Below are 57,671 nucleotides of genomic sequence, written 5' to 3'. Positions count from 1 at the left end.
CATAGTCGCAATAGCTGTGTTGCTTACAGTAGCAAAGAGGGTGCGAAGAAGAGCACGTGTGATTGGTTCACCTTGACGACGGTTGATGTATGCATCAGTATAATCACGTTGCTCTTGCGTCAAGTTGTCGTACCAACCGTTGATTACTTCGTTATCATGTGTACCTGTGTAAGCGACTGAATGTTGTGTGTATACGTGTGGAATGTCTATGCTGTTTCCAGTAGTATCGTAGAATCCAAATTGAACGATCTTCATTCCAGGGTAACCACAGTCTGCAAGAAGTTTACGTGTCTTATCATCAATGTTACCAAGGTCTTCGGCAATGATTTTAAGATCACCCAATTCTTCTTTAACCACTTTGAAAAGGTCATAACCAGGTCCAGGAACCCATTCACCATTTTCAGCAGTTTCATCACCTCCAGGAATTTCCCAGAAGTCAGAGAACCCTTTGAAGTGGTCAATACGCAAGTAATCATAAAGTTTAAATGATTCTTGAATACGGAATACCCACCAAGCATAATTTTCAGCTTTGTGTTTATCCCAAGCATAGATTGGGTTACCCCAAAGTTGACCAGTTGCTGAGAAGTTATCAGGTGGAACTCCTGCAATGTAACGCGGTTTACATTCAGCGTCTAGTTTGAAGAGATGTGGTTGAGTCCAAACTTCAACACTATCAGCTGAAATGTAGATTGGCATGTCACCGATGATTTGAATACCATTTTTGTTAGCATAAGCTTTTAGTTCTGCCCATTGGCTAAAGAAGAGGTATTGTACCACTTGGTGATATGTGATAACATCAGCAAGTTCTTTGCGAAGTTTCTCAAGAGTTGCTTCATCGCGTTTAACTGCTTTTTTATCATCCCAATCTTGAAGTGCTTTGTTATCGAAGTGTTCTTTGATAGCCATGAAATCAGCATAATCAGCTAACCAGTTAGCATTTTTAGTTTTAAAAGCTTCGAATCTTTTAGTTTCTTTCTTATCTGCTAAAATTGCTTTAACTGCTTTTTCAAGAATTGGACGACGTGCTTCGTAAACTTTAGCATAGTCAATAAACTCAGGATCTGACCCAAAGTCAGCGTCTTTAACATCAGCTTTAGTTAAAAATTTGTCACGAATAAGGAAATCCAAATCGATAAAGTGTGTATTTCCTGCTACCGCTGAGAATGATTGGTAAGGTGAATCCCCATAACTTGTTGTAGTAAGTGGCAAAATCTGCCAGAAAGTTTGTTTTGTTTCTTTTAAGAAATCAACAAAGTCATAGGCTGCTTGACCGAAAGACCCGATCCCGTAGTCACCTGGAAGTGATGTGATGTGCATCAAAACACCGCTTGCTCGTTTGTTCATAACGTTTACCTCAAATTATTTTTTACACTTATTATTATAATGCAAACGTTTGCATTAGTCAAGAATTTTTAACAAAAAAATAGATTTTTTTTTATTTTTTCTTGAATAATTGTTCGCAAAACAAACGCTTACAATTTGAGAGAGTGTTTTTAAGCCGAGGCTTCTAGTAAATTCCGGAAAATAGTCATCTTACATAAAATAAAAAAGTAGCCGGCTAATTTACTAACCAACTACTTAGATTCTCCTTAAGATATTATGAATGCGTTAAGACGCTTTCTCTTTCTATAAGTTTAAATGGAATGATGACTTTCTGTGACTTGTTCTTAGTTGACTTAAGGAGTCCCATAAGACTTTGTACACTTTCTTTAGCAAGTTCTTGGATATTAATATCAAAAGTGGTCAAGAACGGATGCATGATTTCTGCAAAAGTAGAATTATTGAAAGAAATAATGGCATAATCTTCAGGTACTCTAATTCCTTGATTGTTTAGCCATTGAATGAGACGAAGGGCGATAAGGTCATCCTTGACAATCAAAGCTGTCGGAGAAAATCTATCTAATTCCTTCTTTAGCTTATCGATTGTTTTAGATGAAAATACAAGTTCAGGTAAGATTTCTAATTCTAGTTCATCTGCTGCTTCTTTATAACCTCGATAACGTTCCTGTCCCACTTGACCAAAAAGGTCATCCGTAATAAAACCTATTTTTTTATGACCATGAGATGATAAATAAGTCACTGCTTCCTTACCTAAGGCCTTATTGTCATTATCGATGTAGGTAACCTTATCTTTTGTATCACCTGCAGCTCCAATGACGACAAAAGGAACTTTTTCTTTTAGGAGATAGGATTTAACAGGATCATTCTTCTCAGAGTAGAGAATAATGAAACCATCAGCTCGTTTTTGGCGATGCATGAGTTCGACTTGTTTAACTAATTCATCCAAACTAGCACCTGTGGCAATACTGACGACCTGAGAATTGCGACTTGCTTCTTCATTAATTGCTGTTAGAATTTCCATATAGAAGGGTTGACTGATATTTTCTCTATTCGCCAAAGGAGGAAGAATCACACCTAAACTATGAGTTAAGCCAGTTGCCAACATCTGAGCTGCAAGATTGGGGACATAACCTAATTCATCCATAGCCGCCCGCACCTTGTTTTTTGTTTCTTCAGAAATGGCTGGATTATCTTTTAAGGTCCTACTAACCGTTGAAGGACTTACTCCTGCTTTTTGGGCAACATCCTTAATTGTAGCCATTATTTTCCTCTCATTCTAATAAATATTTATAGTCGTAAAATACAAGAACAATTATAACCGAAACAATTTAGTTTTGCAATCGTTTGCACAAAGTTAAAAATTTTTTTATAAAATACTTGACAGATTGTGGAAACGGTTGCATAATGTTTATCGTAAACTAAATTTCTGGAGGAAATAGAAATGAAAAAATGGCAAAAGGTATTACTTGGTAGTGCTGGATTACTTGTGGCTGGATCGCTCTTGGTAGCTTGTGGCTCAAACTCAAGCAAGAGCTCAAGCTCAGATAGCAAGACTTTGAAACTTTGGGTACCAACTGGTGCTAAGAAATCTTACTCAGATACAGTAGCACAGTTTGAAAAGAAATCTGGTTACAAAGTTGATATGGTTGAAATGGAAGATCCAAATGCTCAAGAAAACTTGACTAAGGACGCTTCTACTGCTGCAGATGTCTTCTCACTTCCACATGACCAACTCGGTAAATTGGTAGACGCTGGAGCTATCCAAGAAATCCCAGAGCAATACTCAAAAGAAATTGCTGAGCAAGATACTGAACAAGCTGCTGTAGGTGCTCAATACAAAGGTAAAACTTACGCCTTCCCATACGGTATCGAAACTCAAGTTACATACTACAACAAATCTAAACTTAATGAAGAAGATGTGAAATCATATGAAACAATCACTTCTAAAGCTAAATTTGGTAGCAACTTGAAAGAAGTTAATGCTTATGTAACTGGTCCTCTCTTCCTTTCAGTTGGTGACACACTCTTTGGCTCTAACGGTGAAGATGTTAAAGGGACTAACTGGGGCAATGAAGCTGGTGTGAACGTTCTTAAATTCATCGCAGCTCAAAAAGACAACAAAGGATTTGTTAATGTTGATTCAGCTAACATGATGGCTAAATTCGAAGATGGTTCTGTTGATGCTTTCCAATCAGGACCATGGGACTACGCTGCAGCTGCTAAAGCTGTCGGTAAAGACAATCTTGGTATTGCTGTTTACCCAACAGTTAATATCGGTGGTCAAGACGTTCAACAAAAAGCCTTCATGGGTGTAAAACTTTACGCAGTTAACCAAACACCATCTAAAGGTAACGCTGAACGTATTGCTGCTTCTTACCAATTGGCACAAGCTTTGACAAGCAAAGACAGTCAAAATAACCAATTCACTAATGAAGACCGTCACATCATCCCAGCCAACAAAGAAGTTCAAGCTTCTGAAGCTGTTCAAAAGGATGCACTTGCACAAGCTGTAATTACTATGGGTTCATCTGAGCAGTACACAACTGTTATGCCTAAACTTAGTCAAATGTCAGTCTTCTGGACTGAAAGTGCTGCTCTTATGAGTGACGCTTATAACGGTAAAATCAAGGAAGACCAATTCCTTACTAAATTACAACAATTTGATAAAGATTTGGCAGCGGCTAAATAAGAATCCTAACAATGACAAGGTAAAGAGGTGGGTCAAGTTCCTATCCTCTTTATCTTTTATTTGTAGACAAAATAGAAACCATCACTAATCACACATTTATCTGAGGAGATATCTATGTCACAAACAATCTACGACACAACTCCTATGCGCCAAGTCTTCAAAGAAGGTACATGGGATGTCAAATTATCCTTTCTGGTAATGGGATTAGCAAACTTGGTTAACAAACAGTTTACCAAGGGATTGCTTTTCCTCTTTTCTGAGATTGCCTTCTTAGTAGCATTCGTTATCCAAATTGTCCCAGCTCTTCAAGGAATGATTACTTTGGGAACTCAAGAACAAGGTGAGGCCGTTAAAGAGGTTAATGGCGTTAAACTTACAGTTCAGGTTGCTGGAGATAATTCAATGCTTATGTTGATTTTTGGACTTGCGTCATTAATCTTCTGTGCAGTCTTCGCTTATATTTACTGGTGTAACCTTAAAAGCGCTCGACATCTCATGGCCCTCAAACAGTCTGGACGTAAAGTTCCTAACTTTATCGAAGACTTCAAGACCTTGGCTGATGGCCGTTTCCACATGGGTCTTATGACTGTCCCACTGATTGGAGTTTTGCTCTTCACAATCTTGCCTTTGATCTACATGATCTGTTTGGCCTTTACTAACTTTGACCACAATCACCCAGCACCTAAATCACTCTTTGACTGGGTTGGTTTCTCAAGTTTTGGTGAAGTCTTACAAGGTCGTATGGCTGGTACTTTCTTCCCACTTTTGACATGGACCTTGATTTGGGCAGTTGCTGCAACAGCAACAACTTTCTTCTTCGGTATTGTCCTTGCTCTCTTGCTCAACACTAAAGGGCTTAAATTCAAGAAAGTATGGCGTACTCTCTTTGTTATCACTATCGCCGTTCCTCAGTTCGTATCCCTTCTTTTGATGCGTAACTTCCTTAATGACCATGGGCCTTTGAATGGTTTACTTCAAACCTTGCATCTTACTAATGGACCAATTCCATTCTTGACTGACCCTCTCTGGGCTAAGTTCTCTATTATCTTTGTAAATATGTGGATTGGTATTCCGTTCACAATGTTGGTCGCAACTGGTATCATCATGAACTTGCCAACTGAGCAGATTGAAGCTGCTGAAATTGATGGAGCAAGCAAATTCCAAATTTTCAAGAGCATCACTTTTCCACAAATTCTCTTGATTATGGCACCATCGTTGATTCAACAATTCATTGGTAATATCAATAACTTCAACGTTATCTACTTCCTTACTGGTGGTGGACCTACTAACTCTGAATACTATCAAGCGGGTTCAACTGACCTCTTGGTAACTTGGCTCTACAAACTGACTGTTAGCGCTAAAGACTACAACTTGGCATCTGTTATCGGTATCTTGATTTTCGCCATCTCTGCAACATTCAGTCTCTTGGCCTACACAAGATCATCTTCATTCAAGGAAGGGGCTGCTAAATAATGAAACGTAAGAAAAATCTTTACCTAACTGGTACTTATATTCTATTGACAGTTCTAGCTGTCATCTGGTTGATCCCTATTATTTGGATCTTCCTTACAAGTTTCCGTGGTGAAGGAGCTAATGCGGTGCCTTACTTCTTCCCTAAGACTTACACTTTTAATAACTACATTAAACTGTTTACCAGCGATGCTTACCCATTTGGAAAATGGTTCATCAATACTTTCATCGTTGCCACATGTACATGTATCCTCTCAACTTTGATTACCGTAGGTATGGCCTACTCACTTAGCCGTATTAAATTCAAACACAGAAATGGCTTCTTGAAATTGGCACTTGTACTTAACATGTTCCCTGGATTCATGTCAATGATTGCGGTCTACTACATTTTGAAGGCCCTCAATTTGACACAAACCTTGACATCTTTGGTCTTGGTATATTCTGCTGGGGCAGCTCTTGGATTCTACATTGCGAAAGGTTTCTTTGATACCATTCCTTACTCTTTGGATGAATCAGCAATGATTGATGGGGCAACTCGACTTCAAATCTTCACTAAGATTACCTTGCCACTTTCTAAACCAATCATCGTCTACACTGCCCTCATGGCCTTCATGGGACCTTGGGTAGACTTCATCTTTGCATCTGTTATCCTCGGCGACGTTAAAGATAAATATACGGTTGCCCTTGGACTCTACCAAATGCTTAACCAAGACGCTATCAATGAATGGTTCCTTCCATTTACCGCAGGTGCTATTATCATCGCCATCCCAATCACCCTTCTCTTTATCTTCATGCAGAAATACTATGTTGAAGGTGTAACCGGCGGATCAGTTAAATAATAAAGGATAAATGATATGACAACTCTTAAACTGGATAAAATTTACAAAAAATACCCAAATGCAACTCACTACTCTGTCGAAGATTTCAGTATCGACATCAAAGACAAGGAATTCATCGTTTTCGTAGGTCCTTCAGGATGTGGTAAATCAACAACTCTCCGTATGGTTGCTGGTCTCGAAGAAATCACAGAAGGTAAACTCTATATCGATGGTGAGGTGGTTAATGACAAATCACCAAAAGATCGTGACATTGCCATGGTATTCCAAAACTACGCACTTTACCCTCACATGACTGTTTATGAAAATATGGCCTTTGGTCTTAAACTTCGTAAATATAAAAAAGATGATATCGACAAACGTGTCCGTGAAGCTGCTGCTAGCCTTGGTTTGACTGAGTTCTTAGATCGTAAGCCTGCAGACCTCTCTGGTGGTCAACGTCAACGTGTAGCTATGGGACGTGCTATCGTTCGTGATGCTAAAGTCTTCCTCATGGACGAACCACTCTCAAACTTGGATGCTAAGCTTCGTGTGACCATGCGTGCTGAAATTGCTAAAATTACTCGCAATATTGGTGCAACTACTATCTACGTTACCCACGACCAAACAGAAGCTATGACTCTTGCTGACCGTATCGTTATCATGAGTTCTACTAAAAATCCTGATGGTTCTGGTACTATCGGTCGTATCGAACAAATTGGTACCCCTCAAGAACTTTATAATGAGCCAGCCAATAAATTTGTTGCCGGATTCATCGGAAGTCCTGCTATGAACTTCTTTAATGTTAAGGTTGATGGTAACCGCATTACTAACTCTGAAGGTTTGGATATTGCAATCTCTGAGGGTCAAGCTAAAATCTTGAAAGAGACAGGGTATCAAGGCAATGAAGTAATCTTTGGTATCCGTCCTGAAGATGTTTCAAGCCGTCCAATTGTTCAAGAAGTTTATCCAGATGCCAATGTAGATGCTGAAGTCGTCGTTTCAGAGCTTCTTGGTGCAGAAACAATGCTCTACCTAAAACTTGGAGAAACTGAGTTTGCTGCCCGTGTTGATGCGCGTGACTTCCATAATCCAGGTGAAAAAGTTAACCTTACTTTCAACGTTGCTAAAGGTCACTTCTTCGACGCTGAAACAGAAAAACGTATCAGTTTGTAAGATAAAAAAATCAGCCCTCTTGAGCTGATTTTTTGTTTGGCATGATTAAACCACATTCTAACTGATACTTCCTATCACTCACTAAACATATCTCTTTCAATCTATGATATAATATCCTTTGGCACCTCGACACCGCCTACGAAGGGAGGTGAGTTTGCCTATGATGGATTTACTATTCAAAACTATCATCGGACCTATTGTGGTCGGTGTTATCCTTCGTCTAATCGACAAGTGGTTAAACAAGGATAGATAGTGCTAAAAAAGACCCCGAGCTTATGTGGAAGTTAGCTTGGGGTCTTTTCTTGCCTATGATATAGACTTACTATTCAATACAAGTGTATTATGTCATAAAAGCTTAGAATTGTCAAGAAACTTGAAGATAACCTTTAGATAGAGATCTTAGTCTTTAGTCTTGTCTTCTTCGTCTTTTTTATCATCAGTCTTATTTACCGCTGCTTTAAATTCTGCTAACATTTTACCGATAGATTGTCCAAGTTCTGGCAAGCGTTTAGGACCAAAGATGAGGAGGGCTCCTAGGACGATAATGATAAGTCCTGGAGCTCCGATATCACGTAGAATTCCCATGAAATCTCCTTTCTATTTATCTTTATATTTTCTTTGTTTACGTTTATAAATGAGCTTACTAAGAGCTACGCTAACTTCATAGAGTAAGATTAAGGGAGCAGTCATGGCCAAGTCACTAATAAAGTCGGCTGGTGTCAGAACGACTGCCAATACCAAGAGAATGAAGTAAGCATAGCGTCTATAGCGTGTCAGAAATACTGGTGTCAATATACCTATAGAGGTTAGGAAACTAACAACTACGGGAAGTTCAAAGAGAACAGCCAAAGGCACTGTCGTATGCAGTAAAAAACTAAGGTAGTTTTGTGCTGTAATTTGTGTATCAAAGAGTCCTTCACCTAGCTTTAAAAGCACTTCTAAGATAGCTGGACTCACAAAATTATAACCAAAGGCCAAACCCAATACAAAACAGACAAAAGTTGCTGGAATATAGGCAAAGATGGCACGCGCTTCATTATCCCTCAAACCAGGTTTTACAAACTGCCAAATCTGGTAGGTGGTAAAGGGCAAAGTGACCGTAACAGCCATGAGACTGGCTAAGTTAATGTAAATCCAGAGAATATCGTTAGGACCAAGAACCAATAAGGGCTTATCAAATCCTCTAGTCAGATAAGCATAGAGCTCCCCAGCAAACAACAGGGTGATACAAAAAACTAGGAAAAAACAAATCACTACTGCAATAAAACGTCTCCGAAATTCCACCAGATGCTCAACAATGGTCATCTCGTCCTTACTTCTTGCCATGCTGTTTCACCGTTACAAAGGCAATGATAGCAATAAAGATAAGTTGTGGAATTAGGACTTCCCAGCTTGGATAGATACCAGCCCAATCAATGGTTGGGAAACCACTAATCAAATGATTGGACATCATATTAGTCAACTGAAGGGCATGAATGCTGACACCGAGCATCTTGAAGGCCAAGGCATAAATCAACCAGGTCAAAATAAAGAAGATACGATGTGGTTTAATATAGTGACTAGCTTTAGTCATAGCAACGGCAATAATAACAAGAACTGCAATGGCTAAAGCAATACCAATCAAGAAATTAGCTGTCGTGATACGTGGGATAATACCAACATAGAAAAGAATGGTCTCGGCACCTTCACGGAAGACAGCCAAGAAACTAAGGGCAAACATAGATACAAAACTTCCAGTAGCCGTCACTGTCTTCATCTGACGGTCCATAAAGTCATTCCACTGTTTGACTGAAGACTTGCTATGAAGCCAAATACCAATCAGAATCATCATCGCAACTGCAAAGATACCAACGCCACCTTCAATAATTTCTCGGTTAGAGCCCGAAGTTACGGCTGGAAAAACAACTTGTAAGATAACAGCTATAACTGCGCTGGCAAGAACACCAGCAATGGCTCCGCCATAAACCCATTTGAGTCCCTTACGCATCTTAGCTGCCTTAAGAGTTGTCACAAGAGCCATGACGATGAGGAGGGCTTCAACCCCTTCACGCAAGAGAATCAACATGGCATCAAATGCATTATAAGAAGCACTGGTATCGATAGCTGATAGGTCTGTAATTAAGGCTTGCAGTTTGTCCTGATAAGCTTTTTCTTTCCCCTTAACCATGATAACCGGTGTTTCACTCTCCACGCGCGTATAGAGGCTTGGGTTAGTCGTGCTCACGTCACCTTCAATGGTTGGCCAGATAGTGATGAACTTCTTCATAGTTGCCGCAGCCGTTTTTTCATCACCTGATTGGAATTGACCGAGAGCTTTTTCCAAGAGCTTAATACCATCTTTTAGGGTTAAACTTGAGCTTGTGCTATCAAGAGGGACGCCCTTGATAAAGTCATCAATCCCACCCTTGAGATCATCATAGGATGACTGGATGCTGGTGAAATCAGTAGGCTCCGTCTCAATACTGCTTCGCAAAAGTGAAATAGCCGTCTCAATCTTGCCGTAGTAGGCAGTACTGTGGTCACGGACAACAGCTTCATTTCGCGTCCAAGCATTATTCAATTCGCCATAAGTTTTGCGGGTCTCAGCTAGGTCTTTAGCCGTAATGGCATCCTGTAAATTCTTGAAATAAGGATTGAGACGGGTCTCAAGTTTTTCCTTTTCGGCATCCAAGTCAACAGGATTTTGCTCTTTCTCAAATTTAAGAAGGGCTGACGAGATAGAGGTTAGGTCTTCTTCTGTCACGTCACCTTTAATATCAAGAGCCTTGCTAACTTTTTTACCAGCCTTGGAATCGTGATTTTCTTTAGTTTCGAAATCAGTTTTAATCTCACCAACTAATTCCTTAGCTTTTGCTTGATCCTTGTTTTGAACAGCTGTTGTTGCATCTGTGATTTTGATATAGAGATCACTATAGGATTCAGCAGCAACTGGATAGGACCAGAATAGAGCTAAAAGTCCAAGCAAAACGAGGAGTTTATTCAAAGAGTGCTTGACCAAGGTAGCCTCCTTTCTCCACGCCAGCAAAGCAAGCAAAGAGCCCACTTCCGATATGGGTGATGTACTCATTCATCTTGTCTACAGCACCAAGATTGGTCTGTATTTTGACAAAACGGTCTGGGTCCTTCTGGTAGGCAATGAAAATCAAGCCTGCATCAAACTGGCCAGTTCTCTCATCAATGCCATCAGAATAAGAATAGGAACGACGTAAGATAGGAAGATCTACTTCTTTAGCCAAACGGACATGCGAATCGACTGGTAGTTTTGACAGATCTACTTCGTCAAACTCATCTTTCTTACCAAAGGGAGCACCTGATTCCTTATAGCGGCCAAAGGTGTTTTCCTGCTCCTGCAAATTGGTACGATCCCAAGTCTCCAAGTGCATCTGTACTAGACGAAGAGCCATATAAGAACCACCCTTCATCCAATCTTTACTATCAGTCCAGACAACCTTGTCGAATTCCTTTTCCGTCGTAACATTGGCAGTACCGTCCTTAAAACCAAAGAGATTTCGCGGCGTCTCCTTACGATCTCCGATGGCTGCAAAACCAGATTTGCTCCACTTCATGGTGATTTTATTACGACCTTTGCGGATCAGATTTCGAACAGCATGGAAGGCTACCTGTTCATCGTCCGCACAGGCTTGTATGACGATATCTCCGCCTGTATACTTGTCCTGCAACTGCTCCTTTGGAAATGGAGGTAAATCACGGAAGAGCTTAGGACGCTTGGATTCCAAGCCAAGTTTTTTAAGAAAATCAGCCGAAACACCAAAAGTCAGGCTCAAGCGATAGGGGTTGAGTCCCACTGTTTCACCTGTATCTGTTGGAGGTAAGAGGGCATTGGAACCATCTTTTTTGACCAGCTCTCCTTCGACCAATTTACTACTATAGTCTGTCCAGTCTTTAAAGAGTTGGATCACTTCTTTTTTATCAGTTGTATGAAGATCTAGAACCACCAAGTAGCAAGCCTTCTGCATGGGAGTCGTAATCCCAGCTTGGTGCTTACCAAAGAAGCTAATATCTTCATCCCCATCAAGGGCTTTTTTTGTTGAACTATCCTGATTAGCGAAAAAAGCAGATGCACCAGAAAGACCAAGCGCAAGCCCAGCCCCTCCAATACCTGCTTTTTTAAGAAATTCACGACGGTCCATTTTTTTATCTAAAAATTTTTCGTCAGTCATTTTTCTTATTTCCCATCTAGGATAACACCCATTTGTGATAATGGTTCACCAAGTTTAGTTACAGCTTCGGCCAATTCCTTAGTATCTGCCTCACTCAAATCTGTATAAGACTTATAGTTTTTCTCATCAGTCATGTGTTTGTCCAAAAGACCATTGACATTCTTGAATTCTGTTTCCAAAGTCTTAACAAGCTTAGCATCTTTCTTTTGAATCAATGGCTTGAAGAGTTCAAAGATTTTTTCTGCCCCTTCAATATTGGCACGGAAGTCGTAAAGATCGGTGTGTGAGAAGACTTCTTCTTCACCTGTAATCTTTTGAGTAGCAACTTCATTAAGAAGGTCTACAGCACCCGTCAGCATGATATCTGGAGTAACTTTAACAGTTGCAATTTTAGCTTTGAGTTCCTTAATATCGTTAACCAACTTATCTACATAGGTATCAGTACCCTCTGTCGTGTTGTCTTGCCACATGATACGTTCGATACGGTGGAACCCTGACCAACCGTCTTCTGATTTATTTTCGTCCATGTAATCAACCAAACGGTAGTCGATTTTCACGTCAGACTCACCAAAGCTTTCTGCAATCGGCTCTGAACGCTCGTAAGCCATACGAATCAATGGGTATTGTTTCTTAGCTTCTTCAAGATTTCCTGACTTGAGGGTTTCACTGAATCCTTCAGTATCTTTCAAAAGCTGATCAATTTCGCCTTCTACGAAAGTCTTGTAATCACTTGTGGCCTGCTTCAATTGCTTTTGCTCACTGGCTGTGAGTTTTGAGCTAGTTGAACTTGAATGACTTGAATTACCAGATTTGGCACAAGCCGTCAATAAAAGTCCTGATGCCAAAAGAACAACACCAAGTTTGCTAAGTTTTTTCATGAATGTCTCCTATTTTCAAGATAGTGTTCGACATTTGTCGTTATATATGTGAATCGTCGTTTTATCATTAATAAAAAACGAACGATGATAAGTCAATAATGATCTCTCGTATGTAAGAGAACAATATCTAAACTAACAGAAGAAACCAGCACTGTCAACGGTTTTAGGCTATTTAAGAACTATTCTAAAGAGCAGATAAGAATGATTCTAAATAAAAGAAAAACAACAGGAAATAACCTGTTGCTACTTATTATTTTGTACGACGTTTTCGAAGGAATCCTAGACTAAGAATACTTAGCAGACCTGCTACAAAGAGTCCACGATTTGTCTTTTCACCAGTGGATGGCAGTTGTTTATCAGTCTGATGACTAGCTTCAGTCTTAGCCTGACCATTATCACGATTAACAAGTTCAGCATCTCCAACAAGGTCCTCTTTACCTGAAGCCTTGACATTTGTTTTAGTTGCCTCAGTATTTTTACCACCAAATGACCCGGTCTTTTCAGAAGGCTGATCTACTGCCTCAGTTGGTGTTTTAGCATTAGTCAAACGAATAATAGTCGCTGTTAGTGGATCCAAGGTCAAGATGTGATTGTTGATTGCAACACCTGATAACTCACTAATTCCGGATAAATTGACTTGACTGCCATCTGCCAAAACCAGATAGGATAGGCCATTTGTAATCTTGCTCAAATCAAACTGACGAGCCTTGCTATCAGCATTGACATAGACAAGGTAACGGTCTCCATTCGAAGCAACAGTTTGGTATCCCAATACCAAATCTTCTTGAGCGACATTGTCCTGACCAGGAACTGTCAATAGCGTTAGACGTGCATCTACATCTGCTTTTGATTTGAAATTGAAGGCATCTGTCGACTTACGTAAGGCGATCAAACCTTTGGTAAAGGCGCGAGTTTTCGTATTCTCTGGGAAGGCCTGGCTATCAGTTGCTTTAGTCCAGTCAAAATGATTGACGGCATCACTAGAATCATAAGAATCATGGATAAAGTAAGGATAGTCAAATGGATTGCCCTTTTCATCCACTAAGAGATGTGACTTATTCGGCACCTTGTCCTCAGACACAGGATAACGGTAGGCAGGATCACGGAACTGTTTGGTGCGGCCGTATTCCTGACCAGAGTGAATAAATGGTGTTCCCTGAGCTGTCAAGACCATAAGGTTTCCTAGACGCAAGCGACGATGAATTTCAGCATTATTCTCAGGCTTGCTTGGATCTTTCTTGATTGATTGGGCGATGATATCAAAAAGGGTCAAATTATCGTGAGCAGCAATATATTGAATCACATCACCTGGAGAATCAGCCTCGAAGTTAGTTGGCTGTGCCTTGATATTGTCAAAGACCTTATTAATATCACGTTTGCCACCTGTGATAAAGGCAGGTGTCCCCTCGTTTGGATAACCTGATTTGAGGGTGTTTCGAATATCGTCTGAAAATACAGCTACGGTATCTGTGTCTTTCATCCAAGACTGATTGGCAGGCTGAACAGGGCTATTTTCATCGCCAGTATAAGTCACCCAGCCCTCACCAAGCATAATAAGGTTTGGATTAAGGGCACTTGCAGCATGGTAAGCTTGCTCGATACTTTCAGCATCATGGTCACCCATCATATCAAAACGGAAACCATCCACCTTGTATTCCTTAGTAAGATAAGCAATCGAATCAACCAAGACACGACGACTCATATAGTGAGTCGTGCCTAGACGACCCCCTCCAAAACTCGAACGAGGAGTACCATCAGCATCCATAAAGTGATAATAATTTGGCTCAAGGTCTTCAAAAATAGCTGTCTTGGCTGTATGATTATAGACTACATCCAAGATAACGCCCATACCGTGGGCATGAATAGCAGCAACTAAATTCTTGAATTCTTCGATACGTTTAGCTGGTTCATTTGGGTTTTCAGAATACATACCCGTCAAAGAGAAATAGTTTTGTGGATCATAGCCCCAGTTGTAGTTACTATCACTTGATGCATAGGCATCCAAACGCTTCCCATTTTGCATTTCATTGACGAAATAGTAGCTTAATACTGGTAAAAGCTGAATATGGGTAACACCGAGATCTTTAAGATAATCCAAACGCTCTGCAAAGGCTGCAAAAGTCCCAAACTGGTGTTTCAATTCAGCTGAGATAGCCTTATCAGAGGTGAAATCTCGGACATGAGCCTCATAAATGATGGCATCTTCTCGAGATTTAAAGTTTGGAATCTTAGCGTAGTCAAGATCTTTTGGTCCATAATTAGCAGGATCTACAAAGGCAGCCTTGGCAATCTTGTGTTCAGGTCCCTTGCTGGCATCGTCACTATTCCAAGCAGCCAAAGACTTAGCATAAGGATCCAAAACGATTACAGACTGATCACCACGTTTAATGCGATATTGATAGAAATAACCTGTTAAGTTTTCCAAACCAAGATCAGTCGCAAGCAAGTCAGCTTGCCAAGTACCTCGAGGTCCTTTGCTTAGGGCATGTTCAGCAAGAACCATGTCTTGATTATTCTTATCATAGACAATGATATCTACTTGATCTGCACTTGGTGACCAAAGTGTCACATGTGCCTTAGTACCATTCTCTTGAAGACGGGCACCCAATTCACCATCGTAACTGTAGAGCGCATCCTTCAATTGCCAACTCTCAGACGTTTTAAAACTATCATTGCCCAAAGTGACCTTGTAAGGCAGATTTTCCGCAGCAAAATCACCTGTTAATGTAGCTTTTTTGAGTTTAGCATCCAACTCAAGCTGTTTAAGAGTTGCACTGTTACCATCCTTGTCTGTCACCTTTAGGTCTTTGAGAATATCCTCAGATGAAACATCTTCTAAATTGGTGAAGCTAAGTTCGATTTGGCTTGGACTAAGCTGCTGAGCTCCAGTCAAACGCACATCCTTAACAAAATAAGGGTTGGTGTAGACTGTCGTATCAGTATCTCGTACGAAAAGCTGACGAGTTTTTTTCAAGTCACTAAATTTATAATCATTTGGTTGAATTTTCACATCATCTCCTGTTTTGCTCTCATCTAAGAGTAAAAATCCGATAGATTTAGCAGCCTCGGTTAGCGGAATGTCTAAATAGGCACCATATTTACCATTTGGTTGGAAATTGACACCATCAGGCCAATTACTTGGAGCATCCTTAACATCACCCCAATACCAGACAGACTTATTACTATAGTCGCCATCCGTACGGAAATAATTGATACGAACGTGATCTTGAGGGATAGGTTGATAACTGTAAACTTGAAAATCTTTGTCAATCCAAGCCTCATTCATTTGAGGGCTAAGAATTTCGACTGCTTTATCCCCTGAAAGGTTCGTTCCAGCGGCATTATTAATCAAGAAACTAAGCTTTTTAGGTGTTGAAGACAGCTTTACATCCAAGTAAACACCATAATTATCCTGTTTGGCTTCTGCAAATGAGGTTGCTCCTGTTGGCCAAGCACCTTTCTGAGATGATGGCGTCTCCACATCATCCCAAGTCCAAAGCCCAAGTGATGCCTTATCCTGACTTGGCAACTCTTGGAAATGCAAGCGAATAGTCCCCTCAGCAATAGGTTCCTCAGATGTATTAGTGAGAGCTTGACTATTATTAGTACTTACTGTTTTTGGCGTGTTTTCGCTAGTTTCAGTTAGATTGGTAGGCTCGGTACGGCTAGTATTTTCTTCTGAAAGAGAAACTGGCTCATTTTCCTTGGACACTGTGGCATTCTCGGCTGTTAGAGGAGCTGTTGGCGTTTCAGTTACTAGACCACTGGTGGTAAGACTAGAATCAGCTGATTCTACCTGTGTACTTGAGGCAGGTGTTGACACTACTTCTTCTGCCTTGACTCCATGAGTAGCAGCAAAGCTCAAAAAAACAGCTCCAATGGTTACAGAAGCCAACCCTAACTTGTACTTGCGAAGACTATAACGAAGGACTTTTTCGTCATTAGTTTGAGTATTTCTTTTCATACTAACTCCTTTTGGTTAACGTTTTCATGTTTTTTAATATACCATTTAGATTAGATTTATGCAAGCGTTTTCGCTCCTTTAAAATAAAAAAAGAGAGAACTATAAAATTCTCTCAATCTATTAGTTATAAACAGAATAATAACGCTTAATCCCTGCCACAATTGCGTTAGCTAAAGTCTCTTGATAAGCAGAGGTATTCAAACGGGCTGCTTCTTGAGGATTTGACAAGAAGCCAAGTTCAAGGAGAACTGCTGGCGCTGTCGTTTCACGCAAGACTGCAAAGGTTTGACGTTTCACACCCTGATTCTGAGCGCCAGTCGCATTAATAAGGCTGGACTGGATGGCATTGGCCAAAGTGTCACTCATACTCAAACGAGTCGGATTAGCATGGTAGGTCGCATTAATGCGTGATGGGTATTCTGCATAAGGTTGGTAATAATAAGTTTCGATTCCCTGTGCTGCTGAACTGCCTGAAGCATTGATGTGGATACTTACGAAGATATCTGATTCAGAGGCATTAGCTGCACGAGAGCGATCCGTCAAATCAACATAGGTATCGCTGGTACGTATGGTCACAACTTGATAACCTTCTGATTCTAGTTTAGCTTTCACACGGCTTTGGATTGCCAAAGTCAAGCTCTTTTCAGAAATACCAAAGTACGAAGCTCCTGGATCATAGCCACCATGGCCAGCATCTAGATAGACAACCTTATTTAAAACATCGTAGTTTCCTCTTGATGCCGAACCGATTTTCTTAGGTGCTACCACATCGGCAGAGGTAGCGCCAAAGCCGATATTCTTACCAGAAGCATCAACAATATAGCCATGAACGATATACTTGCCTGAATTCCACTTGTGCTGACTGGCTGAAATAGTCACCTTGTAGGAACCATCATCCTGTTTTGTGGCATTATGCCAAACAAGATCATCCTGACCATTTTGCTCAGACCAAACAGGTATTACCACACCTGAAATACCACTTGGATTCGTCAGATTGGTGATAAGAACGTCAAAAGTTCCACGATTTTTATCATTATTGGTAATAGTCAATGTTCCTTGAGTTTTAGTGATATCAAGTGTCACTTGTTTGCCACCTAGGCCAATGAATTTACCATCATTGTCAACCAAATAAACATGAGAATTATAAAGGCCGCTATCACCTTTATGGTTACTTGAACGAACAGTTACCTTATAGTCTCCATTAGCTTGCTTGGCTGCCTTGTACCAGATGATATCATCTTGACCGTTCTTTTCTGACCAGGTTGGAACTAGGACTTCTTTGAAACCTCGTGGCACAATCAAGTTTGAGATAACAAGATCATAGCTACCCGTAGCATTGTTGAGAGCAGTGATGGCAAGGTCGGCTTTAGGTTCTGACAAAGTAACTTTTGTTTGTGTTCCCCCTACACTGATTCGTGAGCCATCATTTTGGATAAAGTAAAGATGAACATTGTAAATACCAGTTACGTTTTTGTGGTTGGCTACCTGAACAGTAACCTTGTAATTGCCATCTGTTTGACGTGTAGCTTCATACCAACGAATATCATCTTGACCATCAGTCTCAGACCAGATAGGTACCTGAACCGTACGCACACCTTTAGGGCTATAGACATCACTGATGACCACATCAAAAGTTCCAGAACCATTGTTATTTAAGATAGAAATACTACCACTTGGCTTAGTTTCATTGACCTCAACCACAGCCTCAGTCAAATACTGGCGGTTACCAGTATTATCTATGAGATAAGCATCCGCTCTGTATTTTCCAGTTGAATGTTTGTGTTCTGAAGCCTTAATCGTCACACGATAGCTGCCATCTGCTTGTTTACTTGCCTTATGCCAAACTAAATCGTCCTGTCCATTAACAAGACTCCATGAAGGTATCAGAATCTCTTTAAGACCATTAGGCGCAACAATATTGCGAACCACCGCGTCAAAAGTTCCTGTCGTAGCATTGTTATTTTCAATCGTTAGGCTGGCACTTGGACGAGATTGGCTAACTTCCACCACTTTTTCAGTCAAGTAGAAACGCTTGTTAAAATTATCTACAATATAAGCATCGGCACGGTATTTACCGGTTGAATTTTTGTGGTCACTTGCCTTAATGGTAGCACGGTAAGAACCATCCGCTTGTTTCGTAGCCTTATGCCAAATCAAATCATCTTGTCCACCAACTAGACTCCATGACGGTACTAAGATTTCTTTCAGACCTGTAGGAGCTATGATGTTTTTCACCACAGCATCAAAAGTGCCTGTAGCTGCATTATTATTTTCAATAGTTAGGGTTGCGCTTGGACGAGAGTAAGTTACAGAGACTACTTTCTCAGAAATATAATGTCTCTTATTTGTTCGGTCAACAACATAGGCATCCGCACGGTAATTCCCAGCTTCGCCCTTGTGATCAACCGCCTTAATCGTTACACGATAAGAGCCATCCATTTGCTTAGCTGCCTTATGCCAAATCAAATCATCTTGACCATTAGCTAGACTCCAAGATGGGATAAGAACCTCTTTAACACCCAATGGTGCAACAATATCTCGAACCACCGCATCAAAGGTACCAGTTACCTTGTTGTTGTTCTCAATTGAGAAGCTAGCCTTCGGTTTTAAAACATCAGTATCATTAGATGAACCTGAAGCATGAGTCAATTTAGCAGGTCCAGCTACAACCTCGCTTGAAACCTCAGAAGAAGTCGATACCCTAGCATTTTCAGAACTCTCTACCGTGTTCGGCTGAACTACAGATTCAGATGCAACTCCTCTTGATTCAGATGCTACAACCGTTGTTGAGCTCGCTTGACTGACTTGTGGAGCACTTGAGTTTGTTACTTCACTTGTGGCTGTAGATGTTTCCGCAACAGTTAAACTTGGTCTTGCTGCTGGTGACTCTTGCGCAAGAACTGCTCCATCACCAAAAATATCTGCTGCAGTCGCAGGTTGATATTGGTTCCCTTCAGTAACTGTAGGCATTTGAGTGGCTACCTCATCCGCACTGGCTACCTGAGTGGTCACCGCCATGAGGACAGCTGCACTAGCATAGTAGATAAAATCTTTTGTTCGCATTTAACTTTCCTTTGACACTTTTTAATACGTCACCCATTTTACCATAGAAAATATCTTACGAATAGAGGAAAAGTGATAATTCTCTAAAAAAACTACAAAAATGATAAAAATTTAAGTAATTTCTATACTAATAGTACTAACACAACCCAAATTAATAACGTAAAAACCTATAAATATAAGATTTCAACCCTGTATATAATATTCTGAAAATAGGTAAATAACAAGATAACTATCAAAAATCAACACTAAAAAAGCCCTTAGAAGTTTCCTTCTAAAGACCTTTGATTGATAGATTAAGCAAAGACAGAGAAGAATGGTGCACCAAGCTTAGTATCCATTGAATCTCTACTCTGAACACCATGAATGTAATCCAATGAATACCATCCATTGTTATTGGCGTTAAATGGATCACGAACATATGTTTTACCATTATCATAGCCATGAAGTACGATTTCATGCGTGTAAGGATAATTGATAAATTGACTTGCTCCTACTGCCGCCAAAACGTGTTGCCCTGACATCAAAGCTGAGGCAATGTTAGCAATACTTGAAAGTACGTTGCTCTTCAGACCCCAATTTTTACTTGCTAATACAATACCATCTGCATCAGTACCAGCGACTGATGTTTTGTTAAATGAATTTGTATTGTAGTACAAATAATCCGCAACTGTCGTTGGTGCAATGACAGTTCCCAAGATATCTGTAAAAGTCATGGCAAGTGATGTTGGAACACAGCCAGATTGATCCATATTGCTGACACCATACCACTTAGAAGCCCAACGAGGGTCACGTTGAGAATAATAAGTCGTCTGAGGTTCAACACGACGATTACGTGGAGCAAGAGCTGTCTCACCAAGGTTAAATCCGTCTACAGTATTGTCTACATAATCTACATAAACGTGAGTCGTATAGTTACCTATGAGATTCTTATGATTAACAGTCGATACATTGATTTCAGTATGTGTTCCAGTAGGTGCTGTATTGTACCAAGAAAGGTTTCCTTGGTTACTTTCTGACCATACAGCTACACGAATATTCTTAATCTGACGTCCTTGTGGCGCTTGATCAACTACAACTGTAAAACTACCTGCTTCTGAATTAACATTAGTGATATAGGTTTGCGTTTTAGTCTTAGCATTACGGAATTCAACTGTTGTCGTTGTCCCTCCTACACCAACTTGTGACCCATCATTTAAAATGTAGTACAAATGAATATTGTACAAACCTGTTGAATTTTTGTGGTTAGTAGCTTGAACATTTACCGTATAAGTGCCATTAGCTTGACGTGTGGCTTCATACCAACGAATGTCATCTTGACCATCTTTTTCAGACCAAATAGGTACTTGAACAGTACGAACACCTTTAGAACCATAGACATCACTGATAATGACATCAAAAGTACCAGTATCATTATTGTTATTAACAACTGAAATAGTACCGACTGGCTTATTATGTTTTACGTCTACAATGGTTTCAGTGACATAATGACGTTGGTTGGCATTATCTACGATGTAAACGTCAGCACGGTAATTTCCTAGTGAATTTTTATGCTCACTAGCCTTAATAGTGACACGGTAGCTACCATCAGATTGGCGACTAGCCTTGTGCCAAACGAGATCATCCTGTCCATTAACGAGACTCCATGAAGGAACTAAAACTTCCTTAACCCCATTTGGTGCTACGATATTGCGGATAACAGCGTCAAAAGTACCTAAATCAGCATTATTATTTTCAATAAAGAGGCTTGCACTAGGACGAGTTTGAGAAACTTCTACCACTTTTTCAGTAAGGTAGAAACGTTTGTTAGAGTCATCTACAAGGTAGGCATCGGCACGGTACTTACCAGTTGAATTCTTATGATCCGTTGCTTTGATAGTCACTCGGTAAGAACCATCGGCTTGACGAGTTGCCTTATGCCAGATAAGGTCGTCTTGACCACCAGCTAAACTCCATGAAGGAACAAGAACTTCTTTCAAACCTGTAGGAGCAACAATGTTACGAACAACTGCATCAAAAGTACCTGCTGCAGTATTGTTGTTTTCAATCGTAAGGACACCACTTGGTCGAGCATAATCAACAGCCACTACTTTTTCAGCAATATAATGGCGATTGTTAGAGTTATCCACGATATAAGCATCGGCACGGTAATTTCCTTTAGTGCCCTTATGCTCACTTGCCTTAATGGTTACACGGTAGCTGCCATCAGTTTGCTTAGTCGCCTTATGCCAAATAAGGTCGTCTTGGCCATTTTCAAGACTCCATGATGGCACCAAAACTTCTTTAACACCTAGTGGTGCTGAGATATTGGTGATAACGGCGTCAAAAGTTCCAGCCTTAGCATTATTGTTTTCAATAGCAAAACTTGCTTTAGGTTTCAACTGCTCAGGTGTCTTACCAATGAAGACTTGCGTAGTTGTTCCACCAACACCCGTCAATTGACCATCTTTTTGAACATAATAAAGGTGGATATTATAAAGCCCTGTCGAGTTTTTATGAGCTGAAGCCTTAACGTTTACTGTATAAGTTCCATTATTTTGACGGTTAGCCGTATACCAGATAATGTCATCTTGACCATTAATTTCTGACCAAATTGGGACAGAGACTGTTTCAACACCATTTGGTGCTTTGACATTAGAGATGACAACATCAAAGCTACCAACAGTTGGATTATTGTTGACAATAGAAATGGTTCCACTCAAATTGCCTTGAGTTGCATCAACCTCAGCACTAGCATTAGCTGTGAAACGTCCTGTATAATCCACGCTGTGGTCGAAGACATGTTTACCTGGCAGGATATTAGCAGTTGCTGTAAACTGCCAAGCACCAGTTTTAGCATTGTAACGCATGTTTTTAGCGCTTGTAGCTGTAAGAGTTGATGATGGGTACTGTGCGACCCAGAAATTTTCGATACCAAATTGAGAGGTTGAGACAGGTCCACGGTAGCCTAGATTATTCTCATCCAACCAGCTGGCACTTGTGTAGAACATCAAGTTGTTGTATCCATGCTTACGCATTTCGTTAACCCAAGCTTGAGTGTTATGGTTGATATTTGGAAGCATCTTAGAGTCTTCGAAATCGTTAACCATAACAGTGCTCTTTGGAAGGTTAAGATTTTGTGCAGCTTGAATGTAGAAACGAGCCTCGGCACGTGCTTCTTCCTCTGTTGTGTATCGAGAAAAATGATAGGTAGATACTTGAAGACCGGCAATTTGAGCATTGCGAACTTGTGATGGTGCTTTAGGGTTGTTGTACCAAGTATCCTCAGTCAACTTAACAACGACACCACCAACACCTTGGCGTGCAAGAGCACGATAGTCATCTACACTGATTTCACCATTATGGCTGCTGACATCGATAAAAGTCTTCGGTTGCACCTTAAGAGTTGGCGAAGGAACATCCGTAGAATTCGTTAATTTAGCAGGTGTGGCAACAGCGCTGTTAGGGGCTTCAGAAGCTGTTGAATGTGCAGAAGCGGTCACACTCTCAGAGCTAGCGTTTGAAGTCACTGCTGATGTAGACGTAACAATCGTTGTTGAGTTAGCTACAGATGTTGATGCAGTTGCCGTTGCAGCCTCGGAACTCTGTGAAGCAGGAGACGTAGATACCACTGGAGCACTAGCTTTTGCCACTTCACTCGAAGCTGCGGGTGCTGAAACCGTTGAACTAGGAGTTACAGGTAAGGCTGCTTCACCACCAAAAATCTCAGCCGCTGTCGCAGGTTGATACTGATTCCCTTCAGTAATAGAAGGCGTTTGTGTTGCCACTTCGTCTGCTTGAGCAACCTGAGTAGTTACAGCCAAGAGAACAGCCGCACTAGCATAGTAGATAAAATCTTTTGTTCGCATTTAACTTTCCTTTTGCATTTGTAATACTTGAACCATTTTACCACAGAAAAACTCTCGTGGAAAGGGCGTTATTAAAAATTTTCTAAATAAAATAGAAATATTATAAAATTATAAACGCTACTAAAATAGCGACTTATCTTATTTGAAAACCCTTTAACTAACTATTCGTACTTAACACAAAAAATGCAAAGAAATTTACGAGATTTATCTAAAGATGAAAATTTGCGACAAAAGAAAAATCCTCGAACATCTGTCCGAGAATTTTATCCGTATTATTTACGCTTTGGTGGGTTATGGATTGCTTCTCCAAGTACGTCAGCAAAGGCTTCGTACATGTTTTCAGAGAAGGTTGGGTGACCGTGGATAGATTGCAAGAGCTCATCTACAGTCAATTCATTTTCCATAATTGTTGACGCTTCGTTAATCAATTCAGCTGCAGCCGGTCCAATGATATGAACACCAAGGATTTCATGGTACTTCGCATCTGCAACGACTTTAACAAAACCTTGAGCTTCGTTTGAAGCAATAGCACGTCCATTACCAGCAAAGCTTGATTTACCAATGAGGACATCACCATATTTAGCGCGTGCATCTTCTTCAGTAAGACCACACATTGCGACTTCTGGGTGTGTGTATACAGCAGCTGGTGTGTAGTCAAGGTGAGCCTTACGAACGTTACCATGCATAGCATTTTCAGCTGCAACTTCACCCATACGGTAAGCAGCGTGAGCAAGCATCTTAGTTCCGTTTACATCACCCGGTGCATAGATACCAGGGATTGATGTTTCTTGATAAGCATTCACTTTGATACGACCACGGTCTAATTCAAGGTTAAGATTTTCAAGACCATCCAACTGAGGAACACGACCGATTGAAAGAAGGGCGCGATCAGCTACAATCTCTTCACCATTATTAAGTTTAAGGGTCAATTGGTTGTTGGCTTCAACAATTTCAGAAACACCAACAGAAGTCATGATCTTCATACCCTTCTTAGCAAGGATTTTTTGAAGTTCAAGTGACACTTCTTTATCCATAGCAGGAATAATGCGGTCAGCCATCTCAACAACAGTTACTTCTACACCGTATGAAGCATAAACAAGACCAAGTTCGATACCAACGACACCACCACCCATAACAGCAAGTGATTTAGGCAATTCACGCAAGTCAAGGATATCATCTGATGTCATCACAAGTTGTGACTCAATACCAGGAATATTGATACGAGATACTTTTGATCCAGTCGCAAGGATGATATTACGTCCCTTGATTGTTTCTGAACCAATAGTAACTGTCTTATCTGGATTAACTTGACCAAGACCGTTAAAAATAGTGACCTTGTTAGCCTTCAAAAGACCTTGAACACCACCAGTAAGAGTCTTAACAACAGAGTTCTTAAAGTCAACTGTCTTATCCATATCGATAGTGTAGTTTGTTGACGCTAGGTTAATACCACGACCTGCAGCAATCTTAAGTCCATCAAGGATTTCTGCATTTTTAAGATAGGTCTTAGTTGGGATACATCCTTTATTCAAACATGTTCCACCAAATTCAGATTTTTCAACGATGGCAACCTTACCACCAAGTTGTGCACCACGAATGGCAGAATAGTAACCAGCAGGACCACCACCAACAACGATAATATCGTACTCATTGTCAGCAAGCGGTGCTTTTTCTGCAGCAGCTGCTGGAGCAGCTTGGGCAGGAGCTTTAGGAACTTCAAGACCAGCAGATTCTAATTGAGCAGTTGCTTCTGCAACAGGTGCACTGGCTGCATTATCAGCCACAACTTCACCCTCTGCTCCAATATAACCAATAACCTCAGTAACTGGTACTGTTTCACCAGCCTGACGGGTAATCTTCAAAAGAACACCAGAATCTTCTGCTTCAAGTTCCATGTTCGTTTTATCTGACATGATTTCAAGAAGGATATCTCCCTCATTAACCACATCACCCTCTTGTTTCTTCCACTCGATGATTTCGCCTTCCTGCATGTCCACACCGAGCTTAGGCATAATAATCTCAAAAGCCATATTTTATGATACTAAGAACGCTAAAATGCGACAGAATTTTAGGAGTTTTACGTTAGTGTGCTTGCACACAAGTAAAACTATCTAAATTCCGAAGCATTTCGTTCGAGTTCAAATCAACTCAAACGCTTTAACGCCCTCTCCTTTCTATTTTAAAACTTCAGTTTTCAGATATTTTTTTACTTAAATCAACAATTCCATTGGATTTTCAATCAAATGTTTTAAATCAACCATGAATTTAGCACCATTCATACCATCTACAATACGGTGGTCAATAGTCAAGCATAGACCCATGATTGGACGTACGACAACTTCACCATCAACAACAACCGGTGTCTGAATAGTTGCTGAAACACCAAGAATGGCTGAGTTTGGTTGATTAATGATTGGATTGAATGACTTGGTTCCGAACATTCCCAAGTTAGTGATAGAGAAAGTAGAACCTGACATTTCTGCCGCTTTCAATTTACCAGCCTGAGCTTTTTTGATGACATCCTTAGAGGCCACCACAAAGTCAGACAAACTCATCTTATCTGCACCATGAACGACCGGTACAATCAAGCCATCATCGAGACCAACGGCAATACCGAGATTAACAAATTTGTGTAATTCGATATTTTGCGCATCATCAATCAAGGATGCATTGAGGTAACGGTGTTCCTCTTTCATAAGGGTACGCACAACTGCCAAACCAATCAAATCAGTGAAGGTCACCTTCATGCCAGTCTTATTCATGATTGGATCAAGGACTTGCTTACGAAGAGCCATAAGGTTAGTCATGTCCACATCGTAGTTAAGGGTAAAGGTTGGCGCAGTTAAGTAAGAGTGCGTCATTCCCTTAGAAATAGCCTTACGCATAGCAGACATTGGAATAACTTCCACACCTTCTGGCAAGACTTTTTCTGGCTTAGCTTCAACCACAGGTGCAGCTGCAGCTTCCTTAACTTGGGCTGGGGCACTGATTACAAGGACATCTTCCTTGGTAATCTTACCACCAAAGCCTGTTCCAGATACGCTAGCTAAATCAATACCAAGGTCCGCTGCAATCTTACGTGCCAACGGAGTTGCCTTAGGTTGAGCACCCTTAAAGTCCTCAACGTCATCAGCATGAACACGACCTTTTGCTCCAGTTCCTGAAACTTGAGCGAGGTCAATCCCCAACTCACGCGCTACTTTACGTGCTTTAGGTGTTGCACGTACTTTGCCACCTTCGTGTACGACAGGGGCTTTGGCTTGTGCTGCCACTACAGGTGCTTCCACAGTAGCAACTTCTTCAACTTGCGGAGCAGCTTCTGTAGCTGGTGCGCTCGCAGCATTATCGGCCACAACTTCACCCTCTGCTCCAATATAACCAATAACCTCAGTAACTGGTACAGTTTCACCAGCCTGACGGGTAATCTTCAATAGAACACCAGAATCTTCTGCTTCAAGTTCCATGTTCGTTTTATCTGACATGATTTCAAGAAGGATATCCCCCTCATTAACCACATCACCCTCTTGTTTCTTCCACTCGATGATTTCGCCTTCCTGCATGTCCACACCAAGCTTTGGCATAATAATCTCAAAAGCCATATTTTATGATACTAAGAACGCTAAAATGCGACAGAGTTTTAGGAGTTTTACATTTAGTGTGCTTGCACACAAATAAAACTATCTAAATTCCGAAGCATTTCGTTTGAGTTCAAATCAACTCAAACGCTTTAACGCCCCCTCCTTTCTACTTTAAATTATATTTTCCGATACTCTCACAGTTAAATCAAGAAACACATTTTACTAGCGAGACATATCACTTAACCGTCGCTAGAAAGTTAGTTTCCTTTATTGGCCATCTTGATAATAGCAGCCTTAATCTTTTCAACATCTGGAAGAACCGCTTGTTCCAAGACACGCGCATAAGGTACAGGCACATCTTCACTTGCCAAACGTACAATTGGGTGGTCAAGGTAATCAAATGCTTCACTTTCAGTAACCATAGCAGCAATCTCACCGATGAATCCACCAGTCTTATATGCATCATTGACCAACATCAGTTTACCAGTCTTCTTAACTGACTCGAAAATCAATTCCTTATCAAGTGGGATAAGCGTACGTGGGTCAACGACCTCAACGTTAATACCTTGTTCAGCCACTTCTTTAGCAGCCTTAAGAACACGTTCCAACATACGACCATATGTGACAATAGTAAGGTCAGTCCCTTCACGCTTGATTTCACCTTTTCCAAGTGGAATGTAGAAATCAGGATCTTGAGTCACTTCCTCTTTCTTACCGTAAAGTGCTTTTGGTTCCATGAAGATAACAATGTTATTGTCCTGAATAGCAGATTTTAAAAGACCTTTAGCGTCGTTAGCATTACCTGGAGCAACCACTTTAATCCCTGGAATGTGAGTCAACCATGACTCAAGAGATTGTGAGTGCTGTGCCGCAGATCCAATCCCTGAACCAGAAGCTACACGGAAAGTTACAGGAGTCTTCAAACCACCACCAAACATGTAGTTGTTTTTTGCACCATTATTAACGATAGCATCAAGGGCAATCGTGATGAAGTCCATGAAAGTCAAGTCAACGATTGGACGAAGACCTGTGATGGCAGATCCAACAGCTGCACCAGCGATAGCTGCCTCTGAAATTGGTGTATCTTTAACACGTTTTTCACCAAATTCTGCTAACATCCCAACTGATGTACCGAAGTCACCACCATAGATACCGACATCTTCACCCATAAGGAAGATGTTTTCGTCTTTACGCATCTCCTCGCTCATAGCAAGGTTTACTGCCTCACGCAAGGCCATCATTTTTGTTTCACTCATACTTGTATTCCTCAACCTTTCTCTTTAGTCTACCCATACATCTTCAAAGGCAACTGAAAGTTCTGGATCTGGGCTATTTTGGGCGAACTCATAAGCTGCATCAACTTCTGCCTTAACTTGGCTTTGGATAGCATCTAACTCTTCAGCGCTTGCGATATTTTCAGAAACGAGATAGTTACGGTATTTAATAATTGGGTCGTTATTGTTCTTCCACTCGTCAACTTCTTCCTTAGTACGGTAAACACCTGCATCAGCAGTTGAGTGACCAAACCAACGGTAAGATTCTACCTCAACGATAGCGGGACCGTTGCCACCACGGACATGCTCAACAGCCTTGCCCATTGTTTCGTATACAGCCAAAACATCGTTACCATCTTCACAGTAGAAACCAGGAATACCATAAGCTTCCGCACGTGTATAAAGGTGAGGTGTGTTTGTAGCTTTATGAATATCCATTGAGATACCATAACGGTTATTGATGATAAAGAAGATAACCGGCAATTTCCAAGTAGCTGCCATATTGACTGACTCATGGAATGAGCCTTCATTAGTTGCACCATCTCCTGAAAAGGCCACAACAATGTTTCCTGTTTCTTTGTATTGCTGAGTGAGAGCTGCACCTACGGCAAGAGCATAACCACCACCAACAATACCGTTAGTTCCGTAGTTACCTTTTTCAAAGTCAGCCAAGTGCATAGAACCACCACGGCCCTTAGAAACACCTGTCGCCTTTCCTGCAAGCTCCGCCATCATTTTATTCAAATCCATGTCTTGGGCAATAGATTGTCCGTGACCACGGTGATTTGAAAAGAAGATATCGTCATAGCTCAAGTGTTGAACAGCCCCAACGTTGGCTGCTTCCTCACCAACTGAAAAGTGAGTCATTCCTTGAACAAAACCACGACGAACCAATTTATTAATACGTGAATCAAATTCACGAATACGTTCCATTTTAGTGAACATCTCAAGATGTGTCTCTTTAGAAAGTTTTACCATATCGATCTCCTCTATCGAAATTTTACTATACATCTAGGATAGGTTAAAAAAACTTAATGGGCAAGAAATATGCTTGAAAAATGAAAAGCCTTACATCTTTATCACTTATAGGCAATTCGTATGCTCTTTTTGTTTGCGATATGGTATAATGATGTGATTATATAGATTTTACCCGAATAGGAGAATATTTGATATTGAGTGATGTCATAATTCACGGGCTTACGGCATGTATAGCTTTTATTTTACAAATTATTATCTTCAAGGTGACCACGCAAAGGCCGCTTAGATACTGGATTATTATTTTAGCTGGTATAGCAATTTTTGCCTCTAGTTATTTTGGCATGTTTTATCCAAAATCCGGTTTTATTGCACTTGTACTCTTTCTAGCTGCCAAATCCTACAAAAATCTAAGACATACCATTTTGGAGACTTTCTTCATACCTTTCACCTTTGCCTTAACGGTAAGATTGGTCATTTTCCTGATTATTCCAATTTTTTTCCCTGCAGTCTTGGATTACTATTTTGCTGGTCCCTTTATTCTCTTTCTTGCTTTTTTACTTTGGTTTGCACAAAGTGCCCTTCTTCAGGTGGACTACTCTCGAATGATGCAAATTGATAAAGCAAGACCATGGTACAGGTCAACGTCTGTCGCTCTTTGTAGCTTAGCCTTTATTTACTTTGCTTCTGAACTCGTTTCAACAGACATTCACTTTACCATTGCCTTTCTTATCATTACGGCTCTGATTCTATCTAAGCAGGTTAAACTCTATAGAAAAGACCTCAATGCTCAAACACAAGCAGCCCAAGAGGAACATTCTCTCCTTCTTCAAAAATCAAGTCAGAACATCAATACCTGGTACCAAAAAAAGACTAGCCAAGAGCTCTTCATCAAAGACGAAGCTGAAAACCTCTACGATATCATCCGTTTTCAACAAAATGAGGAAGCTCAGGAGTTAATTGACTACTTGCTGACACCGAATCCGCTAGATAAGAAGATTGATCATTTTTATCGAGACAAACTAGAAAATATTAAACTGCCAGATTTACAGGTACTCTTTGAAGCTAAATTTCTAAAGGCAAAAGAACTGGATGTTTGGGTTAGTATGGAGGTCCCAGAACCTATTACCGTCTATCCTATTTATCCTTTAGACTGGGTATATGTCCTATCAACTATCTTGGATCATGTCATTGACCAAGCACAAGATAGTGAACAGAAATACCTTAGCTATGCTTATTTTAAGGATGAGGATAGTCAACACTTTGTCGTTGAAAGTTCAAGCACTAAAGAAGATTCAGCTATTACATCTGATTTCTCTGACCCTGAACTAAAACGCGTCAATACTATTCTATCTACTTATCCAAACGTTAACATTGTTTCAAATACACGTGCTGGGATTTATCGCTTACAAATTGAGATTGACATGACTAAAGGAGGTTACAATGATTACTAATATTATCAATCCTCTCTTACAGGCCATTAGTTTCATTTCTATTTGGTACCTCTACCAGATTATGTCTAAGATTAAGCCACTACAAGGACACCTTTTACTTCTATTTTTGTCCTATGTAGCTGCAGCGTCCTATTTTAGTCTCGTAAAAATCGTTGTGGACCCGCTTTTCTTCCTTGTTGCCGATTTGGCCCTTGTCAAAGAGCGTTCTTTCTATCATCGATTGCTTTACGCTTTTTATCCAACTATCCTTTTTGATATGGCAACACGACTACTTTCAATTGTCATTATCCCTCACGTCTTACATATCAAAGGTGATATTACTCTCAACACTAACTTACATATCTTGACCTACATCCTAGCACCATTAATCATTTACCTAATGCTTAAAATCTTCGCCGTAGACCTAAATCAGATGAGTAGTCTTGACGAAGCTTGGGCTAGACGTAACTGGTTACGAAGCACTGCCTTCCTAGCTGTCTATTATGTCTTCTTTACTGTCATCCATGGTCTTAACAGTATTCTTCCAACAGCAAATGACCCTAAAAATTTATTTGAAATAGTTTTCAAGGTCAGTCCTAATAGTTCTGTTATCTTAGTTCTCTATATTGCCCTACTACTATGGGATTTTTACAATTGGAACCAGGCTGTCCACCAACAATCTATCGATAGACTGAACAAAGAACGTCATAAATTGTTGGGTACTATGACTAACTATAGCAAATCCTTTATCCAGATTATTATGCAAAAGCAAACGTCCTTCGACTTATTCAAGAAAAATCTCAAGGAGGTTTCTCTTGCCTTGGAAAATGAAGATACTGCCAAAGCTACTAGTCTACTTGAGATTTATAAAACGGACAATGCTAGCATTGGTAATCCAGAGACTCAAGAAAACTTGGATAGGCTTAGCAATCCAATAATATCTAGTTTCCTCTCTAACCGCATTTTAGAAATGCGAGCTGCTCATATTGATATTGCTATAAACATCAGTCCTCAGTTTGGTGAGATTCCTTTATCTGACCTCGATTTATATCAACTGCTCCAAGCTTCGGAAAGAGCGATATTTAAACTACTTCGTCCTGATGTCAAGGTCAATAGTAGTTACCTTCAACTAGATCACTCACAACTCCTTGTTGTTGAATTACCAGTTTTGGCTGATAAGGTTAGCAAAGATAAAGAACTGAATGATTTAGTAAAGAGTTTGCCAAATGTTGACTATCGCATCGGTTTACATGCAGGTTATCTGACTCAAATTATTGAAATCTTTGAACCTGGTTATTAAGATTATATTTAAAAAGAGCCACTGGCTCTTTTTTTGTTACTTTATATCTCTTCTCACTAAAAATTCCTAACAGTTTAGAATGAAAGGAATTATTCGCCAAACAAAAAGACACCCAAGATCATATAGACTGAGTGTCTCTATTGATAGTAAACTCCAACTAGCGTAGCTTAGAAGGCGCCACCACCGCCTCCTCCGCCACCACCAGAGAAGCCACCGCCTCCAAAGCCGCCACTACCACTATTTGAATTGATAGAAAAGCTACTTACGGTATCTGAGGCAGAAACATAAGATTCTAGATAATTGACATTATTCAGCATAATAAATGGTGTCGCAGAATAAGTAAACTCATCTAGAGATGGATTACTGAGGTGAATGTTGTATCGTTTTAGCACATCACTAACTTTTTTCGCCTGTCCATAGAGTGTCGCATAAACCAAGATACGATTCCATAGGATGACAGATTCTAATTCTGACTCTTTAAAGCTAGGAATACTCTGAATCATATTTTTAAAGCTATGCCACTGGTAATAGGTTGAAATTTGAGTTGCATCAAGACATCTCTGACGACGTCTTTTCACCAAGAACCAGAATAAAACGGTAAGTCCTGCTATAGGTAGGAGACCAAGAATATAGTAAAAACCTAGTCCTGATCCAAAGGCAGCAAATAAGAACAAAGTTGAAAGTATACAAAGCATCATTGAAAGTGCCAAAGCTGCTACTCCCAATATGTTAAATGTCTTTTCTTTCGCACTAAAATCTCTATAAATTTTAGGAAGTCCTAGCGCAAACTCCTCTTTTTCAACGCCTTTGGCTACTTGATAGCCGTCATTAGAGAATTGATATTTGACACGTTTTCCCTGAGAACGAATAGTTTCTCGCTCATAGCTTGTTCTAGCACTCTTGAATTGTTTTTCTAGAGCATCTTTATCAAGATAATAGCGCGAGAACATTTCACTATCTCTAATTTCCATGCGACCATCAAACAACATATCTAAGAATGCCCCTTCAAACGAAGAGAGACCTTCCTTTTCAATACGTGTCAGAATATTACTATCACCTTCTCGCCTAAAAGTGAGATAACCTCTATCAATCAAATCGAGGATGGTAGCTTGCACCATATATTTGAACTTCAAAGGACCCGTTTCTTCTTTTAGCCCTGTTTTATCGAAAGACTGATTATAAACATTCTTAGCTAAGACCAAAGGTGCTAAATCTTGAGGGGCTTCATAAAGACGTGCAGCTCGAGGGAAAGAAGGCGTTCTAGTGCTATAAAGAACAATAAGGTAACAGAAAATACCAATAAGAACAAAGCTTAAAATTACAAGTGGCAAAATGACATAAAAAATGCGTCGGTAGTTTTCTTTAGACTTTTTGATATCTCTTTCTTTTTTAAAAAACTCTGCCTCATTTGTCTTATGTAATAAATAAGCCTGATTATTTTCCCGTAAAGCACTGGTCATTGGCCAGTAGGCATGTAATTCCAATTTACCTGATGATGGTAAATTGTCTACATGAACCTGATAACCTGTAGCAGTACGTTTAACCTGTGGGTCTTTTCCAAAATAGCCAGTGTGGGCGTAAAGTTCTCCTTGACTTGCATCTAGACCATCAACTGTGAAATCAACCTGTCCAAATCCTTTATCCCAATCAGAGATTGGAAACCAATTTAAAACTGCAATATCTGAATATAGATTCAACAACTGTTGGATTTGCCAAGTAACTTTGAGGACAACCCTATCACCATCTGAACCTGAATTATAAACTTTGAGTTTAACACCATCATAAGAGTCTGTTTTTTCAACTGTAATATCTGTTTTTTCTTTCCCATTTACGGTTGCTGAAACCTTGGGATCATCCATAATAGAATAACCACCAATTTTCCCCAAGGTTACATACTGACCTTTATAGTCACTATCAAAATCATAAGTCACTTCCTGAGTAAACGTCGCATTACCATCATCATGTATAGAAAGGTGACCAACATAGGAAGGTAGACTATACTCTACCTCATCCTCGTCAGCTTGAACGCGTTGCAAAGAAAGTGGCAGAAAACAGGCTAACAAAACAGTTAAAGCAAGGTATTTAACAAGACCTTTCAGTATCTTTTTCATCATTTTGCTCCTTTAAGGACTAAAAAAGCAGGTGCAACACCAAGTGTCTCGATGTGCCCTGCTCTGATCTGCTATTTAGGCTTGATAAACAATCTCACCGTCACAGATAGTGTATTTAACACTGCCCGTAAGTTCTTCGCCTACAAATGGTGAATTGGCTGCTTTAGACTTAAAGTCTGCTGTGACCTGACGTTTTTCCTTGTCTGCAAAAATCACAAGGTCAGCTGGTCCATTCTCAGCCAAATAACCAGCATCGAAGCCATAAAGATCAGATGGGTTGCTAGTCATTACTTTCAAGAGTTCCGTCAAGCTTAAGTGTCCTGCTTCAACCAAGTAGGTCAATCCAAGAGATAGAGAGGTTTCAAGACCAGTCATTCCTGATGGTGCTTTAGTCACATCATCGACATTCTTTTCATCGGCATGGTGTGGCGCGTGGTCTGTGGCAATAACAGTTATCACTCCAGATTTCAATCCCTCAATAACGGCTTGACGGTCAGATTCCAAACGAAGTGGTGGATTCATCTTGGCATTAGCACCTTTTGAAAGCAAGAGGTCTTCAGTTTTTGAGAAGTGCTGTGGTGCTACTTCCGCTGTGACTTGTGCTCCAAGTTTTTGAGCAAATTCAACCACTTTGACAGATTCAGCTTTTGACAAGTGTTGAATATGAACATGGGCTTGGGTATCATAAGCAATCATGACATCACGCGCAATCATACTGTACTCAGCTACACCTGTTGCCCCACAAATATGGAATTCTTTTTTAGCAATATTTTCATTGAAACCGAGAATACCATTTAGATCAGGATCCTCCTCGTGAAGGCTGATAAAGGTATTATTCTCCTTAGCTAGCTCCATGGCTTTTTTGACAATACCAGCATTGGTCAATGGAATACCATCATCTGAGAATCCGACAGCACCGGCTTCAAGCAAACCCTTGAAATCAGTGAGATTTTCACCATCAAAATTCTTAGTAATAGTCGCAACAGACTTAACATGGATATTTTCCTTAGCTGCCGAAGTCAAGACCTCCTCCAAGGTTTCCTTATCTGAAATCGTTGGATTAGTGTTAGCCATCATTACAACTGTTGTAAAACCACCTGCAGCCGCTGCCAAGGCACCAGTATGAATGTCTTCCTTATGAGTTTGACCTGGCTCACGGAAGTGAACATGGATATCCACCAAGCCAGGAGCAACCACAAGACCAGTCGCATCGATGACTTGAGCATCTCCAGCTTCGATATTTTCAGCAATCTTAACAACTTTTTTACCATCAACAAGAACATCAGCTTGCGTATCCAAACCAGACTTAGGGTCTACAACACGACCATTTTTAATCAGTAACATAATCTTCCAACTTTCTATTTTACTTCAACCAATCAATTGGGGATTGGCCTTGAGATACAAGGTAGGCATTGGCTTTTGAAAATGGCTTGCTGCCAAAAAAACCACGATAGGCCGACAAGGGACTCGGATGGGCACTCTCAATAATGGCATGTTTAGAATTAGTCACTAGCGCCTTCTTCTTACGAGCATAGCCACCCCAAAGTATAAAGACAACAGGAGTATCCTTTTGATTGAGAACCTTAATCACAGCATCTGTAAAAGGTTCCCAAACCTGACCAGCATGCCCATTTGCTTGACCTGCTGGAACTGTTAGACAGGCATTAAGCAAAAGCACCCCCTGCTCGGCCCATGACGTTAAATCATGAAAGGATCTAGGACCTAAATCTTCCTCTAATTCCTTGAGAATATTTTTCAAAGACGGGGGAGCTGGAAGGCTATCAGGTACCGAGAAGGAAAGTCCCTGTGCTTGATGAGGCCCATGATAAGGGTCCTGACCAAGGATTACCACCCGCACTTCTTCAAACGGAGTCTCCAACAAGGCATTAAAAACCTTGTCACGCGGCGGATAAACTGTCCCCTGGCTATAAACCTGGTCCATAAACTGATTTATCTTTGAAAAATAATGGTCAGGCAGCTCCTCTTTCAGAAGCTTGTGCCATGTCGAATGTTCCATAAAAACCTCTTTTTAGACTGTTTTACACCCTAAATTATACCATAATTTGTAGGGAATATTCGGAAAATACTGAAAAAACACCATGATTACGAAGCATTTCTTATCAAGTTTTAAAAATACATTACTCCATAAGTTTAAAGGGCTTACAACCTTTAACTCGTTATAGTTTTATGCTATAATTTAAACTTGTATTTTAACAGAAAAGGTAACCCTATGACTACGTATGAAAATTTAAGAGCAGCCAGACGAGGTCCCATTGTCAGCATCGCTGCCTACCTTCTTCTTACCATTGCAAAACTTCTAGCTGGACACTTTTTAAATTCTAGCTCTTTGATTGCCGATGGTTTCAATAACTTGTCAGATATTTTAGGGAACGTGGCCCTACTCATTGGATTGCACCTAGCTAGTCAACCTGCTGATGCAGATCATAGGTTTGGTCATTGGAAGATTGAAGACTTATCAAGCCTAGTCACTTCCTTTATCATGTTCGTGGTGGGCTTCCAAGTCTTAATTCAAACAGTCCGAAAGATTTTTCTAAGAGAGGAAACTGTAGTCGATCCCCTTGGTGCAACCGTCGGAGTTCTTTCTGCTATCGTCATGTGTGGCGTTTACTTATACAATAAAGGACTTGCTAAAAAGCTGAAATCTAGCGCTTTGATTGCGGCCGCTAAGGATAATCTCTCCGATGCCGTAACTTCTATTGGAACGTCAATCGCCATTGTTGCAGCATCCTTCAACCTCACGATTATTGACTATATTACAGCCATTATCATTACCTCCTTCATTCTAAAGACAGCCTATGATATCTTCATGGAAGCAACCTTTAGTTTGTCAGACGGTTTCGATGAGAGAAACCTAAAAGCCTATGAGAAAGCGATTCTTGAGATTCCAAAAGTCACTAAGGTTAAGAAGCAGCGTGGCCGTTCCTATGGTAGCAACGTCTATCTTGATATGGTGGTTGAAATGAATCCTGACCTCTCTGTTTACGAGAGTCATGCCATTACTGAACAAATTGAAGAGGTTCTCAGCAAGCGTTTCTCTGTCTATGACACTGATGTCCATGTAGAACCAGCTGCTATTCCCGAAGATGAAATTTATGGCAATGTCCTTCACAAACTCTCTCGCAATGAAAAGATTATTCTGTCAAAAATTCCTGACTATGAAAATCTCTTAGCACCAGACTTCTACTTAATCGATGAAAATGGTCACCACTACAATCGTGAAGAAGTCATTGCCAATCACCAACCACTTCTCAATAATTTTGACAGCTTCAAGATGACATCTGTTAGTCAAAAAACGAAATTAATTAGTTATGAGTTGGGAGGAAATTTCCACACTAGTATCTGGCGTCGAAATGAAACCTGGTTCATGATTTACCACCAAGTCACAAGGATAAAAGATGAAAAGTAACGAGCAAGCAAGCTCGTTTTTTCTGCTTTCAAATAGTTTTGTGTAACATTCAATCGATTCTAAAAATTACATTAAAATACTAAATGTTAGGAAAACTCTAACTTTTATATGTTATAATGGAGATGTTTGTCACTACCGAATTTAGGGTTTTGACAGGCAATTGATATTAATAGATAAAAATAGGTTCTGGCAGCTACAGAACCCCATAGATATTAAAGGAGACACATTGTGAAAAAGAAAATTGTTGCCGTCCTTTTAGCAGCTTGTCTAGCCCTAGCACCGAGTTTGTCTAGTGCAGACGAATTGATGGATATCACACGCGCTGCTGGTTATACTGAAGCCACTGAGGCCTATCGCCCAAAATCAACCCTCTTAATCGATGGAAATACCGGAGATGTCCTCTGGGAAGAAAATGCTGATGAGGTACGTGACCCAGCTTCTATGTCTAAGGCCATGACACTTTATTTGGTCTTTGAAGCTATGTCTAAAGGAGAGATTTCTGAAGATACTGTTATCACAGCTACTCCAACCGACCAAGCTATTGCCGATATTTACGAAATTTCAAACAACAAGATTGTTGCGGGTGTTGATTATACCGTTTCAGAACTCATCACTATGACTGCGGTGCCTTCCTCTAACGTTACAACCGTGATGCTAGCCAACTACTTGACCAATAATGATCCTGATAAATGGCTAGACATGATGAATGAGAAATCTAAAGAGCTAGGGATGACCAATACCAAATGGTTCAACGCTTCTGGTGCCGTTGCTGTTGCCTTCAAAGGTTACTACAGTCCTCAACGTTATGATAACAACCAAACCAACCAAACAACTGCGCGTGATTTGGCTATCATGACCTATAACTTCATCAAGAAATACCCTGACATTCTCAAGTACACTAGCAAACCTGTTGTCACAGTTAAAAAGGGAACACCTTACGAGGAAACCTTTGAAACCTACAACTACTCTATTCCAGGTGCCAAATACGGAATTGATGGGGTTGATGGGTTGAAGACAGGATCTAGCCCAGAAGGTGCTTTCAACTATATTGATACCATCAAGCGTGGTGATCAACGTATGATTGCTGTCATCATGGGTTCTGGTGATTGGTCTGACCAAACAGGTGAAGAGATTCGTCATACCTTTGGTAATGCTCTCGTTGAGAAGATGTACAAAGACTTCTCTTACAAGAAAGTTCTTAGCAAGGGTGAACAAGAAATCGACGGTAAAAAATACAATGTCGAAAAAGACGTCTATGCCACCGTTAAAAAAGGTAAAGACCCTAAAATCTCTGTTAAAGATGATCACATTGTCATTGATAATGGTCTGAAGACAGTGTCACCTAATATCAAAGCTACTTCTGTTAAGGTAACTAAAGTTAAGGGGTGGTTCGATTTTGGAAGTGACCAAAAAGATAAAAAGGCTACTAAAACAACAGATAAGAGCCAACTCCCAGTTTATTTCTGGTTGCTAAGCCTTATCCCAGTTGGTCTCCTCTACTTGATTTACCTTAATGAAAAAGGACGTCGTCAAAAAGTTAAAGAACGTCGTCAAGCAAGACAAATCAATAAATAAAAGAAAGCGTGTCCATGACACGTTTTTTTTATCCCCTATTAAAGGAGATCACCCCAAGAATACTGATAAAATCACCAAAAACTATGCTATAATGGTACGATGTGACATTTTATTAGGAGACATATAACAAAAATAGATTAAAGGATGCCTTTTAAAAGAGCGTCTAAACGTTGTTACTAAGGAGATTATTTGTGAAAAAGAAATTATTTGGACTCTTCCTGGTAGCTAGTATGGCTTTAGCTCCCAGTCTGACGTCTGCTGACCAACTCGTAGATATTGCACAAAAAGCGGGCTACAAGGAAGCCACCGAGACATACAGACCTAAGTCATCACTTTTGATTGATGCCAATACTGGTGATATCCTTTGGCAAGATAATATCGATGAAGTCCGCGACCCTGCTTCCATGAGTAAGGCCATGTCCCTCTACTTGGTTTTTGATGCACTATCAAAAGGGGAAATCAAAGAAGACACCGTGATTACAGCCAAGCCTACTGATGAGGCTATTGCTAATATCTACGAAATTTCAAATAACAAGATTGTTTCTGGAGTTAAGTACACGGTTTCGGAACTGATCACTATGACAGCTGTGCCATCTTCGAATGTTGCTACAGTCATGCTTGCCAACTATCTCAGTGACAACGATCCTGACAAATGGATTGATCGCATGAACGAAAAGTCTAAAGAGCTCGGGATGACCAATACCAAATGGTACAATGCCTCTGGAGCTGGTGCAGCATCCTACAAAGGGTACTACACACCTAAACGTTATGACAATAACCATTCTAACCAGACGACAGCCCGTGATTTGTCTATCATGGCCTATAACCTTATCAAACATCATCCTGAAATCCTTAAATACACTAGCCAACAGAAAGTAACTGTCAAAAAAGGAACACCATACGAGGAAACCTTTGAAAATTACAACTATTCCTTGCCTGGTGCTGATTACGGCCTCAAAGGTGTTGATGGCTTAAAAACAGGCTCAAGTCCACGAGGAGATTACAACTACATCTCTACATGTAAACGTGGCAATCAACGTGTCATTTCGGTCATCCTCGGTGTTGGAAATTGGGAAGATGAAAGTAGTGAAAAAATTCGCCATGCTTTCGGTAACTCCCTCATTGAGAAGATGTTTAAAGACTATTCCTACAAGAAGGTCCTAAGCAAGGGGAAACAAAAGATTGGTGGTAAAAAATACGATGTCCAAAAGGATGTTTATGCTACAGTCAAAAAAGGACAAGAACCTAAAATCAGTGTCAAAGATGATTATGTCCTTGTAGATAATGGCTTAAAAACAGTCTCACCTAAGATTAAAACAAGTACTGTCAAGGCAACTGAAACTGGCTTCTTCCTCTTTTCAGGTGGTCAGAAGGACAAACAAACAAGTAATAAGCATAACTTTATGAAACACTTTGCCCTGTTCTGCTTCCTCCTATTACCACTTTACGTAATCTACTTGATTTTTATCAATGAGAAAAAGCGTCGTCAAAAAGTCAAAGAACGCCGTCAAGCTCGACAAATGAATAACTAAAAGAACGTGCTCAACCGAGCACGTTTTTAGTTGTCTCCAAGAAATGTTTTGAGATTAGACATATCATTACGCATTTGATCCAATCCTTCTTGATAAATGGCTTCAAACTTTTCAGGATCCTTCTCCAAACGACTAACTTCAAGTGCGTGTTCTGGACGGATAGTATAAAGATTTCCAGTTTTTTCCAAAGCCTCTATCTTTTCAATACTCTTATTGTAGTGGATGTGGCGATTCGAAGCCACTTGGACAAATTCAGGATACTTGCGGTAAAAGAGCTTGTAGATTCGCTTACTCGTTTTAGATGGCTGTTTACGGTAGCCTTTAGGACGTGTCAAAACTACAATGAGTTTGTCAAAACCCAAATTTTCCATAAAATCAATAGGGAGACTATCAGACAGACCACCATCCATGTAGCGTTTACTCTTGTACTCGACAATTTCAGAAACCAGAGGTAGGGCGGAACTTGCACGAAGGGCTTCCATTTGCTCAAAGACATGGTCAATCTTGATATAGTCTGGTTTTCCGGTCTCAATATCTGTAGTGACCACATAGAAGGGAACACCTGAATCAGCAAAGGCCTCCTGATCAAAAACATCCAACTCCATGGGAACCTTATAATAGGAGAATTCCTTATTAACGAAGTTACCTGTTGTCAGCCATGACCAGAAACTCATATAACGACGGTCTCCCATAAAACGCTTGTTGTAGCGAAGGGCTCTTTGGGGCTGGTTAGAAAGGTAATTAACACCAAAAAGTGCTCCAGCCGATACCGAAACAACGCCATCCACCTTAATTCCAGCTTCTAAAAAGGCATCTAATACACCAGCCGTATATAAGCCACGCATCCCCCCGCCTTCGAGGACTAAGCCAACTTTCATTCTAAAATCTCCTTTATGATTGGTTCCGCAAGGACTTGATAACCTTGTGGACTCAAGTGCAAACCATCCGTTGTATAGTTGTCATTTAACTGTCCCATGTTATCAGTAAGGTAATCAAAAAGATCGACATAGGTCACACCGGGGAGGACAGCTAATTGTTGATTTAGCTCACGTACAGTCGTATTATTTCGAATCTTAACCTTAGAAGCATACTGTGATTCTTCACTAACTGGAAAGACACTCAGCAAATAGACCTCAGTAAAGAGGGATTCCTGACGAACTGTCATGATAATATCGGAAATACGAGTGACAATATCTCGAATAGGGTAACCTCTTCCGATGTCGTTAATGCCAATCAAGAGCACCAATTTACTTGGTTCCAAATCTAAGAGCTGCTCTTTAAGGTGTTCTAAAAGCCAAACCGAGTCTGTTCCTGCAATCCCACGGTTAACAAGGGGAAACTCTCGACCCAAATATTTTTTCAATGCAAAAAACTCCGTGATGGAGTCCCCTGCAAAAACGATTTGGCTTTTGTCTAACTTTTGATTTTCATTCACAAATTTGGCTAAACGCTCTTCTTGATAAGCCACAAGCTCAGGCCTAGTTGTTTCAATCATACTTTATCCTTTTTTCTTAAATATTATACGCACTACTGTGATTAAAGCTAGAAAAGTTCCAAGTCCAAGAAATAGCCAGGCAAGATTTTCAAAACCTGATTTATTAGCCAAAAGGGCACCGGAAAGTAGAAATCCCAATGACAATAAGGCTAAAACCAGATTATTTAATACTTTCTCAAAAACTTTAATTCGACCCGAAAAGTTAATAAAATCATGGTTCACCACAATTCGTCCGTTTAAAATTTGCTCCAAGAGCTGATGCAGACGACGTGGAATGTTCTTCCCATTGCGAATCAGATAAAAGAGTTCAATCAAGATACTCTCTTTATTCAGGGCCTGCTTAAGCATATCAGGTCCCATATTTTCTAGGAAGTAATCCTTGGCCAGGGTCATAAGATCCATATTTGGCGCTAACTCTCGGAAAATCCCCTCAATTTGAAGCGAAGCCTTCTCCAAAATGGTAATTTGAGAAGAGGCTTTAAGATGATTTTTCTGGAAAATAGCCATCAAATCCTGCAGCAAATCTGTTATAGAGAGACTTCCCAAGTCAATACCAGAATAACGACCTAACATTTGCTCTACATCTTGACTTAGAACTGCACGATTAAGACCATTATCAAATTGTGTAACGGACAAGATGGCCTTGGTCATACCATCAACATCTTGTGCGGTAAAACTGTACAGGATGTCATTTAAGGACGCACGCATCCCCACTTCCAACTCCCCCATAATTCCAAAATCAATGAAATAAATCTTGCCATCACGTACCAACAGATTTCCAGGATGGGGGTCACCATGAAAATAGCCATCTTTGAAGACTTGCTTGATAAATGACAGCATAAGCTTCTTGCCCACATCTTCTAAGTCATAGCCAGCCTCAATCAGTTGGCTGTAGTGATTAAGCGGAATCCCATTGATATACTCTTCAACTATGAGGTGAGGTGTCGTGAAGGTATCATAGACCTCGGGGACACCTAGACAAGCAACAGCCCTGTTATTGGCCTTAAAGCACTTCATGGCCTCTGCTTCATTCCTGAAATCTAGTTCCTTAATTAAGGTTTCACGCAGATTTTCCAAAACCTCCTGAACATCGACCATGGGGATAAAATGCTTTGGTATATGCCGTGCAAGCTTAATGAGAAGCTGAATATCTTCCTTAACGACCTCATCAATACCAGGTCTCTGGATTTTTACAATCACTTCCTGACCAAACAATAATCTAGCTCTATGGGTCTGAGCGACAGAACCAGAAGCTAAGGGCTCTTCCGAAAAATCAAGGAAACTGTCAGAAAGCTCATTAGGTAATTCTCGCCTAATGGCAGTCATGACTTCCTCTTTATTCAAGGGAGGAACTGAGCTCTGGAGCTTTGATAATTCTTTGATATAGTTTTCTGGCAAAAGGTCAGAGCGCGTGGATAGGATTTGACCAATTTTAACAAAACTAGGTCCTAATTGCTCAAAGGCTTGGCGTAGCTTGACAGGTGTTGTCTGTTGGTCTTGAGGAAGATGCTTTTCACGATAAGAAAGGAGACCAACTGACGAGAAAACCTTCAACACATGTCTCAATCGTTTACTAGCCATTTTAGACTCCTTACATTTTATTTATTTTGACTGAGCAAAGCGTCAAGTTTATCATCAAGACGTTTCACATCATCCTTAGTCGCATACTCAACTGAAGATTTCTTAGCATCAAGTTTCGCTAAAAATTCTTGAGCTTCTTCCTTACTTTGACGTTTGAGCTCTTGTTCCAGTTCCTTACCTTCTTCAACAGTCAAACGCCCCTTTTCAACCAACTCTTTGACAAAGCTATCCGCCTTATCAACTGTCATAGCAGTCAACCCGATTCCAGCTAAGAGAACCTTTTTCAAATCATTCATTATCGTTACCTCCATCTAAGTAGGAAAAGCAAAGAGATAGACTCGCTACTTCTTCGGAAAATATAAGAACGCTTTCACACTTTTATTCTACCACTTTTTCAGAAAATATGTGGAATAACATAAACAAAGTTATTGTGTATTAAAATACTCTCTTTTTACTCATGTCAACAGAAATCCAGATATATCAAAATTGTACTTTAATACTAAAAAAGAATCTCGAATATTTTTGAGATTCTTAGCCATATTCTATTTGTAAAGGGCTTCACCATTACTTTCGATAACAGACTTATACCAAACAAATGATTTTTTCTTATAACGAGCCAAGCTACCACTACCATCATCATTGCGATCAACGTAGATAAAGCCATAACGTTTACTGAGTTCAGCCGTTGAAGCTGATACCAAATCAATTGGCCCCCATGTCGTATAGCCCCAAAGTTCTACACCGTCTTGAAGGGCTTTGCCAACTTGAATCAAGTGTTTTTGAAGGTAATCAATACGATAATCATCTTCAACTGTTGGACCATCTGGGCCATCAACAAGAACATCCTTTGCACCTAGACCATTTTCGACGATAAACAATGGCAACTGATATCGATCATAGAAGTCATTCAAAACTAGTCGAAGACCGATTGGATCAATAGCCCAACCCCATTCAGATTTTTCAAGGTAGGGATTTTCGACACCACCTAAGATGTTGCCTTTTCCAACCTTATAGTCTTGCGGATTGTGTGCTGTTGCCACAGACATATAATATGAGAATGAAATAAAATCAACGGTATTCTTCAAGATTTCTTCATCACCTGGAGCAAATTGTATTTCAATACCATTCTCTTTGAAATAGCGTTTAATATAGTTTGGATATTTCCCACGCGCATGGATATCTGAGAAGAGATAGTTTTGATTTTCAAACTCGTGAACAGCCAACTGATCCAAAGGATTAGCTGTCATTCCATAAGCTGGCATGGCAAGAACCATACAACCAATCTTAAAGTCAGGGTTAATTTCATGACCGATCTTGGTTGCTGAAGCCGAAGCGACTAACTCATGGTGAACTGCTTGGTAAAGATCCTGTTTAGAGAGCTCTTCCATCGGAGTTGCAATCCCACCTGACATGAACGGTGCGTGTAAAACAGAGTTCACTTCATTAAAGGTCAACCAATATTTGACCTTATCTTTATAACGTGTGAAGACTGTACGAACATAATTCTCATAAAAACCAATTAATTTACGATTAGTCCATCCATTGTACCGACGCGCCAAGTTAAGTGGTGTTTCATAATGGGACAAGGTTACAAGCGGTTCGATGCCATATTTGGCCAATTCATCAAAAACCTTATCGTAGAAGGCTAGACCTGCTTCATTTGGCTCGGCATCATCACCATTTGGGAAAATACGAGACCAAGCAATCGACATACGAAAGACCTTGAAGCTCATCTCTGCAAAAAGTGCTATGTCCTCTTTATAACGGTGATAGAAATCTATACCTTCTAGCTTTAGATTATCTGATGTTGGTTGATCTGTGATCAAAGGATTCAAAGCCCCAGGTTCAAAAGGAACACCGCCCTTTGGCGTCACATCCTGTACAGACAATCCTTTGCCATCTAGGTTATAAGCACCTTCAAACTGGTTGGCAGCTGTTGCACCACCCCAGAGAAATTCTTTTGGAAATGTATAAGTCATCTTTTATCTCCTCGTCTTGTTTAATATACTAATAGTATAACACTTAGAAAACGATTACACTTATACTATCTTATTGACATCTGATACTATAGTACGAAAAAAACAGACCCAAGTCTGTTTTAATTAATCATTATTTTCAATAGTATTTGCTGCTTTGGCCTCTTCTCGCCTAACAACATTATCTTTAACAATCTGATAAAGGGTCGCAGCTACTGGCACAGAAACCAACATGCCCAAGATACCACCCAAAGCAGAACCTATGGTGATAGCGAAGATAACCCAAATACCAGGAAGTCCGGTAGAGCCACCAACCACATAAGGATAGATGAGATTTCCTTCAAACTGCTGCAAGATAACCACATAGGCAACAAATAAAAGTGCCAAGGTCACAGAGTGTGTCATAATCAAGATGGTACCAATTGTCACACCGATATAGGCCCCCACAACTGGTATCATAGCTGAAAAGCCAATTAGGATAGAAATAGTCGCGGCGTATGGAAAATCAAAGATACGCATCCCAATATAACACAAGGTTCCCAAGATACAAGCCTCAATCGACTGATAAACGAAGAAATTGCGGAAGCGATTATTGAGAATAGCGACCACATAGTGGAAAGTCTTACCATAACGTCCTAAATAGACGTCTACTAAACGATTGACCTGATTCCCAAGTTTCTCCTTTCCGGCCAAGACATAGCAAGAAAAGACGATGCTAATAAAGAGATTAATCAAGGTTGATGGTAGACTCGTCAACGAAGTCAAGAAGCTTGTCAAACCATTCATGATTTGTTGAAGCAACTGAGCACTGTAGCTATTGATTAGCTCTCTAACCTGTGTCACACCACCAAGATCTTGAATAATTTTTTGCAAGGACTTGTTTTTAAGCAGCCAATTAATCAAATTATTAATAGCTGAACGGTCTTGACTAATCAATGTGTTGATACTGTCAATCAAATCGGGAAGAACAGTGAAGACTACCCAAGTAAAGACCAAACCAATGGTCGCCAATGCCGAGAGCAAAGAAATAGGACGCTTGATCTTAGCTATAAAACCAAATGGAATAAACTTGACCAGTAGCTTCTCATAAAAAGACATCAGGATATTGACCACAAAGGCAATCCCTGCTCCAACCAGGAAGGGCTGACTGGCAATGTAAATAGTGTTACAAATTGAAACAACGGTTTCCCAGTAAGTATAAATCAAGAAACAGCTGAAAAAAAGGACAGCCAACCAAATGAACTGATTTTTTGTAAATTTCATAGGAACTCCAAAATTTAAAATACCCTTCCATTATACACTAAAAAAGGGTTTCTTACTATCTTTGATCATAGAAAGCCGCTAAAATTCCACCAACTCTTGATCAGCTATTGGATCAATAAGTTTGACAAAGTGAAAGCTCGATCCATCGTAATCAAAAACTAAGATGGCACAATTGCCTGGACACGACTCAAAGGCCCGCTCTGGCTCCACGGCATGAAGAAAAGTCATCAAGGCTCCAGCGTGACTAACAGCTAAAATAGATTGGTCAGGATGCTTATCTACTATTTCCTTTGCACTCGCAACCACACGCGCAACGAACTGATCTTGACTTTCCCCACCAAACTGGGCATAGTGGTCACCAAAATGCCCCACTATAGATGTCTTGGGATGAAGATACTCTGGCTGACCCTCAAAGATACCAAAATGCATTTCTTTTAGCCCCTTAACACGTTGATAATCAGTACGCCCAGTCGCCAATTCAATGGTATCAGAAGCTCTTTCAGTTGTCGTACAATAATACTGATCAAATGTCATACCATGTTTTTCAAAATAAGCACGGACCTGACGAGCTTGGTCCCGACCTTTTTCAGTCAAGGGAGAATCACACCAACCTTGAATCCGATTAAGTGTGTTAAAAAGTGTTTGTCCATGTCGCATTAAATAGAATCGTGTCATTCTTCACCTCCATAGATATACTCTTCTTCTACTGGATTATAAACTGAGACCAGTTCAAATTGACCTTGGTCATAAGTAAAGTGTAAAATACAACAATTTTTAAGACCACGAATATCTGGAACAGGGTCTAAAACACGTCTACAGAATTGCAAAATAGATGGACCATGACTAACCAGCAAGGACTTAGAACCATCGGCCACACTCTCCATGATGGCCCTAATCGTCAACTCCATACGATCCCGAACCTGGGTCGTACTCTCGCCACCAAATTGAACAAAGTAATCACCATAGCCTTGTCCATCAGGTAAGGTTTTAGGAGTAAGATACTCTGGCTGCCCTTCAAAAGCACCAAAATCCTGTCCTTTAAGACCTTTAAGTCTTTCATAATCTGTTCGTCCAGTCACAATTTCTAGAGTATCGCTAGCTCTCTCAGAGGTTGACGTAAAGACATGATCAAAAATTGGCTCTTGCTTGGCTAGATATTGACCAGCCTTTTTAGCCTGTTCAATCCCGACTTCCGTCAAAGGGGCATCGCAGACCCCCTGAAGCCTATGCTGAACATTAAATCGTGTTTCTCCATGCCTCATTAAATAAAATTCTTTCATAATGTTACCTCTAAACCAGAAATCGGATCAATCACCTGAAGAAGCTCCAATTGTCCTTGGTTATAATCATAAACACAAATATTACAATTTCCAAAACGCACTCCTTCAGGAAAGGCTAAGTCCATGGTAATGATTAATCCCCATAAAGCCGCCCCATGACTGACAAATAGGAGATTCTCAGCACCATCTTTAGTGTGTTCTTCTGCTTTTTCTAAAACAGTCTTTAAAACTCTCTGTCCAACCTTGCGAATATCTTCGCCACCGTATGGGACCAAGAGATCTTCAAAGGATCGTGAACCTGGACGATGTTTGGGTAGGAGATGCTCTGGTTGAGCTTCAAAAGACCCAAAATTCATTTCTTTTATTCCCTTGAGCTGGATTACAGTGTACTCAGGCGCCACAATCTTTGCCGTGTCAGTTGCTCTCTCTTGCGTAGATGAATAGACAGCATCAAAAGAAATACCTTTCTTCGCAAAGTACTGCTTAGCTTGTTCTGCCTGACAGATTCCATTTTCCGTTAGGGGAGAGTCACACCATCCCTGAACACGCTTTTGTGTATTAAATAATGTCTCACCATGTCGCATTAAATATAATTTCATTACTTTACCACCCTTTTTTAATATAAACCTAAATAATCTTCTAAGATAGTCAAGACACCTTGATCCTTATGATGCGGTGCTACTTGGTCTGCCACTTGTAAAATAGCTGGACTGGCATTTTCCATAGCATAAGAGCGGCCAGCCATTTGCAAGAGCTCAAGATCATTGTCTCCATCACCGAAAGCCTTGACATTATTTTCAGACAAGTCCCAGTGGTTAAGAAGCTGCTTGAGTCCCCAAGCCTTGTGCATGCCTTTTTGAATGAAGTCAATAGCACCAAAACCACTGGGAACAGCAACTAGATTGCCATCAAAATCACGATTAAAAGCCTGTGACACACGATTAGCCTCTTCAGGACTCAGCAACATGGTAATCTTTATGAAATCATCCTCTAAATCCTCCAACCTATTCAAACGGTGAATGGATGCTTCCATAGCGGCTTGCTCTTCTTCTGTTATCATCTCTTTACCAAAATGTAGTTTCGTTCCTGATAGCATGTAAGCAGATTTAGCCCCATTAAATATAGTCGGTTTATCTAACAAATCGTAATTAAAATAGCTTAGCAAGTTTTCAACATCATTTGATGCCATAAACTCCTGACACAGAAGCTTGCCATAGCTAACCACCTAACCACCATTTTCGACTACAAAATGCAGGCGGTCAAAAGTCTCCGCAAACATAGGTTTAAGGCGACTCATACTATTACCTGATGCAACGACAAAGTGCATATCACGCGCAGCCATGGCATCCAAAATCTGACTAAAACGCCCCTTATCATAGCTCCCTTTATCGTCTAAAAATGTTCCATCCATATCTGATGCAATCACCTTAATGGTCATAAAGCACCTCCTTGACTAACTTATCCCTATTATAACCCTTTTGGAAAACGCTTACCAGTACCATACTAGGAAAAACTGATACTATTCTTGGATATTTAATGGTCTTAGGATTGTTTTGTAAGCCTAGATTGTTTATAATTATAGTATGAAATTGAAGAATATTTTAAGAATACTATTTTCTCTTCTAATGATAGGTGCCATAGTTGGTGGACTGCTCTACCTCACCATCTATTTCAACAATCGAGATATTAAGAAACTTTCCATCCCATCAAATAAGGATGGATTGAACTTCACCATAAAGAATAAAGAGCTCTTAGATCAGTCTGTCTTACTTGAAAAAGGCAATATTAAAAATGTAGACATGCAGATTCTCTCCTTCAAGAAGGACGGAAAGTATGTCCTACAAAAAGGAAGAACCGAAGACAATAATCCTGAACTCACAGAGCAAAGTATTAAGTACGAAGCTAAGCGGCGAGAAGCTCTTGCTCTTATTAACTCTGGTTTTTGGTCTTACGAAGGGCTAGATCGTCCTTTCGCTCAAAAAGAAATCGAATTGGGAAAAACAGGCCTTCTATATGGAGATGATCAAAATAATATCACTGCTGGAACCTATCCAAATATCGACACAGCTAAAATGTTTACCCACATGGGAAGCAACGGTTGGGATACAGGTGCCTTTGGTATTCTCATTAAAGATAAAAAAGTAGATAAAACCTGGGAAAAAGGTGATCCTGACCAACCAAATGCTCGTTCCATTTACGTAGAGACTTATGATGGTATTATCCGTATTATCCAAACCTATGGCCACAACTCCCTCAATAAGGGCTTGAATCACGAAGATGTCTATAAGCTTTTAAAAAATATAGGCTACTCGAATATTCGTCTTGCCTTCCTACTAGATGGTGGTGGAACGACTCGTATGTACACGCGATCTGATAATGGTAAGGAAAAGGTTGCTGGTGCCTTTGTCGACAATAGAACCTATATTGAGTACCTCTACCTCACCAAGCGTGATACTAATGCTGCTGATCCAAATATATGGCGTGATCCAGAGCTCGTAAAAGCAGGTAAATCCAAGTCAATCACTTATGACGACTATATTGAAGCAATCTATTCAAATGGAAAAGTTCCAGGAACCCAATACCAGTTTGAAGTCTCCAAATAATGCAAAAAATCCTCATTTTACTGAGGATTTTTTATCTTATTTTAAATTGTTCAATGCAGTAAGTAGGTAGTGACCATCACGAATACCTTTACCGACACGCTTGGTATTTTCAACCAAATCTTGGTAATCAGTATCTGAAAGATTGTTAATTGTCGCCTTCAAATCCTGAAGAGAATCTACTGCAATTCCACAGCCGTTCTCAAGCACAAAATGAGATAAGGCTGACTGTTTCCAAACGACAAGCGGGAATCCTGAGGCCAAGTAAAGTGACGCCTTATGAGAGTTGTTATAGCGAAGGTACTCGCCGAAAACACCACTACATGTCTCAGCACTGTCGCCATCCCAGACAAGCCCAAAACCACCCTCTAGGGCTGCAGGAAGCTCATCAGGTAGGAAGGAACCAAAGTAGTTCTCATTCTCAAGAGCTCTGCTTTCGTCGAAGCCGACACCATAAAGGTTATAAGCAGGTTCTGCAGGAAGAGAGTAAAGATAACCAGCTTTTTCCTGAGCCAAATTACCAGCCACAATAATCGGCTGATTCTTTGTAAGACCCGTCTTCTCTTGGAAATTTGGAATCAAATAGTCAAAAATACCAAGACTGACAATCTTATCTTCTGCAATCCCTTTATCTACCAATACAGATTTCATAATTGGATTGTGGGCAATGATACCATCAGCTGCACCAAGAAGACCTGATTCTTGAATTTGAATGCGAATCTTATGCTTCAATGGGAAATTCTCAACATTGATATAACGAAGAGCTTCTAAATCGTGGATAATAAAATTAACTTTTACGCCTTTTTTCTGTGCTTTCTTTACATGATGTGTTGTGAAAAAACTATGATGAAGCATTGGGAACTGAATAAGTAACTCATCACCTTGCTTTAGTTGATTCAAGGCCTGACCAATAGCCTTAGATTTATGAAGCTGTGCTTTAAGTGTACTCATCTCGTACCAATTATCAACTGAAAGAACCAAGGCTTGATAACCTTCTCTCTTTACAATTTCTTCAACATCATTCCGTGCCTTATTACCGGCATTTTTAACATTGTTATCGTGTAAAAATTCTTCTTTTAAATAGTATTTCATCTCTTATTTCTCATTTTTCAAAAGCTGATTTTTCAGGATAGCGTTCTTGTAAGATTTCCTTAAAACGAATGATATTCTCCTCTTTAAAGTCAACTTCATCATTCACACAAAGCAATTTTTTATGTTTATCTTTAAAGATACTCTCTAACCTATCTATTTGATGTAAATTTATCGTTTCACCAAAATTCTTTGATATAGGATAAAACTGATTACTTTCAATATGCCAATACTGACAGATATATTGATTAACGTCTACTTCGTAGTTTCTAATTTTATTTCGTGACGTTCTATCTAAGGTTTCTCCCTCAATTTGCCATAAATTCGCCAAGGTGCTTTTTTTCATTGGTGTAGCTAAATGGTTGTTCACATAGCCAGTCGGCCCCCATGGCAAAAGTAGCAAGTTTTTCAAAACTAAATGCCCATAGCGGTAGTTAAAAAATTTCCAAGGTGAGGACTTTAGGGCCTTCTTATTAGGAAAATGACGATAAATTAACTCAACATTTTTGTAATATGTATTTGTATAAGCTGACCAAGGAACCAAAGCATCATATACAGCAAAAAGCTTAGGTTGACCATTTTTATAAAAATCCGAAGGTTGACTATCTCTAATCAAGTACACATCATCATTGAAATAGAGATAGTTTTCCGACAATCCTTCGATACGATGGAGATTAAGCTCAATGGCCGCAGAATTATAGGTAGGCAAGTACTCTTTAGGCATAAATTCCTTATGAGTAATCCATCTAAGTTTTGGATGATCCAAGTTCAACCATTCCGGTTTTTGACCATTGGTGACTAAGTAAACATTATTTACCCAAGGAGCATGCTTTTCAATCATTCGAAACCAGTAATTAAAAATTCCAAATTCACGGTATCTTAAATCTCCATCAACTAATTCATTAGAAACTGAGATTTGGCCTGTTACTTCTTGTTTCTCACGGATAAACTCTGGATCGCTACCATCAACCCAGAGAACAACGATATCAATCTTTTCTTGTGTCATCTAGTAAATTCTTTCTCAACGACTTCCAAGGCACGCTCAATAACCACGTGCATGTCGTAGTATTTATAGTCTGCAAGACGTCCACAGAAGATAACCTTGTCATTTTTCTCAGCTTCTTCTTGGTACTTAGCAAACATGGCATTGTTCTTTTCATCATTGATTGGGTAGTATGGTTCATCTCCACGTTTCCAATCAGCTGGGTATTCACGTGTGATAACTGTCTTAGGTTGTGTACCATACTCGAAGTGCTTATGCTCAATGATACGAGTATAAGGAATCTCACGCTCTGTGTAGTTGACCACGGCATTTCCTTGATGATTTTCTTCATCCAAGACTTCGTGTTCAAAACGAAGACTGCGATACTCCAACTCACCATGTTTATAATCAAAGTACTGGTCAATCATTCCTGTAAAGACAACTTTATCAGCTGAGCTTTCCAGCTCTTCACGATTGGCAAAGAAGTCAACCCCAAGTTCTACTTCTACATCACCAAGCATATTTTCAATGATGACATTGTAACCACCGATTGGAATCCCTTGGTAACGGTCATTAAAGTAGTTATTATCAAAAGTCAAACGAACCGGAAGACGTTTGATGATAAATGGTGGAAGGTCTGTTGCAGAACGTCCCCATTGTTTTTCAGTGTATCCTTTGATCAACTTTTCGTAGATATCTGGACCAATCAACTTGATCGCTTGTTCTTCCAAGTTTTTAGGCTCAACATCTTTCATATCAGCCGTTTGCTCAGCAATCTTGTCCTTAACTTCTTGAGGAGTCTTAGTGCCCCACATAGCATAAAATGTATTCATGTTAAATGGAAGGTTGTAAAGACTGCCCTTGTAGTTAGCAATTGGTGAGTTGATATAGTTATTAAACTCACCAAATTGGTTGACATAATCCCAAACTTTTTTATTTGAGGTATGGAAAATGTGAGCACCATACTTGTGAACGTTGATACCTTCAACATCTTCACAGTAGATATTGCCACCGATGTGATCACGCTTGTCAATCACTTTTACTTTTTTGCCACGTTTTGTAGCTTCATGTGCGAAGATTGCTCCAGACAAACCAGCACCAACGATAAGATAATCGTACATATTTTTCTCCTTAGTTTTTCATTAACTGTTGCTTCAAGTCTTTCATATCAACGACACGTAAGACAATAATCAAGACGATATAAATGATAGCACCGACAAGAGCATCTACTGCTACATTTAGCATTGGTTTCAATTGAACAAACATCTTAAAGACAAAGAGTCCAAGGTACATGACAACTGATGCTAAGATAATTTTTGACATGGCTGGAAGGATTGACACATCTTTGATGAATCTCCTTGAAAAATTCAATTGAATAACCCATACCAAAGCCTCTGTTAAAACTGATACAATTGAGGCCCCGACAAAGCCAAATGGAGGAATTAACAAGAGATTAAGTCCAACACTGACAACAGCCGGAATAGTCGTAGAGAGCATAAACTCACGATGTTTATTGTGTGGAATCAAAATCTGGATTCCCATAATATTCGTCCAACCGATAAAGAACATCCTAAAGACCATAATAGCAATGGCAAGATAAGCCTCTTGGAAATCTTTCCCTAGGAAGAAACTCACAAAGTCCTTATTAACAATCAAGAGACCTGCTATTATCGGGAAAATCACAAGATTATAAATCAAGAAAGACAACTCATGCATCTTGTTAACGGCCTTATGATTTCCGCTAGATAAAAGACCAGATACCCTAGGAAGCATTACACTACCTAAAGACGTCACTAGTGTTAAGAGGATATTGATAATCTTCAATGCCTGGTCATAAATACCGACGTCATTGGTAGATGACAAGGCACCCAACATCGTACGATCCAAAGTCACGTATAGTGAAATGGCAACCTGAGGGAGAAATAGCAAAATAACAGGTTTAAGATGTTTCTTAGCATAGGATAAATCAAATTGTGGTTCTCCAATGTAAGGTCTCGCTGGTAACCACATACTTAATTGCCCAAGCAATTCAAAGAAGGTCAATAGGAAAACATAGAGATACAAATCACCAGGTGTTTTCACAAAAAGGAAGATAGAAATAACTCCTAAAACCTTTACCGTTGTATTCCTTGCGGTAATACGACGAAAATCCTCCAAACCTTGGAATAACCAAGAAATATCCATTCCTTTCGATATCAAGCTTAATCCTAAGATATAAGCCACCATATTTTGCATACCAGGAAAGAACAAACATAATGATGTATACAAGACAAGAGACAAAATAGTCGCAATCAATTGGAGGGTATAAATACCCCAGAAATTTTTACGAATATCCTTTCGATGTCCTGAAATCTCCTTAGTACCATAGTTAGCAACACCTAAAGTTGCCAAAAGAATAAAGTAGGTCACAATCGAATTAAAGTAACCATAAGTACCTAAATCCTTTGAACTAAAAATCCTAGTAACATAAGGTGTCGTAATGATTGGTAAAACAATTACCAGTAATTGATAGGAAAGATTGTAGGCGTAATTTTTTAAAACTTTCATTCTACTCTCCCATTTTTACTTGCAATTCCTAGTGTCGTAGATGCAAATAAAATGTAGAAAAAGATGTTGTACGATGGTCTAATCCAAAATGCTTCAATCATACAATTCCATGTAATCAAAGATAGTAAAGTTAAAATCAAGTAATTTCCTTGTCGATAGATAACCCAAGATCTTACTAAATATAATATAACCAGAAGAATTACTGCAACACTTCCATAATAGAACAACATCTGAATATATGAGGAATCTACATAGTTATAACTTAAGACTGATTCCGTCTTACCACCGTAACCGATAAATTTTACCTCTGGGTTACCAAACAAACGTACAGCATAAGTTTTTAAGGCATCGTTTCCTAGTCTCAACCGCATACTAACCAAATTATTAGCGGCAACATAGAATGGACTTGACCATGTAAAGTTTTTCGTTAAGTAATACATAATCCCAGATGACGCTAAAATTGATACTGGAAGTATGCCAAAAATCATACGATGTTTATTTTTATTGAAATAAAAGAAAGCAAATATAAGGATTGAAATTACAATAGACATTGCATTCAAACGAGCATCACAAAACTTAATAATAAATGCTGCAAGACCTAATCCTAAAATTGAACGGGTAATAAGGAAACGATTTCTATTTAGATAACATAAAGCAACATATAAATAAAAACAATGTGATGCAAAATCCGTTGGATAAATGAAGCCAAATGAGTTTCTGGTCACAACACCTGTATTTCTCATTTGTATGAACTGCAAGTTTGGAATAACATGAACTAATGATAATAGTACAGTTCCTAATATAAAGGGAATCACTACTGCACTATAGACTTTTAAAATAAAATCCATGTCCATATCATATAAAGAAACAAGCAAAATCATATAAGCAAGGAAACTATAATTCTTCATTTGTAAAGCAACAAGAAAGCCTACAATTAGAAGTAAAGGTGCAAAAATCAAGTAGTTTATAGAAAATTTCTTAATGTCTTTAAAACGAATTAACAAACATAAAGAAACAAGTACAGATATAGAACTCGGTATAGTTGGAACCAATCTACCTAACATAGTTGTACCTAACATATCTACAGCTACTATAAATGCTAATACAAAACCAACTAATAATTTTTCTGCTTCAATACGAAACATTTTAACTCCTTTTAATTAACGCCTGAACCTTTTTAAGAAACAGAACAGTACGGTACATTTTATGTTTTAGTAAATATTTTATGAAAGGTTTCAAATCGTTTTCTTCTGTATAAATAAATGATTTGATGACTTTATTTTCACAAATATCCTTTACATATTTTAACTTTATACTGACTTGAGTATTTTGTTTGGAGATATTATAAATATTACTCATTAAGATTCGTGACTTAATTGTTTTATCAAAACCTGAACTATTCAAATTCCAGTCAGAAAGTAGATCATCAACCATCTTCAATTCTTGAAGCTGATACTGAAGACGCTTGGGTTTATAGCCCGACATAGCAGAACCTTTTCTACCAATGACATAAACATAGTAGGAATCTTGAGAAAGATAAATCTTGTTGACTTCACGATAAACATCAAGATTAAAGCGGACATCTTCACCTAACTCATACTGCTCAAAAGAGAGGTTATTTTCAAGAAGAAATTCTCTGCGATATATCTTATTCCAAACTGTGTAAAGCATATCCGATAGGAATAGTTCTTTAAATATCTTGATAAAACCATCCTTGTCGTAATTCCCTTTAAATGGAAGTGACTTTTCAGTACGCTGCTTCTCAGTTAAATCTTCCTCAAAAGAATTGTAATAACTAAAAACAGCCAAATCCATATCTAACACTAGCTTATCAGCAAAATCAGCAAAGAGATTACCAACAAGATAATCATCACTATCAACGAAGTAGATAAACTCTCCCCTGGCTTTGGACAAGCCAAAATTACGTGCCGAACCAACACCGTGGTTCTCAATATGATAGACTGAGATATTTGAGTACTCGTTAGCATAAGTATCGCAAATACTGCCACTACTATCCGTAGACCCATTGTCTACCACTATAATTTCCAAGTCATCATAGTTCTGAGAAATAATACTTTTTAAACAACGGTCAATATATTTCTCAACATTATAAACTGGAATAATAACAGAATATTTCAAAATAGACTCCTAAATCATATCAGAAAATGTTTTGAATACTGAAAGCCAGTTTTAATACTTTAAGTCTAAACAGTATATATTTTAACTTATTT

43 protein-coding genes and 1 pseudogene (1 of these 44 running past the window's edge) are annotated in these 57,671 nt (G+C 39.6%); 11 read left to right on the top strand and 33 right to left on the bottom strand.

The window, feature by feature from the left end; genetic code table 11:
* A protein-coding gene (gene malQ, locus H7U04_RS02810) for a 4-alpha-glucanotransferase (RefSeq protein WP_070656245.1) crosses the window boundary here: on the bottom strand, positions 1-1,344 show its 5' portion. 156 nt of this gene lie to the left of the window's left edge; only the first 1,344 of its 1,500 coding nucleotides appear in the window; the start codon lies at positions 1,342-1,344; its stop codon lies beyond the left edge, outside the window.
* Positions 1,345-1,597: 253 nt separating this feature from the next.
* Positions 1,598-2,602, bottom strand: coding sequence for a LacI family DNA-binding transcriptional regulator (locus H7U04_RS02805; RefSeq protein ID WP_002885097.1), 1,005 nt, complete (start codon positions 2,600-2,602; stop codon positions 1,598-1,600).
* Positions 2,603-2,782: 180 nt separating this feature from the next.
* On the opposite strand from H7U04_RS02805, the gene H7U04_RS02800 reads away from it, so the two are divergent.
* From H7U04_RS02800 to H7U04_RS02780, 5 genes are all read left to right on the top strand, one after another.
* A complete protein-coding gene (locus tag H7U04_RS02800) occupies positions 2,783-4,030 on the top strand; it encodes an extracellular solute-binding protein (protein ID WP_070577217.1) in 1,248 nt (415 codons plus the stop codon).
* A 114-nt stretch (positions 4,031-4,144) separates the two neighbouring features.
* Positions 4,145-5,503: a carbohydrate ABC transporter permease gene (locus tag H7U04_RS02795; RefSeq protein WP_073949988.1), complete on the top strand. Its 1,359-nt coding sequence runs from the start codon at positions 4,145-4,147 to the stop codon at positions 5,501-5,503.
* Complete coding sequence (locus H7U04_RS02790; protein WP_004182537.1) at positions 5,503-6,339, top strand: sugar ABC transporter permease; 837 nt, start codon at positions 5,503-5,505, stop codon at positions 6,337-6,339. Before H7U04_RS02795 ends, H7U04_RS02790 begins: the two co-directional genes overlap by 1 nt.
* 15 nt (positions 6,340-6,354) lie before the next feature.
* Positions 6,355-7,491, top strand: coding sequence for an ABC transporter ATP-binding protein (locus H7U04_RS02785; RefSeq protein WP_014634479.1), 1,137 nt, complete (start codon positions 6,355-6,357; stop codon positions 7,489-7,491).
* Between the two features lie 160 nt (positions 7,492-7,651).
* Complete coding sequence (locus H7U04_RS02780; protein ID WP_004182539.1) at positions 7,652-7,744, top strand: type I toxin-antitoxin system Fst family toxin; 93 nt, start codon at positions 7,652-7,654, stop codon at positions 7,742-7,744.
* A 146-nt stretch (positions 7,745-7,890) separates the two neighbouring features.
* On the opposite strand, the gene H7U04_RS02775 is transcribed toward H7U04_RS02780, so the two are convergent.
* From H7U04_RS02775 to H7U04_RS02720, 12 genes are all read right to left on the bottom strand, one after another.
* Positions 7,891-8,076: a twin-arginine translocase TatA/TatE family subunit gene (locus tag H7U04_RS02775; protein WP_021144181.1), complete on the bottom strand. Its 186-nt coding sequence runs from the start codon at positions 8,074-8,076 to the stop codon at positions 7,891-7,893.
* A gap of 12 nt (positions 8,077-8,088) precedes the next feature.
* Positions 8,089-8,817, bottom strand: a complete 729-nt coding sequence (gene tatC / locus H7U04_RS02770; RefSeq protein ID WP_110981391.1) for a twin-arginine translocase subunit TatC — start codon at positions 8,815-8,817, stop codon at positions 8,089-8,091.
* Positions 8,804-10,489, bottom strand: coding sequence for an FTR1 family iron permease (locus tag H7U04_RS02765; protein ID WP_048675860.1), 1,686 nt, complete (start codon positions 10,487-10,489; stop codon positions 8,804-8,806). The genes tatC and H7U04_RS02765 overlap by 14 nt, the downstream gene beginning before the upstream one ends.
* On the bottom strand, positions 10,467-11,672 hold the full coding sequence (efeB, locus tag H7U04_RS02760; RefSeq protein ID WP_048675863.1) for an iron uptake transporter deferrochelatase/peroxidase subunit: 1,206 nt from the start codon (positions 11,670-11,672) through the stop codon (positions 10,467-10,469). The genes H7U04_RS02765 and efeB overlap by 23 nt, the downstream gene beginning before the upstream one ends.
* A gap of 5 nt (positions 11,673-11,677) precedes the next feature.
* Positions 11,678-12,550 carry an iron uptake system protein EfeO gene (efeO, locus tag H7U04_RS02755; protein ID WP_110981390.1) on the bottom strand — a complete coding sequence of 291 codons (873 nt, stop codon included), beginning with the start codon at positions 12,548-12,550 and terminating at the stop codon, positions 11,678-11,680.
* Between the two features lie 250 nt (positions 12,551-12,800).
* Positions 12,801-16,514, bottom strand: coding sequence for a pullulanase (locus H7U04_RS02750; RefSeq protein WP_201059291.1), 3,714 nt, complete (start codon positions 16,512-16,514; stop codon positions 12,801-12,803).
* A 120-nt stretch (positions 16,515-16,634) separates the two neighbouring features.
* On the bottom strand, positions 16,635-19,577 hold the full coding sequence (locus tag H7U04_RS02745; RefSeq protein WP_110981388.1) for a GBS Bsp-like repeat-containing protein: 2,943 nt from the start codon (positions 19,575-19,577) through the stop codon (positions 16,635-16,637).
* 293 nt (positions 19,578-19,870) lie between these two features.
* Complete coding sequence (locus tag H7U04_RS02740; protein WP_110981387.1) at positions 19,871-23,422, bottom strand: GBS Bsp-like repeat-containing protein; 3,552 nt, start codon at positions 23,420-23,422, stop codon at positions 19,871-19,873.
* Between the two features lie 272 nt (positions 23,423-23,694).
* Positions 23,695-25,452 carry a dihydrolipoyl dehydrogenase gene (gene lpdA / locus H7U04_RS02735; protein ID WP_110981386.1) on the bottom strand — a complete coding sequence of 586 codons (1,758 nt, stop codon included), beginning with the start codon at positions 25,450-25,452 and terminating at the stop codon, positions 23,695-23,697.
* A 180-nt stretch (positions 25,453-25,632) separates the two neighbouring features.
* Complete coding sequence (locus tag H7U04_RS02730) at positions 25,633-27,021, bottom strand: dihydrolipoamide acetyltransferase (protein ID WP_110981385.1); 1,389 nt, start codon at positions 27,019-27,021, stop codon at positions 25,633-25,635.
* A 236-nt stretch (positions 27,022-27,257) separates the two neighbouring features.
* Entirely contained in the window at positions 27,258-28,256 is a 999-nt protein-coding gene (locus H7U04_RS02725) for an alpha-ketoacid dehydrogenase subunit beta (protein ID WP_110981384.1), read from the bottom strand.
* Between the two features lie 24 nt (positions 28,257-28,280).
* A complete protein-coding gene (locus tag H7U04_RS02720) occupies positions 28,281-29,252 on the bottom strand; it encodes a thiamine pyrophosphate-dependent dehydrogenase E1 component subunit alpha (RefSeq protein WP_037597784.1) in 972 nt (323 codons plus the stop codon).
* A 341-nt stretch (positions 29,253-29,593) separates the two neighbouring features.
* Between H7U04_RS02720 and H7U04_RS02715 the strand changes: the two genes are divergently transcribed.
* Positions 29,594-30,703: a hypothetical protein gene (locus tag H7U04_RS02715; RefSeq protein ID WP_230315716.1), complete on the top strand. Its 1,110-nt coding sequence runs from the start codon at positions 29,594-29,596 to the stop codon at positions 30,701-30,703.
* On the top strand, positions 30,693-31,982 hold the full coding sequence (locus H7U04_RS02710) for a hypothetical protein (protein WP_110981382.1): 1,290 nt from the start codon (positions 30,693-30,695) through the stop codon (positions 31,980-31,982). Before H7U04_RS02715 ends, H7U04_RS02710 begins: the two co-directional genes overlap by 11 nt.
* 167 nt (positions 31,983-32,149) lie before the next feature.
* Here H7U04_RS02710 and H7U04_RS02705 read toward each other — a convergent pair whose 3' ends face one another.
* From H7U04_RS02705 to H7U04_RS02695, 3 genes are all read right to left on the bottom strand, one after another.
* Positions 32,150-34,093 (bottom strand): DUF2207 domain-containing protein, encoded by a 1,944-nt coding sequence (locus tag H7U04_RS02705; RefSeq protein WP_110981293.1) that lies wholly within the window; start codon positions 34,091-34,093, stop codon positions 32,150-32,152.
* A gap of 75 nt (positions 34,094-34,168) precedes the next feature.
* Positions 34,169-35,437, bottom strand: coding sequence for a dihydroorotase (locus H7U04_RS02700; RefSeq protein ID WP_110981294.1), 1,269 nt, complete (start codon positions 35,435-35,437; stop codon positions 34,169-34,171).
* Between the two features lie 19 nt (positions 35,438-35,456).
* The gene (locus tag H7U04_RS02695) at positions 35,457-36,110 is read right to left on the bottom strand and encodes a uracil-DNA glycosylase (protein WP_049545851.1); all 654 of its coding nucleotides are present in this window, start codon (positions 36,108-36,110) and stop codon (positions 35,457-35,459) included.
* A gap of 213 nt (positions 36,111-36,323) precedes the next feature.
* Here H7U04_RS02695 and H7U04_RS02690 point away from each other — a divergent pair, with 213 nt between their 5' ends.
* The 3 genes from H7U04_RS02690 (at position 36,324) to H7U04_RS02680 (ending at position 40,627) form a co-directional block, all read left to right on the top strand.
* Entirely contained in the window at positions 36,324-37,520 is a 1,197-nt protein-coding gene (locus H7U04_RS02690) for a cation diffusion facilitator family transporter (RefSeq protein ID WP_110981295.1), read from the top strand.
* Positions 37,521-37,748: 228 nt separating this feature from the next.
* Positions 37,749-39,095: a D-alanyl-D-alanine carboxypeptidase gene (locus H7U04_RS02685; protein ID WP_110981296.1), complete on the top strand. Its 1,347-nt coding sequence runs from the start codon at positions 37,749-37,751 to the stop codon at positions 39,093-39,095.
* Positions 39,096-39,286: 191 nt separating this feature from the next.
* The gene (locus H7U04_RS02680; RefSeq protein ID WP_110981297.1) at positions 39,287-40,627 is read left to right on the top strand and encodes a D-alanyl-D-alanine carboxypeptidase family protein; all 1,341 of its coding nucleotides are present in this window, start codon (positions 39,287-39,289) and stop codon (positions 40,625-40,627) included.
* Positions 40,628-40,653: 26 nt separating this feature from the next.
* On the opposite strand, the gene H7U04_RS02675 is transcribed toward H7U04_RS02680, so the two are convergent.
* From H7U04_RS02675 to H7U04_RS02630, 10 genes and pseudogenes are all read right to left on the bottom strand, one after another.
* The gene (locus H7U04_RS02675; RefSeq protein ID WP_064524737.1) at positions 40,654-41,505 is read right to left on the bottom strand and encodes a patatin family protein; all 852 of its coding nucleotides are present in this window, start codon (positions 41,503-41,505) and stop codon (positions 40,654-40,656) included.
* Complete coding sequence (locus H7U04_RS02670) at positions 41,502-42,122, bottom strand: SGNH/GDSL hydrolase family protein (protein WP_064524739.1); 621 nt, start codon at positions 42,120-42,122, stop codon at positions 41,502-41,504. The genes H7U04_RS02675 and H7U04_RS02670 overlap by 4 nt, the downstream gene beginning before the upstream one ends.
* A 3-nt stretch (positions 42,123-42,125) precedes the next feature.
* Positions 42,126-43,703: an ABC1 kinase family protein gene (locus tag H7U04_RS02665; RefSeq protein WP_049545854.1), complete on the bottom strand. Its 1,578-nt coding sequence runs from the start codon at positions 43,701-43,703 to the stop codon at positions 42,126-42,128.
* Positions 43,704-43,720: 17 nt separating this feature from the next.
* Positions 43,721-43,999 carry a phasin family protein gene (locus H7U04_RS02660; protein ID WP_110981298.1) on the bottom strand — a complete coding sequence of 93 codons (279 nt, stop codon included), beginning with the start codon at positions 43,997-43,999 and terminating at the stop codon, positions 43,721-43,723.
* A 246-nt stretch (positions 44,000-44,245) separates the two neighbouring features.
* Positions 44,246-45,682: a glycoside hydrolase family 1 protein gene (locus H7U04_RS02655; protein ID WP_110981299.1), complete on the bottom strand. Its 1,437-nt coding sequence runs from the start codon at positions 45,680-45,682 to the stop codon at positions 44,246-44,248.
* A gap of 123 nt (positions 45,683-45,805) precedes the next feature.
* On the bottom strand, positions 45,806-46,942 hold the full coding sequence (locus H7U04_RS02650) for an AI-2E family transporter (protein ID WP_073687749.1): 1,137 nt from the start codon (positions 46,940-46,942) through the stop codon (positions 45,806-45,808).
* Between the two features lie 78 nt (positions 46,943-47,020).
* Positions 47,021-47,617 (bottom strand): histidine phosphatase family protein, encoded by a 597-nt coding sequence (locus H7U04_RS02645; protein WP_201059289.1) that lies wholly within the window; start codon positions 47,615-47,617, stop codon positions 47,021-47,023.
* Positions 47,614-48,222, bottom strand: coding sequence for a histidine phosphatase family protein (locus H7U04_RS02640; protein ID WP_201059287.1), 609 nt, complete (start codon positions 48,220-48,222; stop codon positions 47,614-47,616). Before H7U04_RS02640 ends, H7U04_RS02645 begins: the two co-directional genes overlap by 4 nt.
* The gene (locus H7U04_RS02635) at positions 48,219-48,821 is read right to left on the bottom strand and encodes a histidine phosphatase family protein (RefSeq protein WP_107373039.1); all 603 of its coding nucleotides are present in this window, start codon (positions 48,819-48,821) and stop codon (positions 48,219-48,221) included. Before H7U04_RS02635 ends, H7U04_RS02640 begins: the two co-directional genes overlap by 4 nt.
* A gap of 17 nt (positions 48,822-48,838) precedes the next feature.
* Positions 48,839-49,633, bottom strand: a pseudogene (locus H7U04_RS02630) (Cof-type HAD-IIB family hydrolase).
* Between the two features lie 172 nt (positions 49,634-49,805).
* Here H7U04_RS02630 and H7U04_RS02625 point away from each other — a divergent pair.
* Positions 49,806-50,825, top strand: coding sequence for a phosphodiester glycosidase family protein (locus tag H7U04_RS02625; protein ID WP_192573940.1), 1,020 nt, complete (start codon positions 49,806-49,808; stop codon positions 50,823-50,825).
* A gap of 36 nt (positions 50,826-50,861) precedes the next feature.
* Here the strand turns inward: H7U04_RS02625 and H7U04_RS02620 are convergent, their stop codons facing one another.
* The 6 genes from H7U04_RS02620 to H7U04_RS02595 are packed head-to-tail and all read right to left on the bottom strand — an operon-like array spanning position 50,862 to position 57,579.
* Entirely contained in the window at positions 50,862-51,914 is a 1,053-nt protein-coding gene (locus H7U04_RS02620) for a sugar transferase (RefSeq protein WP_201059286.1), read from the bottom strand.
* Between the two features lie 10 nt (positions 51,915-51,924).
* Positions 51,925-52,917, bottom strand: a complete 993-nt coding sequence (locus H7U04_RS02615; protein WP_084869948.1) for a stealth family protein — start codon at positions 52,915-52,917, stop codon at positions 51,925-51,927.
* Positions 52,914-54,014: a UDP-galactopyranose mutase gene (gene glf / locus H7U04_RS02610; protein ID WP_198463922.1), complete on the bottom strand. Its 1,101-nt coding sequence runs from the start codon at positions 54,012-54,014 to the stop codon at positions 52,914-52,916. The genes H7U04_RS02615 and glf overlap by 4 nt, the downstream gene beginning before the upstream one ends.
* Positions 54,015-54,024: 10 nt before the next feature.
* The gene (locus H7U04_RS02605) at positions 54,025-55,440 is read right to left on the bottom strand and encodes a flippase (protein WP_201041358.1); all 1,416 of its coding nucleotides are present in this window, start codon (positions 55,438-55,440) and stop codon (positions 54,025-54,027) included.
* The gene (locus H7U04_RS02600; protein ID WP_080612042.1) at positions 55,437-56,585 is read right to left on the bottom strand and encodes a polysaccharide polymerase; all 1,149 of its coding nucleotides are present in this window, start codon (positions 56,583-56,585) and stop codon (positions 55,437-55,439) included. The genes H7U04_RS02605 and H7U04_RS02600 overlap by 4 nt, the downstream gene beginning before the upstream one ends.
* A gap of 1 nt (position 56,586) precedes the next feature.
* Positions 56,587-57,579, bottom strand: coding sequence for a glycosyltransferase family 2 protein (locus H7U04_RS02595; protein WP_201041359.1), 993 nt, complete (start codon positions 57,577-57,579; stop codon positions 56,587-56,589).
* Positions 57,580-57,671: the final 92 nt, after the last annotated feature.

It is taken from the genome of Streptococcus sp. 22.1 (assembly GCF_016648645.1).
Classification (GTDB): Bacteria; Bacillota; Bacilli; order Lactobacillales; family Streptococcaceae; genus Streptococcus.
The sequence above is the reverse complement of the archived record's forward strand: the minus strand, read 5'-3'. Positions and strand labels throughout refer to the sequence as shown.

What these genes read in the sequence shown, in the direction of transcription:
- H7U04_RS02805 (WP_002885097.1), bottom strand. Translation starts at nt 2,602, where the DNA reads ATGGCTACAATTAAGGATGTTGCCCAAAAAGCAGGAGTAAGTCCTTCA.
- H7U04_RS02800 (WP_070577217.1), top strand. Translation starts at nt 2,783, where the DNA reads ATGAAAAAATGGCAAAAGGTATTACTTGGTAGTGCTGGATTACTTGTG.
- H7U04_RS02795 (WP_073949988.1), top strand. Translation starts at nt 4,145, where the DNA reads ATGTCACAAACAATCTACGACACAACTCCTATGCGCCAAGTCTTCAAA.
- H7U04_RS02790 (WP_004182537.1), top strand. Translation starts at nt 5,503, where the DNA reads ATGAAACGTAAGAAAAATCTTTACCTAACTGGTACTTATATTCTATTG.
- H7U04_RS02785 (WP_014634479.1), top strand. Translation starts at nt 6,355, where the DNA reads ATGACAACTCTTAAACTGGATAAAATTTACAAAAAATACCCAAATGCA.
- H7U04_RS02780 (WP_004182539.1), top strand. Translation starts at nt 7,652, where the DNA reads ATGATGGATTTACTATTCAAAACTATCATCGGACCTATTGTGGTCGGT.
- H7U04_RS02775 (WP_021144181.1), bottom strand. Translation starts at nt 8,076, where the DNA reads ATGGGAATTCTACGTGATATCGGAGCTCCAGGACTTATCATTATCGTC.
- tatC (WP_110981391.1), bottom strand. Translation starts at nt 8,817, where the DNA reads ATGGCAAGAAGTAAGGACGAGATGACCATTGTTGAGCATCTGGTGGAA.
- efeB (WP_048675863.1), bottom strand. Translation starts at nt 11,672, where the DNA reads ATGACTGACGAAAAATTTTTAGATAAAAAAATGGACCGTCGTGAATTT.
- efeO (WP_110981390.1), bottom strand. Translation starts at nt 12,550, where the DNA reads ATGAAAAAACTTAGCAAACTTGGTGTTGTTCTTTTGGCATCAGGACTT.
- H7U04_RS02750 (WP_201059291.1), bottom strand. Translation starts at nt 16,514, where the DNA reads ATGAAAAGAAATACTCAAACTAATGACGAAAAAGTCCTTCGTTATAGT.
- H7U04_RS02745 (WP_110981388.1), bottom strand. Translation starts at nt 19,577, where the DNA reads ATGCGAACAAAAGATTTTATCTACTATGCTAGTGCAGCTGTCCTCATG.
- H7U04_RS02740 (WP_110981387.1), bottom strand. Translation starts at nt 23,422, where the DNA reads ATGCGAACAAAAGATTTTATCTACTATGCTAGTGCGGCTGTTCTCTTG.
- lpdA (WP_110981386.1), bottom strand. Translation starts at nt 25,452, where the DNA reads ATGGCTTTTGAGATTATTATGCCTAAGCTCGGTGTGGACATGCAGGAA.
- H7U04_RS02730 (WP_110981385.1), bottom strand. Translation starts at nt 27,021, where the DNA reads ATGGCTTTTGAGATTATTATGCCAAAGCTTGGTGTGGACATGCAGGAA.
- H7U04_RS02725 (WP_110981384.1), bottom strand. Translation starts at nt 28,256, where the DNA reads ATGAGTGAAACAAAAATGATGGCCTTGCGTGAGGCAGTAAACCTTGCT.
- H7U04_RS02720 (WP_037597784.1), bottom strand. Translation starts at nt 29,252, where the DNA reads ATGGTAAAACTTTCTAAAGAGACACATCTTGAGATGTTCACTAAAATG.
- H7U04_RS02715 (WP_230315716.1), top strand. Translation starts at nt 29,594, where the DNA reads ATGTTTTATCCAAAATCCGGTTTTATTGCACTTGTACTCTTTCTAGCT.
- H7U04_RS02710 (WP_110981382.1), top strand. Translation starts at nt 30,693, where the DNA reads ATGATTACTAATATTATCAATCCTCTCTTACAGGCCATTAGTTTCATT.
- H7U04_RS02705 (WP_110981293.1), bottom strand. Translation starts at nt 34,093, where the DNA reads ATGAAAAAGATACTGAAAGGTCTTGTTAAATACCTTGCTTTAACTGTT.
- H7U04_RS02700 (WP_110981294.1), bottom strand. Translation starts at nt 35,437, where the DNA reads ATGTTACTGATTAAAAATGGTCGTGTTGTAGACCCTAAGTCTGGTTTG.
- H7U04_RS02695 (WP_049545851.1), bottom strand. Translation starts at nt 36,110, where the DNA reads ATGGAACATTCGACATGGCACAAGCTTCTGAAAGAGGAGCTGCCTGAC.
- H7U04_RS02690 (WP_110981295.1), top strand. Translation starts at nt 36,324, where the DNA reads ATGACTACGTATGAAAATTTAAGAGCAGCCAGACGAGGTCCCATTGTC.
- H7U04_RS02675 (WP_064524737.1), bottom strand. Translation starts at nt 41,505, where the DNA reads ATGAAAGTTGGCTTAGTCCTCGAAGGCGGGGGGATGCGTGGCTTATAT.
- H7U04_RS02670 (WP_064524739.1), bottom strand. Translation starts at nt 42,122, where the DNA reads ATGATTGAAACAACTAGGCCTGAGCTTGTGGCTTATCAAGAAGAGCGT.
- H7U04_RS02665 (WP_049545854.1), bottom strand. Translation starts at nt 43,703, where the DNA reads ATGGCTAGTAAACGATTGAGACATGTGTTGAAGGTTTTCTCGTCAGTT.
- H7U04_RS02660 (WP_110981298.1), bottom strand. Translation starts at nt 43,999, where the DNA reads ATGAATGATTTGAAAAAGGTTCTCTTAGCTGGAATCGGGTTGACTGCT.
- H7U04_RS02655 (WP_110981299.1), bottom strand. Translation starts at nt 45,682, where the DNA reads ATGACTTATACATTTCCAAAAGAATTTCTCTGGGGTGGTGCAACAGCT.
- H7U04_RS02650 (WP_073687749.1), bottom strand. Translation starts at nt 46,942, where the DNA reads ATGAAATTTACAAAAAATCAGTTCATTTGGTTGGCTGTCCTTTTTTTC.
- H7U04_RS02645 (WP_201059289.1), bottom strand. Translation starts at nt 47,617, where the DNA reads ATGACACGATTCTATTTAATGCGACATGGACAAACACTTTTTAACACA.
- H7U04_RS02640 (WP_201059287.1), bottom strand. Translation starts at nt 48,222, where the DNA reads ATGAAAGAATTTTATTTAATGAGGCATGGAGAAACACGATTTAATGTT.
- H7U04_RS02635 (WP_107373039.1), bottom strand. Translation starts at nt 48,821, where the DNA reads ATGAAATTATATTTAATGCGACATGGTGAGACATTATTTAATACACAA.
- H7U04_RS02625 (WP_192573940.1), top strand. Translation starts at nt 49,806, where the DNA reads ATGAAATTGAAGAATATTTTAAGAATACTATTTTCTCTTCTAATGATA.
- H7U04_RS02620 (WP_201059286.1), bottom strand. Translation starts at nt 51,914, where the DNA reads ATGAAATACTATTTAAAAGAAGAATTTTTACACGATAACAATGTTAAA.
- H7U04_RS02615 (WP_084869948.1), bottom strand. Translation starts at nt 52,917, where the DNA reads ATGACACAAGAAAAGATTGATATCGTTGTTCTCTGGGTTGATGGTAGC.
- glf (WP_198463922.1), bottom strand. Translation starts at nt 54,014, where the DNA reads ATGTACGATTATCTTATCGTTGGTGCTGGTTTGTCTGGAGCAATCTTC.
- H7U04_RS02605 (WP_201041358.1), bottom strand. Translation starts at nt 55,440, where the DNA reads ATGAAAGTTTTAAAAAATTACGCCTACAATCTTTCCTATCAATTACTG.
- H7U04_RS02600 (WP_080612042.1), bottom strand. Translation starts at nt 56,585, where the DNA reads ATGTTTCGTATTGAAGCAGAAAAATTATTAGTTGGTTTTGTATTAGCA.